The sequence below is a fragment of the Candidatus Wallbacteria bacterium genome, assembly GCA_028687545.1.
In the GTDB taxonomy this organism is placed as follows: Bacteria; Muiribacteriota; JAQTZZ01; order JAQTZZ01; family JAQTZZ01; genus JAQTZZ01.
The window spans coordinates 1-57,671 of the sequence record JAQTZZ010000020.1; the positions used below are offsets into that span (position 1 = coordinate 1).

The following is a 57,671-nucleotide window of genomic DNA, read 5'->3' on the forward strand; positions in this document are numbered from 1 at the left end:
GACATCCAGTCCTACATGTAGTATCCTTTTCATTGATGGCCTCCTGTTTGTAAGTGTTTATTACTTTACACTTATAGGGTAACCAGTCCCAGGTTTATAGGAGGTCATCCATATTTTCTTGGCGAACCCTCCAATCAAGGGGACTCTGTCCCCTTGAATCCTCTTGCGGGGCGTGCCGGGATTGTGCTTCGCTCAAAGTTCGTTCTTACCATCTGTTTGATAACGGAAATGATTACCTGACTAAGAAGGTTCCCGCGTCTTTACCCAAGGTCTGGAGCGACCCTCTCAACCTTTAGAAGTTGTTAATCTGAGCACTGACATCATTTCAGGATAAGAACCTCTAACGAAAGGACATTGCATGAGGTTCTATGCTTAGCGAAGATTTACAACTTCTTAATCCCCTGAAAGGGGACCCTGATATTATATGGGTGCAGCTAAGAGGGATTTCAAAAAACGAGCAGATACAGAAAATGAGGCTGTCTGGCTTTTGTTGCCCACTATGATTGACAGATGTTCGACAATCTCAATAAAATGTAAACATAGTGGCAGGTGCAATGTATAAAATCAAATTCATCCTTCAAATATTTCAGTTCGCTTGGATTGTATACGATATTCCAACTGACTTATGAATGTAATCATAGAGGAAAGGAAAGTAAGTGAGCGAAACATTAGCAGCAACTGAGAAAAATCGATTTTCGACCTACGGATGGATCAGCTTGATTCTGAATATTGTGCTGTTTTCTCATCTGTTGGATGTAAAACTTGCTGTTGGTAAAAATACTGATATGTATCCGGTTTTGAAAATTTACACTTTTTTATCATTAATTCCTTCTGATTTTTTTATTAAAAAGTTCTGGATGGTTTATTTACTAGCGATTCTTTTTTTCGTACTTGAATGTTTTCGAAAGTATCCAGATGTTTCAGTGCTTTTTCTAAGACTATTTGCAGGATATTTTATTTACATCAATGTATTTTTGAATTACTCTTGTTTAAATAGTTTTAATTTTGCAAGCTTAGGTGTAGAGGGAGTTGTAGACACTTATTGCTTTTTCTCAGTTATAGCAGAAGTGTTATTCAGTATTCTTTCAATCGGACTTTTCTTTGCAGTAATTTTACTTAGAAAAAAAATTAGTTTTGTCAAATCCATTTCTTTTTATGTAAACATTGCTAACATTTTTTCATTTATCTATTTCATTTATACAACGCAATTGATGGGAAACATTCTAACTCATTTCTTAGATCCATATATTCCGCGTCCGATTTTATATGAAAATCCATTGGTTTTTTTCACCGCAATTTTTACTTTTTTAGTATTTTTCTTGTGCTTACTTGTCATGGAGAGGAAAAACATTCGCGAATTTTATATTTGTATAAATGGGATCTTGTTAAATTATTTGAATCTTATATTTTATTTTTTAGCACATCCAGGGATGCTATAAAACCACTAAGGAAAACAGGCACTATATGTCTGAATTTTGCCTTAAATTGCCTCAGCCGGTGGCCGACTTGAAATACTAAAATGTGCATGACTTGAGAACTGGCCAAAATTCGCGATTTCAATTTTTAATTATCTTGATTTCCTTGAAAATTGCAAAATCGGCCCGATTATAAGTGAAAATCTTCTTGATCCCTGTTTCTATCATTGAAGCTACGATATTGGCATCGTGAATCCGTTTGCCTTTCAGATCGTACTTCTTAATCAGGTTAAGCAAAATAGCGGTAGTTTCCGGGCTTTCTCCGGCAATCTTGAAAATTTTCAGCCATTTTTCAATGTCTTCCACAGCTTCAGACGGTTTTAATGCACGCTTGAGATATCCAGTTCTTGTCATGACAACTGCATATTCCCGCAATACCTGAGTCGAAATCCACAGTTCAGCTTCTTTCATTATTCTGCTGAAGGCTGTTTTAACTTCTTCATGATTGTCCGCATCTTCGTTGGCCAGATAAACAAGAATATTGGTATCGAGAAACAGCTTATCTTTCATCTTTATAAATATGCTCTCTGCAGAGCGGCAACTTGATTTCACCACAATGGTGCTTTGGAAGGCTGCCCAATTTTATTTTTTTGGAACCATTATCTTCTTTCAAAACAATCACTTCTACTTCGCCTGGTTCAATGTCGGGTAAATAAAGCACGATTTTATTGTCAAGCCCTACCGAAGCTTTGATACGCCTTGCCTGCATGGCATCTCCAATTTATCTTAGACTATTTCGGGAAATGCACGTCTTCCTGCCAGGCTGAGCTGCTGCCGATTTCCAGGATCACGGCTTCGCTGCTGCCTTTGTTTTCGATGCTGTGAACCTGTCCGGCTGAGACAGGGACTGCGTCGAAGCGGCGGATCTCTATGCTCTCATTATCAACTGTCACCATCACCAGTCCGAAGATCAGATAATACACTTCTTCGTTTTCCTTGTGAAAATGAGCGAGGATTTTTTTACCCGGTGGAATTGTGATTTCGCGGATGCTGACTTTTTTCAGCTGGCTGTTGCTGCTGCCGATGATTTCCAGGGAAGAATGGGCTTCCTTCAGATAGATCTGAGGATAGGGTTTCTGCTGTGAGCGCGGGACTATTTCCATGGGTTGTTCCTCCTGTTTAGCCACCCTTATATTCTCAAAACATGCGGCTTTCTGTCAAATCGAAGATTCAGCGTTTTTTGCGGTAAAGCTTTTTTTTCTGCGCAGCTGGGGCCGACGGAAGATCCCTGTAGTTCAAAAAACAATCAGTCAGGCCGATGAATGCTGTGATCCAGGCATACCGGAAAAGGAACGGCAGTGCGAACAGTCTCATGTACCACGGAAGATTGAAGCGGAAAAAGAAAAAATTCGCCACTCCGAAACCCAGAAAAAAATAGGTAAACAGGAAAATCATGTTAAGGTTAAAGTAAACAGCATCGGAAAATTCGGTGTGATTGAAGAAGCGGTTGGAACCGGCCGAAAGCACCAGCAGAAAAGGAATCACCAGCCACCAGGGAGCACGCCAGAAAAAAACAGGTTCGATCAGTGGAAGCGGAGCGCCGAGCTTCATGAAAACCAGGCTGCTCGCGAAATAGTTGATGTAAATGCCTGCAAAGGATGCGAAAGTGAACAGGGTCAGGGGAAAGAGCAGGAGCTTCCTGACACATGATTTCCACCACATGATGAAAGCTTCCCGCTGAATTGGCGGGGTACGGGCCATGGTGTAATCCGCGAATTTTTGAACAAAGGCATCGCTTGATTTGGAAAAATCCGCCAGAGTATCCTCAAGACCGAGGGTTTTTTCCACCCCATAATAGAAAAAGATGTTGAAGAACATCAGGAGAAGCGTTCCGACCATGATCGTCCTGGCCGGAGAATATTTTTTATAAACTGCATAGCCTGTGACGATTGCTACGATGCCGAAAAGGGAGAAGAAAATATAAGCCTGCACAGGACCCATGAACAGGAATACGAGCAGTGTGGAGACTGCAGTCGAGATGAGCAGGTATTTAATGCCATACTGGTATCCCACCCAGGTCAGAGGAACAGGGCAGAGCAGAATGCCGAGCAGCTGGATTACAGGTACAACTGTCAGCATGTTCAGGAGAGCGGCCAGGGCGGCCATCAGGGCTGAAGTGGCGATCTTTTTCGTTTCCTTGACTTCAGACATTTTTTTTCAAGAGCAGCAGCAGGCCGATGATTATGAAAAGCAGACCGCCCAGTTTATGGATCAGAGCAGGGTTGATGTATCTTGAAAGCAGATTTCCGGCAAAAACACCGATCGCGGTTGCAAGTATCAGTGCAGCGGAACTCGCCAGAAAAACCGTCAGGGCTGAATTTCTGCTGTCAGACGCGAAACAGAATGCCGCCAGTTGCGTCTTGTCCCCGAGTTCTGCCATGAAAACGCTGCAAAACACAGCTGTGAAAAGCTTCCACATGCAAGCCGCCTAATTTTTTTTTGATTATATCAGAGGTTTCCCTGAAATGCCAAAGACTTGGGCAGCAATTATTTTTTCAGGGCTGGTTTGATGGTTGACCTTTGAGCAAAAGACAGGTAAATTGTTCCCATGGTAACCCACGACGAAAAAATTTCAGTCGAAGATAAGGAAATCGGTTTTTCAGTTGAAAACTACCAGGATAAATTCCGGTTCCACTGGATCGAGGAAGAAAAACCAAAGTTCATTGATATTACGGAACGTGAACTGGCTTCGCTGTATGAAATGCTGGTGGACGGCGAGGAAAAGCTCAAAAAACGCGTTTCGAAGAAATCCATGATGCTTTGCAAAGCCCACGGCTTCGCCAAAGGCAAGATCTGGGTCTATTACAAGGGCGATATCCAGGTGGAATGGGGTTATTTTCTTTACAAATTCACTCCTGTTGATTATTACAAACTGGTGACCCTGATCAATAAAGCCATGGAACAGCTGAAAATTGTCCAGGTCAAGGAAACCAGGAAAATGGAGGAAAAAGGCCATTACCTCCAGCTGTACTTTTATTCAGGACTGCTCAGCCTTGTGTTTACCGTGTTTTCACTTTCCGCGACAATCGTGTTCCTGCTCTTCGCCTTGGAATACGTGACTTATCCGTTCGTGCTTTTTTCCGGTTCTGCAGTTTATTTCTCCATCTTCTTCTACTTCCAGCAGCAGGCTGCCAAGAACCTCAAGGACAATATGGAAGAAGATTTCTATACCAAATTACTGCCTGTTCTCCATACTTTACCGGTCAACAGCAGAAAACTGGTGGAAATGTTCTCAGTGATGCTGATCGTCTTCACCATCATGAGCATCTATTTTGCGAAATCCATCCCCAAGATCATTCAGTTCTACACCAAGTCCACCCATTTGGGTGCATGACACAAGTGGCAGGTCACTGTTTTACTCTTTCCAGATATTTTGTGATCAGATCGTCCCGTTGAATGTCTTTTAAATAGGCTGTGATTTCTTCGTCTGAAATGGAGTGGAAGGCCTGATTCCTGCACCCTGCGCAGACCGGAATGCGATGGAATTCCCCCAGAATATGCCAGATCCGATATTGTTCAAGCAGTTCACCGGTCCAGATGGCCCAGATCCCCGAATCTTTAACGTTTCCAAGCTTTTGTCTGGCTTTGAAGTCAGTGCAGCAGGCTGACGCTTCTCCGTCATAGCGCACGCCGAAATGCTGCCACAGCCCGACGCATGGCCTGCGCACGGCTTTTTTCCCGGTAAAAATGTTCAACTGGCTCTCGACCCTGAACTCGTCGGACTGGATCGCCCGTTCAGTCTCTTCTTTCCACAGACCCAGTTCAATCAACACCGACTTATGCAGATCTTCGGCTCTTTTCTGATCCTGGTCAGTATCTACATTCATGCGGCGGAAAAAAATCGTGTCGCAATCCATGTGCAGAGTGTCATCAAAGCCGATTTTATAGGGCAGAGCGAGATTTTTCAGTACATTCTCCCAGTAATCCCTGAAAGGGACGGCTTCGTGACTGTTCTCGGGCATCACTATGAACTGGAAGATCAGGGAGGGATATTGAAGTCCTCTAAGCTTCCTGTATTGCAGAAAGAAATGGATGTTATTCATCACGCGGTTAAAGTCCCCGCCAATCCGGATCTTGCGGTATGTTTCCTCAGTCAGCGCGTCGAACGAGAGGGTGATTGGCCCGAAAATCCTTGAATCGATCATAGTCTTGAGTAATTCCTGATTCAGGCTGTTAAAATTGGTATGCAGGGAGAATACGTTGAAACCCTTGTTGCGATTGTTTCGTTCTGCTGCATATTCCACCATTTTTTTGAATTCAGGGTGCAGAGGTCCTTCCCCGTTCCAGAACGGGAGAATTGCATTGACCTTTTGAAAGCCTGTAGTCAGTTCATCCATGATTTTTTTATAAAGCGAAAAATCCATGATCCCCCGGCGATACTCCTGATCCGGGTCAGGCTTGCTCTGCGGACACATGATGCAGGAAAGTTCGCAGAAAGCAATCGTATCCAGAATCAGGAGCGGAATCTGGGAATTTCTGCCTGTAGCCTTGAAAGACATCGTCACCTTATTTGGTCAGTTCGGCCCGATAGAATGTCAGATAATCCTCATTGACCGAGCCTTCGATAGCCGGGTCAGAGATTTTAGCCTTAAAATTGATCTTGTCGCCGATGTTCAGCAACTGGATTTTGGCATTTTCGGCAGGTTTGAAATATACCCTGATGGTATATACCCTGGGTGGCTGTGCCAGATCCCTGAAATTTACCAGTACATACCAGTATTCAGATAAATCCTGTTTGCTGTTCACCACCCCCCTGAAATCAAGCAGAGAGTCACCCGCTTTGTCTTTGAGGGTCTTCGCATTGGCGGCATCAGTATTCAGCAACTTGACTGCCAGGTCGATTCCGGTGGGAAGTGAAGGACCGCATGCAGATAGAAGAGCTGAAAAAACCAAAAGCAGAATTGCCTTTTTCATGAAACCTCCTTTTCCGAATTCTATTCAAGTCATTTTAACTCAATTCAGAGACTCAGCCAAATGTTATAGGCATTCTGCCAGAAAATGGAGAGCAGGTAATCTGAAACCAGGATAGTCATAATGGCCAGTACTACGGCTTTAGTGGTTTCATGCCCTACACCCAGCGCTCCACCTTCTACTTTCAGGCCTCTCCATCCGCTGTAGGCGGCGATGATGAAGCCGAAGAAAACGGCTTTAAAAAGGCCGGACAGAAAATCATTGGTCAAGAGATGCTGGAGGATGGAATCATAAAAAGTTCTGAAGGAAATGTGGAGCTGATAAACTGCCACCAGCAATCCTCCGAGGAATCCGACCAGGTCAGTGAAAATGGTTAAAAGCGGCAGGACAATGGTTAGTGCCACGAGTCTTGGCAGCAGCAGATAAAAATATGGATCGATGCCAAGCGCTTCCAGCGCATCCAGCTGCTCGGAAATTTTCATGCTTCCGATTTCCGCTGTAATTGACGATCCGACACGACCGCTCACCACAATCGCAGCCAGCACCGGCGAAAGTTCCCGCGCCAGCGCTACAGCTACTACACCGCCGATATAGTTGGATGCCCCGAATTTCTGGAACTGGTATGCGATCTCAAATACAAGCACCATGCCGGTGGAAGTTCCGGTAATGATGATCAGGGGGAGCGATTGTACACCCAGACGGTAACATTCTTCGACCAGGAGGCTCAAGAAGGAAAAATGGTAGGTCTTGATCTGGCTGAAACTGGCAAGCGTCCTGGAACAGAATTGCACCAGATCGCCGGTTTCTCTTAAAAAGTCGGGAACATCAATGAACTTCATTGAAAATGAGCAGGTTCTCGAAATATCCATCCAGCACATACTCAGTGCTGATGACTTTGTTGGAACTGTTCGGGGCCGGTTCTACCGCACTGTTCTGGATTTCCCCTGTGTCCCCTTCGTCTTTCGGGACGCTCCATGAAACCACGATATCGTTGTATTTTGGGTACTGCTCGGCACTCTGCACGATTTCTTCGAAAGATCCGAAATTTTCCTTGTCGTCTGTGCTGCTGCGATAGTTTTTCCCGCCGCGTACGGCAACATTGAGGCTTCCGCTGGTGTCTTCAGGGAGTTTAAGGAAGACAGTCTTGACGAATTCATTGGCTCTGAACGGCTTGATGGTAACGTTCAGACCGATCACTTCACCGGCAATCACATTTCTGGAAGGGAATTTCACATTGGTGATCCTGGCAGTGCGTTTTTTCTTGGTAATAGAAAGCTGCCAGTCGATTTTTTGAATTTTGACAGGCTTGAATTCATTTTCAGTAAGAAGGCCTACGGTCGCCAGCAGGTCCTGGCAGAGAGTGTCGCTTAGATTATCGCTGTAATAGAGATTGCTGTATTTAAGAGCCGAGCTTCCGCCGGCTACTGAATACCCGATCGTAAAGTAGGATTCAACACTCAGGGGACCGATGTAGTTTACTGTCTCGTCAAGAGCCTGTTTGACCATGGCGTTCAGCACATCCGAGAGCAGCTGGGTATCAGAAACTATATCCACGTTGATCTGGCGGGTTAAATTCTGGTCAAGGTCTTTGACCTGGAATTTGACCGGGATGGTCCTCGGTTTTTCTCCAACCAGTCCGACTATACCCTGCTGCCTGTCCTGGCAGACCCTGCCGATCAGTTCCAGCGGGGAACCCACTTTGAATGGCATGTCGATACTGGAAAACGAATGGTAAATATAAGCATCAGAGAGGAAATAGTCGACTTCTCCCTTGTGCAGGAAAGGATGTCCGAATGCCAGGATCAGATTGCGCTGCTCGTCATAGTAGGTGAGTGTTCCGAGCGTGGTGATGTTGATGTCACCCCTGGCGATCTGTACCCCAAGAGCGGCACCCGGCACCAGCTTGGTCTTGTCCGAACTGTAAGCGGTTGCTGACGGAAAGACTGGAAAAAGTTGTCCGGCCACCTTGATCAGATTTGACCGCAAACCCTGCACCATCAGTGGAGATCCGGCGTAATAAAAATAAAGGACGCCTTCTGCTGCAGTGGCGGGGACTTGTCTGACCAGTTCGAGCTTTCCATAGGTTTTCCCCTTGATTTTAACAGGAGGCTCAAGCAGCCCGACTTCGCCGGAACTCTTCCCGTTTTCCATGTATGGTGGATAAGTCAGCTTCATCATGTCTTCGATAGGAGTCACCAGGCCTACTGTATGATCAGCCAGTGTCCAGCCGGCAGACAGTGCGCCCAGCAGCCTGTTTTTAATATAAACCGGAGCCCCGCTCATGCCGGCCGCGATGCCGCCGCTCTTGTCGATCAGCGGTCCGGAAGCCTGAATCAGAACTGATTCTCCGTTGATCACCAGGTTATCCGAAAACTTGTTGTTCTTTAGAACGCCCAGTACTTTGATCGGAAAGCTCTGAATCGCGGTGCCTTCAAACACTGTCTTTGCAATTCCCTGCATCTCAGGCAGCACTTCGCTGACAGAAATAAAATCCTGGGAATCCGCATGGAGTATGAATGGCAACACCAAAAAGATCAAAAACAGCAGTGCTTTCATGAAACCAATATTAAATCAAGCCATTTGATTTGGCAATAGAGCAATTTGAAATCATTCATCCGCAGACTTATCATGCTAAAAACATACACGGAGGAAAATCATGAAGTTCACCGTCTGCCTCTTCCTTTTAGCCATAACTTTTTCAGTTTCGGCTCTCGATACAGTCGAAAACTTTTATCTCGGACAACTGGTCTACAACCTGAAATTAAACTGCCTGGATCTGGAAAAACAGAAGGTTGAATCCCTTTTTGAGACGGAACTGCATGCTATTCCCGGCCAGGAATCAGGAATCGAGCTGACTTCACAGGACGGAAAGGTCAATTACTGCTGCAAAGTGACCGGAGGCATAGTTGTTGTTGATAATGCCAAGAAAATCCTCAAAGGATCATTCTATGTCCGTTATAAAGGAAGCGACAACTTCAGCACCCAATTTTCGCTTTTTGCCTACCGTGGCGAGACAAAAAAAATCGAACTTTATAAGACAGGGCTGAAAATCTATCAGCTGGAAATTTACACCACTTTCAACTGTTATGAATGCCCTAGCCCATGGGATTCGCGTCTTGACACAGAAAATACGGGGGAGGCAGTTCCCATCAGTCTGAAAATTTCAGAGAGTAAGAATGGAGCCATTCGGGAAATATCTCAGCAGAAAGTATTTGCGGGCGAGAGAGAGAAGGGAAATTTTCAGGTCAATGACAGTACCGGCGACCTGACTTTCGAGCTGGAAGCCAGGCGGCTGGGCGAAGCTGTGGACCTGAAACTGACGCTCTGGATGGTGAATGAGGAGAAAAAGACCAGGACCACTTTCAACGATGAGGCTCGTTTAATACTTCTGCCTGACGAACCAAGAAAAACTGCGTTCGGCGTTGGAAAAGGCATCACCCTGGAGCTTGAAATCTCCATGATCAAGGAAGCCTTCTTCAGCGGGACAGCGGGAGAAAAATTCAAGAACATTTCAGCCAAAGATGCCGCGGATATGATCACAGCCAACAAAGACAAGCCTGAGTTCGTGATCCTGGATGTGAGGACAGGCAAGGAATTTTCAGACGGACATCTGGAAAAAGCTGTAAATCTGGATTATTACGCAGCCGATTTTTCCGAGAGGCTTGCCACTCTGGACCATGCCAGGACATACCTTGTCTACTGTAAAAAAGGAGCCCGCAGCGGGGAAGCTGCCAGGATCATGCAGGGACTTGGATTTAAAAACGTGATCAACATCACAGACGGCTACACGGGATGGGTAGACAATAAACTTCAGACAGTAAAATAGCCGGAAGTTTTATCTTTCCTCTATGATCGCGATTCCCGGAGACTTGAGTGTGATTTTATCGCCTCGCAGTGTGCTGTTAAACAGAGTATCCACTTTTTTCCCAGCCGGACAGACCAGTACCTGGGTTTTTCCACCCGGAAAATTGGCGAAGACCGTGATTTCTTTTTTTCCGGAACGCAGTCTGTAAGAGAGAAATGCATCATCCCTGTCCGTGGATAAGAGTTCCCAGTCAGCTGAACCGAAGATTTTTTCCCGGGTGGAAATGAGCTGCTGCACGAACTCAAGCTTCTGATTCGACATTCTGTCCCAGCAGTCGGTCAGAAAATCATGGTTAAAATAAGCTATTTTGCGGCCTGCCTTATCCATTTTCTCCAGAAACTCCTCCTGCATTTCCTTGGAAAATCCCAGTCCGAAGTTGAGTGGAAGATCATTTTCCAGCAGAGTATCTGCAGTCAGGCCGAAGGCGGAATTGGGGATAAAGGCTGATTGGGTGATCTGGAATTTCGCCAGCTCAGATCCTCTGGAGAATAAAGGGGGAGAGTCACCGATTACAGGCATGGCGAGGATGGAGGTTTTAAATTCTGCTGTTTCGTTGAGAAAATATTCCATGTTTTCCGCGGTTTCATTTACCACTGAAAAAAGATTACCTGAATAAAATCCGAAATTGTGACGGACTGAAAGTTCGTCACCGTCTTTGTTGTTCAAATTTTCCATGATCAGGACAAAATCTTCTGGAACTGCTTTTGTGATCAGCTCGATCAGTTCACCAGGAAGGGCGTGGAACATGTCTCCACGCACTCCGTCCAGTTGAAATTTGTCAGCATAATAACCGCAGACTCCCGCGATTTTCTGCCAGAGGTCGCGCATCGGGATGCTCCCTTTGAAATTGGATGCCTTCAATACAGGCTGAATGAAGAAAGGAGCACTTTTTTCCAGGAAGTTTCTCCCCAGCACTTCGTAAAAATCCGGATCATAGTCCTGGTAAAGCCTCAATGGCGTGACGTCCAGCCAGGGGGGCTGGGAATCATTTGCACAATCGGAAGTGCAGGGAGGAGTGATCAGGTGAAATTCGCGTTCCAGTTCATCCAGAAAATCGTGATTTTTAAGATTATGCTTTTTGAAATTCTCCCAGCGTTCCGGGTAAAGATGTTTTGGAGAATGCGAAAACAAATGTGCAATTTCAGTGACAGGCAGGTTTTCAACCATCATTTTCCCATATTCCCGTGTCAGTGTGGCTAAAGGTGGAATTCCGTCGATCTCGGTTTGCAGGAGTTCGATCAGCCTGTCGCAGTGCTCAGGCTTCACCCAGTAAAACCAGTCCGGATCCTCCAGAATCCAGAATGAGTCCCTGGCGGCAGTTCTTGGCACCATATCCAGAAAAACCTGGATGCCCAGCCTGTGACTCGCTTCCACAAAAGCTGCAAACAGGTTGTCTGTGGAAAAATCAGAGAGTTCGTTCATCAGGGGGTCAATGGTGTAGTAATCTTTTACCGAATAGGGTGAACCGCGGTCTCCCTTTTTGAATTTTTCACTGCGCAGAAAATGCGGCAGCAGCATGATGGAATTGAATCCGCAGGAGGAGAAAAGCGGGAGAATGGAAATCGTACGCAGAAGAGTTCCTGGAATTTCATCATAGGAAGTGAAATGCTGGAGAAAAAGCTGGATCAGTTTTAATTCCGTGTTTTTATAATGGGGCCGCTTCAGGTCTTTTTTCAGGATGGATTCGATCTGTCTGGTGTAATGTTCAATGGCAGGAGAGTTGTCTGAAATCCCGGACAGGGTTCTCCAGAATCCAGGAATTCTCTGATTGAATTTTTTTCCGTTCAAATGTTTCAGAAGTTCAGTTAACATCAGACCTCCTTAGTCCCACTCCGTCCTAAAGGACTGCGGGGATAATGTGCTGTAACAAAATCTTCGCTGCGCTCAGATTGTGTAACAGCACCTAATGCCAGAAGTGCCGCTGGCCTGTGAATACCATGATCAGGCCGAGGGCATTGGCTTTTTCCACTACTTCGTTGTCGTTTACTGATCCACCGGGTTGGATCACGGCCCTGATTCCGGATTTGGCAGCCAGTTCCAGGCAGTCCGGGAACGGGAAGAAGGCGTCTGATGCGAGATAGGCACCCTTCGCTTTTTCCGCAGCCTTGCTGAGAGCAAGCTGTACAGCATCCACTCTGGAAACCTGCCCCATTCCCGCTCCGCGAAGAATATGCTCCTTTGTAATGGAAATTGCATTGGACTTGAGATGCTTGACAATGCGCTGGGCGAAAATCAGCTCTTCCAGATCCACACCCGCTGGTTTCATCTCAGTGACAAATTCGAATTCGCTGCTGAACTCCTCGTTTTCATCCTGGACCAGGAATCCGCCATTTACACTTTTGATTTCCGGTATCCCATGTGGTATCAGATGCGGATCGAAACACAGGAGGCGCAGATTTTTTTTGCTTTTAAGGATTTCCAGAGCATCTTTGGAAAAGCCAGGAGCCAGAATTATTTCAAGGAACAGTTTTTTCATTTCAGAAGCAGTCTCTTTAGCGATTTCCCGGTTTGAAACCACGATTCCGCCAAATGCGGAAACAGGATCTCCTGAAAGCGCGCCGCGGTAAGAGGCCACCGGATCGTCGGCCAGCGCCAGACCGCAGGGATTGTTGTGTTTCAAGATCGCAGTGAAACAGCGTTGATCGTTGCAGAATGTTTTATAAAGCCTCACGCAGGCGTCCAGGTCCAGAATGTTGTTGTAAGACAGTTCTTTACCCTGAAGCTTTTCGAAGGTTGGAATTCCCCCCGAGGTTTTATACAGTGCCGCTCCCTGATGAGGATTTTCGCCGTAACGCAGGGTCTGCACCAGTTTCCCGCAAAGTGCAAAGCAGGAAGGAAACCTGTCGCTCGAGAAATGTCCTGCAATCATACCATCGTAAGCAGAAGTGAGGCTGAAGGTTTCCGCCATCATCTTCTTTCGGAAATCCTCACCTGGTTCACCACCGTGCGCGTCCAGCTCCTTAATCAGTTCTTCGTAAAATTGCGGAGACGGAACAGGCAGGACAAAATGGTAATTCTTGGCTGCTGCACGCAGCATGGCGGGGCCGCCGATATCTATGTATTCGATCAGTTCTTTGTCGTTCAGGCCTTTATTTTTATATTCCCAGAATGGATAGAGATTCACAATCACCATCTCGATCGGAGTGATACCCTGGTCTTTGATTTCAGACAATGCTTCTGGAGTGCGGGGAGCCAGGATGCCGCCGTGAATATTAGGGTGCAGCGTTTTCACCCGCCCGTTAAGAATTTCCGGATAGCCGGTGACGGTTTCGACTTTCCTGACTTTGTATTTCATTTTCTTGATGTAATCTGCGGTTCCTGAACTGGAAATGAATTCATAACCATGGTGACTCAGAGATTTCAGAAGTGGCTCCAGGCCGTCTTTATTCCAGACAGAGATCAGGACCCAACGTTCTTTTTTCAAGAAGTCCTCCCTGGAATTATACTGACAACCCTGCCCCTGATTTTAACCCGTTTTTCAGCCAGCAGGGAAAGAGCCTCGGGAAAGAGCTTGTGTTCCTCGGCTAAAATACGCTCAGACAGGGACTCCTGGGTATCACCCTCCAGAACCGGTACTGCTTTCTGCAGAATGATTGGACCTGAATCGACCCCGGAATTAACAAAATGGACTGTGCAGCCGGAAATTTTGACGCCGTATTCCAGAGCCTGACGCTGCGCAAGGAGACCGGGGAATGATGGCAGCAGCGACGGATGTATGTTCACGATTTTATCGGGGAAAGCCGACAGCAGTGTTTTTCCCGCTATGCGCATGAATCCGGCCAGAATCACTAATTCAACCTGAAATTCCCGCAGCTTTTCAACAACTGCGGCTTCAAATCCGGCGCGCTTTTGAAATCTGCCGGGATCGATGAAAATTGAAGAAATACCGTGTTCTCTTGCAATTACCAGGGCATTAGCGTCGCATTTATCCGAGATTAAAACTTTGACCTTACATTTCAGGCTGCCTTCGTCAATCTGATCCAGGATCGAGAGAAAATTGCTGCCCCGGCCGGATGCCAGCACTCCGAGACTCAACATATTGTGACCCCGCCGCCGCTTACGATTTCACCGATTTTGAGGGAATCAGGAATCAGCTTACGGATGTTTTTCTCGATTTTTTTATCGCAGATCAGCATGAAGCCGATTCCCATATTGAAGGTCCTGTACATATCCCGCTCAGAAATATCTCCCTTTTTCTGGATCAGGCTGATCACTTCTGGAATCGGCTGGCATTTCCTGATCAGGACGCCCAGCTTTCCGGGAATTACTCTGGGGATATTTTCATAAAATCCACCGCCAGTGATATGAACCATGGCTTTGATCGGGAGGCCGGCTTTGCGGATTTTTTTGACTTCCGGTACATAGATCCTGGTGGGTTTCAGCAAAGCTTCGCCCAGAGTGACTGCTCCTATTTTCTGATCCAGTCTAAGCTTTTTTTTTGTTAGCACCTGGCGTACGAGTGAAAAACCGTTGGAGTGGAATCCTGTTGATGGAATCCCGATCACAATATCGTTCTGCCTGACTTTAGAGTGGTTTAGAATTTCAGATTTATCACCAATGCCGATGGCGCAGCCGGCCAGATCGTATTCATCGTCAGGATAGAATCCGGGCATTTCCGCGGTTTCTCCGCCGATCAGCACTGCGTCCGACTGCAGGCAGCCTTCTACTATGCCGGTCAACACCTGGCTGAAGTTTTTTTCGTTCAGTTTTCCACAGCCGTAATAATCTAGAAAAATATGCGGCAGGATCCCGCTGGTGAGCACGTCATTCACGTTCATGGCCACGCAGTCGATCCCGATCGTATCGTGTTTTTTCATGGCAAAAGCCAGTTTGAGCTTGGTGCCAACCCCGTCGATTCCGGCTGACACGACCTTTTTTGTGCCCGGTACGCGGTATAATCCGGAGAAGCCGCCGATCCCGCTGATCACATTCCGATTCATGGTTTTCTTGACCAGATTCATGATCCCGTCAATGGCCCGGTCAGCCTTGTCAATATCCACACCGCTGTCTTTGTAGTTGACCATCACTTCTCCCTCCGGCATCAAAACGGGCGCGGCAATGCGGCGCCCCTGCACCTAAAATTTACCCAGAGTAGAGGATAAAAGCAAGCCGGTATTCAAACCATTTTGTAAAGGAATCAGACTGGCGATGACCGCCGGATCAGACCGCGAATTATTGGATGATACCGTTCAAGCTGCAAAAACCGGATTTCTGCCTGGCTCAATCATGAATACAATCCGTTTGGCGATTGCTCTGCGGCTGAGGTTTTCCCGGGCCTGATCTATTTCCTGAAAAAAAAGATCGTCTCTCAGATAGCCTATTTCCTGCAGGTAGCGGTGCAATAATGTAATCGCCTGGGGCCATTGATGGTCTCCCGGGTCTTCAGCTTTCCGTTTCAGAAAGGTCTTGAAGAAAAGTTCCAGATCATCGCTGTTCACTGAATTCAGGGAGGCTTTTCGATATTTGTAGATGAATTCCAGATAGATCTGCACAGTATCGTTCGGCAGACGTGAGTCAAGCGGGGTAAATTTTTTTGATAGCCAGCTTCTGAAATCGTGATTCAGATGTTTAATCAGTATTTCCAGATGTGAGAGCAACCGATTCCCGGATTTTCCGCAGCTGAGGTCCAGTTTTTTCAGGCTCCTGCAGAGCCTGCCGGATTGTGAAAGGGATTTATTCACAATCCCGCTCAACCAGGAGTCCAGAGCAAAATCCTGCAGATCCAGCAAGGTCTCCAGGCAAACAGATTTTTTGGTTCTGAATTCAAGGTCAAGCATGATACCCCCCCAGATTGTTTTGAGTTCTAACAATTTCCATGATTAGATTTTACTGTGGAAAGTCGAGAAAATGAGCAAAATAGGAGTAAAAAGATTGTTACAGAATCAAAATGGGTTTTTAGAGATTTCCCAGGCGTTTCCGCGCCACATCCGCCTGCAGTGATTGCGGAGCCAGGATGATGACCTTATTGTAATAGATTACTGATTTGTCAGATTGCCCCTTGTTGTAATAAAGGTTGCCAAGTGCGAGCAGGGCGTTCAGATTATCGGGTTCGAGTTTCAAAGCATAGCGGTATTCATAGATGGATTTTTCATCCATTTCGATCTTCTGATATATGGCAGCAAGGTTGAAGTGGACTTTGGCGAAATTAGGATCTGTTTCGATAGTCTTGAGGTATTCTTCGATGGATTTGGTGTACATCTTCCTCAATAAATAGACATTGCCCAGATCGAAATGCTCTTTGCCTGGAGCAGTGAGATCCGATTCCGAGACTGCAGCTGCTTCGGATGTGCCGGCTTTGGCGTTTTCCGCGTCTTTGTAAACATAGTTGGAATGATTGTAGCGGGCGATTACCTCGTCCATCGTGGTTTTAGAGGCTTCCGGCTTCTGTTCGATAGTCTCATCCCTCATTTCTTTCTTGATTTCGTTAAGCTCCGAGCCGATCAGCTGTTCGGATCTTTCAGCATGCTTTTTCCTGCGGGGATGGTCAAAGGCGACTGTAGCTCCGAACAGGTTGGAACTGCCAAGGTCTGAATCGGTCCAGGTGTAATCGAATTTCCAGTTTTCATGAGTCAGGCCGAAACCGAGTGAGACATTGCCACCTTCGCCGTAACCCAATTCATATCCTCCACGCAGAGCCAGAAAATTATTCATTTTGTATTCCCCGCCGAACCTGGCAACGCTGTCCCGGTCGGCAGTGAACTCGCCGTCCAGCTCGGCTCTAAACTTTTCCTGCGGAGAATGATAAAGGAATCCGCTTCTGACCGTAGTCGGGATGTATTCCTCTTTACCTGTTGTCCAGGTGAAGCTGGTTGGCCACCAGTCCGCGATCGTCAGGCCGAAATCGATGTAACGATTGCCTTTGTAAAGCAAGCCTGTATCGCATTCCAGGCCTCTGGCAGTAACTGTATTCTTCTGCGCTAGATACTTGAAGTTGGTACCCACGCAGAAGTGATCGTTGGCAGTGTAGCCATAGCTGAGGACAAAATCGTGCTGGTCGTCCTTGACAGTGCCGGCCAGGTTTGGATTTGTCCCGAGCACAGTAATATCGTCGACAGTCTGATTGAAATATGAAAGCCCGAGTGTGCCATGCTTCTGAAAAGGATATAGATAAACCAGGTAATCATTGGTATATGCATTCCCCATTTTCTGAGAATGACAGCTGGAGAGGTCCATTTCCCTGGACAGGGCGATGCCTGCAGGATTCCAGTACACGCAGAGCGGATCGTCTGAGATTGCCGTGACCGCATTGCCAAGCGATTGAGCCCTGACTCCCTGGGGAGTTTTGACAAAGTATTCGGCGTTACTCTCTCTGGCGACCGCGGCGAGAGTCAAGCTAAACAAAATGGATATAACTAGCAGTTTCTGCATTTTTTCCTCAATCGGCCACCAGAAATTTTCCCTTGTATTCGTCGTGCTTGCCACTGTCCGTGCTGGCGCTGATCGTGTAGAAATAGATGCCGTTCGCAATCCGGTCATTGAAACGGTTGACGCCGTCCCAGACTGTAGTACATTCAACCCCAACCTTATCGGCATTATCGATCTTTTTCATCAGTCTGCCATTCATGCTGTAGATTTTGATGATCACTGAAGTGATGCTGTCTGCAGGGTCAAAATTCAGTTTATAGGAGAAGGCGATGCTTGTGCCCTGGCGGTATGGTTTGACTGCGGAGAGTTTCAACCCCTGACCTGGCTGTCCGGCTTCAGGCGACACTGTGGTGAAGCGGCACACATAAGCGACAGACATGTTGCCCTGGGTGTCTGTGATCGCTGATGTGAGTTCGAAGCGATAGGTTGTGCCATACTTTAGGGTAGTCTGCGGATAGAAACTGATTTTTTTCTTGTCCGTGCTGAGTGAAACAGCGCCATTTACCTGTACGCTGGAAGTGTCTTCGAAAAGTTTTACCGTGTTGGCGGTGACTGTTGCCACATCCAGTTCCCTGGTGTATGTTGCCGAGGGGATCACAGCCGGGGCGATTCCAGTTTCACCATTCAATGGGTTGATCACTGCTGTCGGGGTATTCACTGATGCGCCGCCGGCCGGAAGATGGATGTAATAAAGGTTGGAGCTTTCCTGCCAGACGATGTAGACACCGGTTCCGGCAAAGCTTGGATATGTCCCGGCTTCTGTCGGATATGGTGCCGCCACTGCGACCGGATGAGTGGCATTTTCGGAATTCTGGGTCAGCCTGATCTGTGAGGACCAGCCGACATTATCCTTTTTCATATAGTAGATTTCATAATTACCGTTTCTGTCATCCTGCCACACAAGATGGAAATTTCCATCCTTGTCGGAGATGATCGAAGAAGCGGTGGAATTGGCGGTATTTTTCACGAGTTCCTGCTTCTGGCCGGCAACTCCGGTGAGAGAATAACTCCTGGTGAAAAGATCGGTACCGTTCAAGCCAAAGTATTTGTAATCGTCCCAGACAATCTGCAGGGAACTGCTGGAAGCCGCCAGCGACGGAAATTGAGAGACAGCCGAGTCGTCGGTGCTGATCATGGTTTCGATCAGGACGCTGCCGCCGATTGAACTGTAATAAATCTCATTCTGCCCGCTGCGGTTGTCGGTCCAGGCGACATGAAAACAGCTCAGGTTTGAAGAGAGGTCTGCTGTGATCGCCGGTGCAGTGGAAGGGGAACCGTTCACCTGTGACAGTCTGATTTTGTTCGGCAGGGGGTTTGGTACTGTTACATCCTCCAGGTGATTGAATTGATTGTAATAGATTTCCGGTATGCCGCCGTTCCTCGAATCTTCCCAGACTACGCAGACATTATTGGCCACGTTTTTCCGGAAAACAGCGATTCCAGGATTCTGGGAGGTGACTTCATCGGTATTCGATACTATCACCGGTGCAGTCCAGGAAGAACCAATGCCAGATTTTCTGCTGTAATATATTTCATAAACATTACCCGGTTTTTCCTGCCAGATGGCATGTGCTTCATTTTGATAGACGGCAATCCTGGGTTTGGCGGCTGAATGGCTGTCATCGATGGAGATCGGCACAGGCGTAGACCAGGTGCGGCCTTCATTGGTGCTTTCGGTAAAAAAGATTTCCTGGGCTGAAGTGCCTTTGCTGCTTTCAAACACCAGCTCAATCGTGCCGTCCTGGGTCAGTGCTAGATCAGGATTCTTCGGCGCATATCCGGTTGGAAGAACGCTCGAAGCTGATGGATCAGCAGCCAGGCAAAGACCGCAGGCTGCAATCAGGATCAGTAGAATTAGTTGTGTTTTCATCTCTTTTTTTTTACCTGAATTTATGATTGATATCGGATAAAGCCGGTGTGGACTTAATTTTCAGGGACCGGATTACCAATTATGAATGCAGTTTTCATTCTGTTATACTGATTCCGGCTGTGCTAACCGGGGAGGTAGCGGTGCCCTGTAACTTGCAACCCGCTATAGCAAGGGTGAAGCCTGTTTGAGGCTCGCATTGTTTGGTGCTGCCTCTGGAAAGTGGCGTTGAAGGCCAGGTCTTGCGCAGCGGAGCCTTGTGAACCCCGTCAGGTCCGGAAGGAAGCAGCGGTAAACAAGTCACTCCGGGTGCCGCAGGGTTGCCTGGCTGGAGCTGGCTGCCAGGGTTACGACCGGATGGTCCTGTCGAGGGCAGGTGCACGGCCTAATTTTTTTTCTGGGGGGCAAATGAAAATTCTGATCTGCGATCCGATTGCCAAGGAAGCTGTGGAAAAGATGAAACAGAGCGGTTTCGAAGTCTCAGACAAGGGTGGAATCACTCCAGACGAATTACTCAAGATCATTTCTGACTATGAAATAATGATTGTCCGCTCAGCCACAAAAGTCACTAAGGATGTGATCAATGCCGGCAAGAAGCTCAAAGTGATCTTCAGGGGCGGTGTGGGCACAGATAATATAGACAAGGAAGCAGCGAAGGCGAACAAGATTGAAGTGCTCAATACCCCGGGCGCCAGCTCGATTTCTGTCGCTGAACTCGCCATCGGCTACATGTTCGCGATGGCCAGGGAAATCCCCCAGGCCACAGCTTTGATGAAGCAGAGCAAATGGGAAAAGAAAGCCTTCAAAGGCTATGAGCTTTATCAGAAAACCCTGGGACTTCTGGGGATCGGCCGCATAGGGTCTGAAGTGGCTAAACGCGCCGCAGCCCTTGGCATGAAAGTACTGGCTTATGATCCATTTGTTAAAAAGACGGATCTGCCGAATACCAAACTTGTCAGCTGGGAAGAGCTTCTGAAAAATTCAGACTATATCTCCCTGCATCTTCCTTTGACCAATGAGACAAAGTATTTCCTGAACAAAGACAAATTCGCGATGATGAAGAAGGGCGTCCGGATCATCCAGTGCGCCCGCGGCGGGATCATCAATGAAAACGATCTTTATGAGGCAATCAAAGCCGGACAGGTCGCAGGCGCGGCAATAGATGTTTACGAGAAAGAGCCGCCCGAGAACTGGAAGCTGTTTGAGCTTCCTCAGGTGATCGGAACTCCGCATCTTGGCGCCACGACTGTGGAAGGCCAGTTCCGCGTGGGCATGGAAATGGCTGAAGTGCTGGCCGGGAAATTCGGCAAAGAATGTGGCTGCAGCTGCGGCTGTAAATAACAAAAAAAACGATTAAGTATGATAAAAAGGGCGTGACTACGCCCTTTTTATTTTAATCAGCAGTTCATTCAGCGGGCCTTCGCCTTTTCCGTGAAGGACAGTTACTTTCACTAGTAACTTGCCGGTTTTAACCAGGTTTGCTTTCCCGTGCTTCACAGACACTGATTTGACTGCCAGATTTCTGAACACAAGCTCGAATCCGGTTTCAGTGGGTGCAAAAAGTTCTAATTTCAGCGTACCCTTCTTTTCGGAGGAATGCAGGATTTCGGCTGTGGAATAGACAAGTTCGCCGCTTTTCCCGACCAGCTGATTGAGAGGCAGGATAACTCCGCTTCTCATGTTCAGGGACAGATCAAAACTGATTTTCTCCGCTCCGATATCGATGCCGACTCTGCCACAGGCTTTGTCTTCGTGGAAGTTGCCGGCAAAAAGGAATCCGCGTCCTTCATGCTCCCGCAGCACTGTTACAAGATCCCTGGTGGAGCAGATCACTTTTTTTACTACTCCAAGGTCTTTCATCAGTTCGTCCATGATTTCCACGAAGTAATCGAATTTGTCCCAGAGATTGAATCCGAGCAGGATCAGTTTCCCTTTGCCGAATTTTCCGGATAAACCGCAGGGTTTGTTTCCGCAGCTGGCGATGGCTTTACAGGATTTAGGAATGTCTTTGAAGCAGTCCACAGGCTGATTGTCGAGATAGATTTCCCTCTTACCAAGCATCACGGTGCGCATGGAAGGTATTCTGACTGCCGACAGACCCATTTCCTTCAGAAATACCGGCGCTTTTTTTGCGTATTCGTCGCAGATCAGAAGTTCGCCTGATAGAAGCAGCCGGCCACCTCTCTTTACGAAATCCGCCAGATTCTGCTGAGCTTTTACTGACATCAGGCTGAAGGAGCAGACTGCCAGGAATTTCACATCTTCGGGAATTGGATTGTTGATGTCTGTTGCAGAATAGCTGTATCCGGCAAGGGAGAGAAGCCTGGCCAGGCCATCGTAATAATAACGGTTTCGCCGGTTGTAGAGTTCCTCGGCCAGCTCGCCTTCGAGATATTCGGTCTTCAGGTGATCCTCGTAAAACCCAAGCGTGAGATCCGTCTGCTTCCGGCAGACTGCAATCTGTTCACCGATCTGGCTGACGAGCTTTCCGAATCTCTGCATGGGTTCATAATGGCTCTTCAGAGCTCCGTGGCTGTCCACAGGCGCCTGCCATTCATGATATGGTCCGAACTGGCCCATGCCCCGCTGATTGGTTCCGCCTGCGAACATGTAGCAGTTCACAGCGTTCAGCCCGCTGATCATGGAGGTTTTGAGATTCAGCTCCACATCAGGCGGGTAAAGCCTGGGCCTGTCAGCCAGCACTCCGCTCTGCAGCTCGGCGCAGATCGCGGGCAAACCTTCTGCAGTAATTGATTTCACATGCTCAGAAGTCAGGAGTATGTCATGGAAGTTTTCGTAATCCAGCCGTCTCATCTGATAGGCTCCTCCGAAGATGACTCCTTCGGTGAGCTTACTGAAATCGCGGAAAATCGAAGTAGTGGTCGTTGAGTAAAGCCCTCTGCCGCGCACGTCGAAATCGTAAAACTGAGGTATGTTGGCGATCAGCAGGGTGCGGATGCCGCGCTTTCTGGCCATGCCTGACAGTTTTGAATAATAAGTGGCGTAATAGTGGCGGTAAAAATCCCCCCAGTCCAGCCATTTGCGGAAGCACTCACGTTTGCAGTTCTTGTCCGGCTGTTTGAGCGCTGAAATATCTTTCAAAGATATCCCGTAAGCCGAGTTGATTGCTTTCACTTTTTTATATCTCTTGAGGATGAAATCACGATACATGGCCTGGGCGTCAGGCGTGTAATCTGGCATTTTACCCACCCAGTTCACGCAGCCGATTTCATTGCAGAGCTGGAAGACGATGATGTTACCCTCAGGATGCTGAAGAGGCGTAAGCAGCGGGATCACCTGGTCATACCAGGCCTCTACCTTTTTCAGGAACACTTTGCTGTTATAAGCAGGCGCACCCTGCTGATGCGCTGCTTTACCGTCTGAACTGCGGTTGAAAGCGCCTGGATAGTTTTCCAGCAGCCAGGAAGGAAGGCCTTCATTGATCATCTCGCCGTTGCTGACAGGCCCGATGCGGGCGATGAAATACATTCCATTTTCCTGCACCAGTTTAATAAAGCGCATCACGTCCAGATTCTTCCAGGTGCGGCCGTTGAAATCGAATTTGCCTTCCTCAGGCTCATGCAGCATCCAGGGGATATAGGAAGCGACGGCGTTCAGGCCGGCAGCTTTGGCTTTTTTCAGTCTGTCGTTCCATTGATCCGGCGGAATCCGGAAATAATGGATTTCGCCGGAATAGATGAAGAAAGGCTTGCCATTGATCGTAAAGTGTCCGCCATTTGGTTTCATGCTACCTCCATAATTTATTGATTAAATGGCTGATAAAAGCGACTATCGGCCGGAGGCCCGTCTTGAACTCTTTATTCATGAATAAGTCCAACTATCTATTTTATTTCTTTTCGTGAACCTTAATTTTAGGTTCTTTTGCCTTCTTTTCTCTCTTGACCTCAACCAGATACTTTTTATTCCTGAAAAGCCTCTCCACTGTGAATCCCTTCCAGCCCTTTGGCAGGCAGGGTTTTGCCACTAGTTTGTCGTTTTCCACTCTCACGCCAAGAAGGTACTCCACTATGGCACGGTAAAGCCAGGCGGCTGAGCCTGAATACCAGGTCCAGGCGCCTTTGCCTTCTTCCAGCGATTCCGGGCCTTCGATATTGCCTGGCGTGACATACGGTTCGCCTTTGTAGCGGTCTGCATCGGCATTTGATAGCAGAGTCGGGCAGAGGCGGCGGAAGGTTTCAAAAACCATTTCAGTGTTTCCAGCTTTAGCCTGGGCGATCATAGTCCAGATCGCGGCATGGGTGTAGACCCCGCCGTTTTCGCGTACTCCAGGTGCATACCGCGAGAGATAGCCGATGTTTTTGTCAGGAACATCAAAAGCCGGGGTAAATAGCAGCACGCCATAGTCTTTATACAGATGTTTTTTCACCTGCGAAAGAAGATTTCTGGCTTCTTCGCCTTTGACCAGGCCAGTGATCACCGCCCAAGACTGGGGATTGACAAAGATCTTACCTTTTTTGGAAGTCAGGGTTCCAAGGACTTTGCCGTGATCGTCTGTGGCCCGGTCAAACCATTTGCCGTTAAAGGCGTGTTTCTTGACCGCTTTTCCAAGTGCGACAGAGGCGTTTCTGTATTTTGTAGCGGATTTCTTGTCTCCAAGCTTATCGAGCAGGGCAGCCAGGCGCTCCAGGATGCCGAACAGGAAAATCGACAGCCAGATCGACTCGCCTTTCCAGTTGTTGCCCACTCCATTCAGCCCGTCGTTCCAGTCGCCTTCCCCGATCAGGGAAAGGCCGCGGCGGCTCATACGCGAAAGCGCCATGTCGACTGATTTGCGGCAATGCTCCAGAATCGTCCCTTTGCCTTTATCAAGGTATGGGACTGTATTTTTTAAAATGCCGTTATCAGCTGTTTCATCCAGATATTCGAGCGTGACATAGGTCAGCCAGAGCAGATTGTCGGAAACGTCATTGATCCGGCCTTCACCTGAGACAGGGTGCCACCAGTGCTGGACAATGCCGTCGCTTCTCTGGTGCGAGGCATGATCGAGAATCTGCTTTTTTGTCCGTTCCGGATCGAGTGACAGGAACAATTGACTGTCCTGAAGCTGGTCGCGGAAGCCATAGGCTCCACCGCACTGGTAGTATGCGCTGCGACCCAGCACGCGGCAGGAGAAAGCCTGATATTTCAGCCAGTAATTGACCAGTACGTCCAGGGCCGGTTCAGGAGTTTTCACGAGCAACTTTTCGCAGAATTCCAGCCAAAAAGCTTTGCTTTCGCTGAAGAGTTTATCTGCATTTGAAAGTGCCTTGGAATATCTGGCAAGTGTTTTTCCGGTCTGGCCAAGCGCTTCTGCGCCAAGGCAGAAATCGACACGGATTTCCTTGCCCTTGGGAAGAGAGATTTCATACTGCATGGCTGCGCATTGCTCAAAGCCTGTGCCGCTGACGCCTGACAGGTGTTTTTTCGTGAAAGCTGCGGCATTGTTGACGGTATTGTACTGGCCGAGAAAGTGCTCCCTGGAACACTCAAAGGAAGCCGGTTTCAGGTTAGCCATGAAGAACATTTCATAGGGCCATTCCTTGTTCCAGCCCGGGTCTTTGAGCAATGGTGCAGTCCAGAGTCGTTTCCCAAAAACCAGCGCATTGTATTTCTTGTCAAAATGGGACTGGATGAAAGTCTTGTGAAATTCCCTGTGCCAGTCCGGGAAAGTGTCCAGAACCGGGTAAAACAAAGGATAAACGGATAGTTTTCTGGGCTTGTCTGAAACATTTTTAAGTTTAAGTGTCCAGATCTCGCATTGATGCTTCTGCGGCACAAACACGCGCAGATTGCTTCTGATCCCGTTGAACTCAGTGGTGATTTCAGTATAGCCAAGGCCATGGCGGCATTCATAAAAATCGAAGTCTGTCTGCAGAGGCATAGGAGTGACGGACCAGTATTTTCCGCTCTGATCGTCCCGCAGGAACAGGTATTTGCCGTGATTGTCTGAAATCAGGTCCTGGTCCCAGCGCGTGATGCGGTTATACATGGCGTGCTCCAGCCAGGAATAGCCGCTGCCTGTCTGGGAAAAGGTCAAACCCCATTTTCCGTTGGAAATCACGTTGATCCACGGTTTCGGGGTTTTCCAGTCAGTGATCAGATAGGTTTTGCCGTCATCCTCGAAATGGCCATACTTGCCCTTCAGAAGTTTCATGATAGTCCCCTCTCTAATGTTGGCTGAATGAAGCCTGAAAATTAGTTGTTCAGTCCGTTTATCATTTCTTCTATTGTTTCAGAAAGAGAATCCACTTTGTTTTTCACTATCCAGAAGACCTGGTCAGCATCAACGTCAAAGTAATGATGAGCAATGATGTCTCTCATTCCTTTCACTCCTGACCAGTCGATATTCGGGTATTTCGGAAGCAGGGTGGAATCAGTGATTTTGTCGATGTTTTTCACGCCTTCACCGACGGCGATTAAAAGCATGCAGATGCTGTCAAGTTTTTCAGCTCCGGCTGGTGTGGAAGTAAAGTCTTCTGCTTTAGTGATCGAAATGGCGCGTTTGCTAATCTTGTCCAGGGCATCACTGATCTGTTTCAGGATTGTCAGGACCAGATCTCTGTCATACATAAAGGCACTCTCTGCCGATTCTTTCTTTCAGAAACTGATTCATGTTTTCCCGGTAACGGATCAGATCCACACGGCGGTTAGTCCTGTTTTCAAGATCTTCCTTGATGTGGACAAGGGCGAATGCATCGGGTGATTCAGTTTTGACGCAGATGTCAAGATCACTGTCTTCTCCAGCTTCTTCACGGGCGAAAGAACCGAAAACACCGATTGACAGTATCCCGTACTTTTTGCCAAATTTATTTTTGAATTCCCTCAGGATCTCCAGTATCGCTTCTCTGCCCATTGCACCCCCGGCAACACTGCATCGACATTCAGTTTCTACAATATATTTTATCACAGGATTGGGTAAAGTGCAGTTGCTTTGATACACATACAGGCCAAGGGAGGATTTTCGACCCTCCCTTGGCGATCCCTCCCAGCATGGGGACTCCGTCCCCCTGCACCCCCTTGCGGGGTGGGCCGGGATGGTGCTACTATCAAAGTTCGTTCTTACCATCTGTTTGAGAACAGAATTGATTATCTGACTAAAAGGTTCCAGCGTCTTTACCCAGGGTCTGGAGCTACCCTCTCAACCCCTAACATTGGTTGGAGCAGCTAAGGAGGATTGAATCGGAATTAATTAATACTCACCAGGTCTTTTGCATCTGACATTGTTTTTCGAAGCTAAAGGCAGGATACGGCGCTTGTCCGCATATTTAGCGGATGACCATGGTAAAGATATCGCGGCAGGTGAGAAGCAGATGTAAACATCGGCCTGAAATGATGATCCGGGATCACGGGAAACTATCAGATTGACAAAATCATACCTGCCGTCCAATTCGCCTGGAACAGCTCCCGCAACAGGCGGTTGCACAGTCAACAATCCGATGTCGTCACCGTTTGCAGGGTTACCCTGGCTGTCTATGCCGGTTGCTGCAGAATCTTTACTTAAAGCGTGAAATTTCACCATCGGGATACTATTGTTATCGATATGTCCACTAAATTCAAAGTCGTTTGAGCTGGCCGCAGTAGGAGTCGCCGGTTTTTTACTGAAATAGATGGTGATAACATCGCCAGTGTCGATCAGTTTGTTTCCATTGGCATCAACAGTGAGCGCGAAATCCAAGATTGCAAGCGGCGGAAGAAAGGAAACCGTTGTATTGTCTTGATTGGCCTGGCTTGAATAATCATTCAAGTCAATTTTACCATCCGGTCCGGCCGAGAGAATGACGCCGTCAGAAGGGATGATTGTATAGTCATTGCCCCATTTATCTTTCTGCAATTCTGGTAGATACTTAGGAACAAGGTTCTCCAGATTTTCGCAGGATCTGCCTTCGCTTTGATGATATCTAATCAATGAGTCACGAATATGGTTCATTGATTGAATACTTGCGCTGTTTTTTTCATTATTCAAGTTTACCAATGTGCCAATTAATACAATCAGAAAAACGTAAAGTAAAACAAGAAAAAAAGGAACAAACAGTAAGTATTCTTTAGGGAATTTCTTCAAGAAATTTACCGGGTTAAACAAGGGTGATTACCTGACTATAATTTTCTAAAGGATAACATTAAAGGGACATTATTCGAAGAAGATCATTTAAATTTTGTGCACCCATTTTCTTATCTTGTCAGACGCACAAGCATATGGCGGGGTTGAGAGGGTTGAACCAAACCTTGGGTAAAGACGCACAACCTTGTTTTGTTGCGAAGATCATTTCTGTTATCAAACAAATGGCAATGGCGTTCTTTGACAGAGGCTGAATCCTTCAACTCCCCGCAAGGGGGTTCTGGGGGACAGAGTCCCCCGGATTGGAGGGATTGTCAAGGGGGGATGACGTCCCCCCTTGACTGATTGTTGTATGCCTTCCAACGGGGACAAGCCGTAATTTGGGTAAAGATAAGGGTCCCCTTCGGGGATTAAGAAGCTGTAAATCTTCACTGCGTTCAGATTAACAGCTTCTAAAGAACAACATGTCCCCGATCTATGCGAGTGGACCCCCGGATGCTGCTCAGCCTTTAACGGCTCCTGCGGCGATGCCCTTGATGTAGTGCTTCTGTGCCATCAGGAAGACTGCGATTACAGGGAGGATTACCACGACCGAGCCGGCCATCAGCAGGCCCCATTCGGTGTTATACTGTCCGTTGAGATTGGCAAGAGCCACTGGAAGCGTGTATTTTCCTTCGTCCAGCATCACGATCAGGGGCCAGAGGAATTCATTCCAGGAGCCCAGGAAGCTGAAGATCAGGATCGTGGCCAGCACAGGCCTGCAGAGCGGCAGCATGATTTTCCAGTAAATCCCGTATTCGCTGCACCCGTCGATGCGGGCCGCTTCCAGGAGCGATTCAGGGATTTCGGACATGAACTGGCGCAGCATGAAGATGGAGAATACGCTGGCGCTGCCTGGTATGATCAGGCCGAGATAGGAATTGAGCAGACCCATGTATTTCAAAATGATGAAAACAGGCATCATAGTCACCTGGCCAGGCACCATCATGGTGATCAGAAGCAATGTGAAAAGCCGTTCCCTGCCGCGGAAATACATCTTGGCAAAGGCAAAGGCAGCCATGGAGTTGATCAGAAGCGACATTATGGTCAGTCCCAGGGCTACAGTCAGGCTGTTGAGAAACTGCCTGGTGAAAGCCATGGCTCCAAACAGCTGCCTGTAATGCTCGAGCGTGGGGTGTTTGGGGATCAGGGATGGAATTTTAGAAAAGATTTCCGAGGTTTCCTTGAAAGAGGTAGAGACCATGAAGATCAGCGGCAGCAGCGTGGCTGTCACGCAGACCAGGATCAGGATATGCAGGGCGATCGTTTCAAAGACTTTTTTCAAATCACACCTACCAGTCGTTTTTCTTGGAGAACTTGAACTGCAGCACAGTGAAGGCGCAGATCAGGGCGCAGAGCACATAGGCGACAGATGATGCATAGCCGAGATTGTAGAACTTGAATCCGTGATTGTACATGTATAAAACCACGGACATGGTGCTGTTGAGCGGACCGCCTTCTGTCATCACATAGGGTTCAGTGAAAAACTGCAGGTATCCGATGGTGGTCATCACCAGCACGAAAACCATGGTGCGCGAAAGCATGGGCAGAGTGATCCTGAAAAACTGCTGCAGGCGGCTCGCTCCGTCGATATCTGCAGCTTCGTATATTTCAGTGGGGATCGACTGAAGGGCTGCGATAAAAATGATCATGTTGTAGCCGAAACCCTTCCAGACCGACATCATGATCAGAGAAAACAGCGCCAGAGCCGGTCCGGAAAGCCAGTGGAAAGGACCGAAACCCAGCAATCCGCAGAACCAGTTGAAGATTCCGTATTCCTCGTTGTACAGCCAGCGCCAGACTACTGCGACTGCCACCATGGTGGTGATCACCGGCAGGAAAAGAGAGGTGCGGAAAAAAGGCTTCAGCCTGACTACACCCTGATTGATGGCAACAGCCATGATCAGAGCTGTGATAATGTTTAGCGGCACTCCGGTTACAGCAAAAAGCAAAGTGTTTCTGAGCGAGATCCAGAAAACAGGGTCACTGAACAGGGCAATGTAATTTTGGAGCCCTATGAAAACCACCCGGCCAGGATTGTTAACCGCCGAAACGTTCCAGTTGGTCAGGCTCATGATGAATGAAGCAGCGAGCGGGATGAAGAGAAATATTGTCAGGATCGCGATCGCAGGAAAGAGGAAGATCCAGGCCTGTTTTGATCCTGGAGTCTCACCGAGCCTGGGTTTGAGGTAGAAAAAGGCTGAACCGAAGAGCAGGGCGGACAGGATGGAAACTAGGAAAGTCTTGAATCCAGTGGATTGTTCTGCAGGCCTGTCTGAGAGCATCTTATTTACTGACACACTTGCATCGTGCAAAGCTTCCCCTGCGCTCTGTTTGTCGTAAATGACTTTTTCCATGGTCTGGGAAATCAGGGAGGCGATCCTCTCCCATTCAGGAATGGCAGGCGGGGATTTGGTGCAGTTGAGCTGTTCCCTGAATGCCTGCAGGAGTCCGTTGCTCTTGATGTTCTGGTCTTCCCAGGCCGGGATTGAGGCAGGCAGATTGCGGGAGACTGCATACCATTTTGCCTGAACTTCAGGCCTGCTTAGAAAATCGATGAATTTCCAGGCATCAGCCTTGTGCTTCGAATCCTTGAAGATCACCAGATTACAGCCGCCGATAAAGGAAGTGTGGTCTTTTTTAACAGGCATGGGGGCGGTTTTCCAGAGTCCGTCGATCCCCGGCTTGTTTCTGGAAATTTCGGAAACCATCCAGGGGCCTGAGATGAACATCGGGTAATAACAGGATTCGAAGGCGTTAAAAAGGTCCATGTCCTTGGCTGATTCCCTCGGAGTGGCACCTTTTTCGAAAAAAGACTTGTAAAAGGAAAGGGCTTCTATGGCTTCAGGGCCGTCCAGCCTGCAGATTGTGTCGCCTGTTTCCATGATGCTGCCACCGTTCTGCCAGAGGAACAATAGATACGGCTGCCAGTCATTGATGGGAAGTGAGATCGCGTATCCGGGAAGGTTGTTTTGTTTTTTATAGGACAAGATCGCGTCAGTGGCCTGTGACAGTTCATCCCAGGTTTTTGGAAAATTCGAAATCCCGGCCTTCTGGAAAAGATCCTCACGATAGAAATAGACGCGGGTGTCAACTGTCCAGGGGACTCCATACACTCCGTCAGTCCTGCGGCAGCTCTCCAGGGAACCAGGAAAGAAGTTTTCTAAAACCGTGGTTTTAGACGCTTTCAGATAATCATCCAGCCGCTCCAGGGCATTCATGGAATTGAGTTCGGACATCCAGGTGGTGCCCATCTGGCAGACATCAGGAGGAATGCCGCCCACTACGGAGGTGACGATTTTCTCATGCGCTCCTGTCCAGGGAATGGACTGGGTCTTGACCCTGATGTCCGGGTACTCTTTTTCAAAATCTGCAGTCATCGCGGAAATCAGTTTTCCTTCTGCGCCCATCGCCCAGACCGTGATTTCACCGGCAGAGCAGAGACCCGCCCAAAGCAGGCAGAATAAGATTGTCAGCAGGTTTTTCATTTTATGGCTTCTGTCTGGAAATTAATTCTTCCCAGCAATGTGCAGGGCCTGGGGAAAAACCAGTTCATTTTTCCTTCCGAATTTTTATCCAGGTTGTGGAATCCGATGGTCAGAGCGATTCCGTTTTCCTGCATCTGCGTTTCAGTTCTGGGAATCGCGAGGATTGCCTCATACCCGTCAGCAGATTTCCGGTATGCTTTGGTGATATTAAGCTGTACCTGATGAAAAAAGTCCCGCACCCTGAGATCGGTAAGGGTCTGATCCGGTGAAACAATAATCTGGAAATCTTTCGGTCCGCACCAGGTAAGGCCATTGTCCTCTGTATCCAGGAAAATTTCCAGGCAGTCGTCGAACTGCATTTCTTCAGTATCATGCACACTGACCAGTTCCTGATCGCGGACCCGGACCCGGATCAGAAGTTGCTTATCTGTATATGCGATCTTAGCATCGCAATAACAGTCCGGGTGTGAGAGTGAACCTGATTCCAGGTCTGCCTGAGTCAGCCTGAAATGAGCGATTCCCTGGCTGTTCCATTCAGGCGAATCAAAGTTCAGAAAATCCTGACCTCTGAAGCTGTGGGTTGTAAGTTCAGGCCTTTTTTCCCTGGAGTACACTTTGGAGTGGGTTCTGGTAAGTGACTGAGAGAGAAATCCTGACTTTCCTGGTTTGAAGCCGACTTTCTGCATCGCCTGGGTAATGTAGGCGCATTTCATGAAATCATGCCAGATCAGTCCAGTGCGGTAGTTCTCGATCATCAGGAGGATTGGTCCCTGATTGATGGCATAGGCATAATCAGCAAACCAGTTACGGTCCAGGTTGAATGAATCTGTGAAGCCGAAACGGCCCCACATCTTTTCGCTCTGGCTGGACAGGATGTTTCTGAGCACTTTGATGGATTCGGCAGGAGTAAAAACGATCGATCCGCCTGCTGCTGCAGGAGCTACGGTCCCGTCGCAGACTGCAACGCCTGGAGGAGCGCCGTAAGCTGTGTATCCGTCAGGACCGAGACAGGCGGTCAGACCCCAGCAGTTTTCGTTGAAAGTGTGAAATGTGCCTGAATTGTCGAGGCAGTATCTGCGGTTCGCCAGAGTGGCTTTTACGGAGTTAGTGAAATAATCTGCATACTTGTCATGGATGTTTTTGAAATCCACCCAGACATGGGAATACTGATGGGTGAAAAGCGGAGGGCTGGAAATCAGTTCGAATTCACCGTATTTTTCCACCAGACGGGCAAAGCCATCCCAGCATGTGGGAGGAATCGGATGTGTGGGGCTGCCGATGGCCATCAGGTACATGATCAGGGATTCGCAATACATGTTCCAGTATGAACTGATGAATCCTTTTTCCGGCCGCCAGCCCATGCAGAGGATGTTTTTACCGTTCGTCATCCACTGCCAGTCTACTCTGCGGTAGATTGAGTCTGCCAGATCCCGGATTTCTCCGCTTCCATAATACTCGGCTGCGTGCAGAGCTCCGGCGAGAAAAAGAGCGGTGTCTATGGAAGAAATTTCGCAAGTCCAGACGCGTTCTCCGCTCTTCATGTCCACGAAATGATAGAAAAAGCCATGCTCATTGCGGAAGTCTTCCCAGAAAAATCTGAGAGTGTTCAGGGTAATCCGTTCAGCTTCAGTTCTGTCGATCCAGCCACGGTCGATACCGACGATCAGGGAGCTGAGAAAGAAGCCTGTCCCTGCTACTGTAGCCGGGGAAGAATCAAAATCCGGTTTTCCGAAATTGCCAGTGCGATCCATCACCAGTCCGTTTTCCATATTTACACATTCAAGAAAATAGTTAAAGGTGCGGTGCTGGACCATGTCCAGGAAAAGATCATCATTGTCAGGTATTAATGCTGCAGACACAGAAAAAGCTCCCAGAAAAGCCGTCAGGGCAAAACATATGCGTGAAATAGACATTTAAACTCCTTTGATGAATTATAATTGAATCTTATCAAAAAACCGGAAAAATGTCAGATGGTAAAAGCCAAATCTTTCTTATTCCAGTGTTTTTTTTATCACTTCAATTTTCTCGCCTGCGAATCCTTTTTCCAGGCATTTTTTGTTTAACACGTCCAGGGCTGTTTCACCGGCCTTGTTTTTTAATGCCGGGTTGCTTCCTGCCTCTTTGAGAATCTTCAGCAGATCCAGAAAAATTTTATAGCCGGATTGATCATGTCCTCCACCGTCGTCCCGCCACATGTGAAAAAAAGCGCTGACCGCTTCATGCAGGACTGTGTTCCCCGATTTATCCAAAATGCGAGGATCTGCCCCTGCAGCCAGTAAGCTGTTTACTTTTTTCAGGCTGTAAGCTGCTGATCCTCCGCAGCGCCCGACATCATAGTGCAAAGCTGTCCTGCCCTCGCTGTCGGCTGCGTTGATAGGAATCCCGAACTTGGTGAGCATTTCTACATACTCAGGCAGGCAGTCCATTAGGAGGGTGAGATTTTTTATCTCATTCGATCTTCCGGCGACATATCGTGCAGCCTCTTTCAGGCCTGGTCCGCCTTTATCCAACAGATACTGGATGAATTCAGAATTGGCAGGCTCGTTGACAGCTCGTTCCAGCAGCCTGGTGATGTCCTTTGCCGGGTCAAAGCCTTTTTTTTCCAGCATTCTGGCCACTTCGAGACAGGGGTAGAGCTCCAGAATATTCCGCCCCTGCTTGCCCTTGATTTTCGGGTCTCCACCTTTGTCGAGAAACTCCCTGATCAGATCGAGGTAAGTTCTGTCTTGCGGATCGACCTGTCCTGATGAAACGCCGAGAGATCTCCATTCCAGCAGAACAAGCAAAGGAAGCTGCCCCTCGAAATGCTTGGAAAAACCGTCTTTTTCAGAGCTGAAATCGAACGGTGCCAGAATGTCACCGCCGTTTTCCAGGACTTTTTTAAAAGTGAGTGGATCGGTGATTACTGTGCGGTTCTTCTGCAGGGGACAGGAAATACCCTTAGCTCCTGCGGAGCGCAGCAGTTCCTGCTGCGCCGGAGACGGCTGGAACTCCAGGATGCCATGCCCGTCTTTATCGACAGCTGAAGCGTCAGCTCCTTTATCCAGCAGGAATTTTATTTCTTCAGTTCCAAGCAGGCTGTTGAAGAGGGGTGTGCGGCCCAGATCGTCTCTGGCATTGACGTCTGCCCCGGCGCTGATCAGGGCTTCGATCACTTCAAGGCGTGTCGCGCAATGCAATGGTGTTTCATTATGTTCACCCCCTCTGAGATTCGGGTCCAGACCGTGTTTCACCATCAGTCTGACGAAATCACCGCGCAGGGATCGGTGGAGCAAGGTGTAGCCGGTTTTCTCCTGTTCCACTTTTAAACTGCCTTGGACTGGTGTGCGGCAGAATGGATCAGCCCCATGATCTAATAATATGCCGGCTTTTTCCACGGAATCAGTGAAAAAAAACAGAGGAGTCAGGCCTTTCTTGTCCAGGAGGTCAGGAGACATTCCCTTATCCAGAAGTAAATTCAACACAGTGGTAGAAATGCCTGCCTCATGGATAGGATACTCTCCCCAGTCGTCCTGAAAGTCATATCTGCAACCCAGACTGATCAGCAATTCAGCTATTTCCTTTTTCTGGACATTGGTTAAAATTTCCCAGCCCCACATGCTGACCGGTGGGGCGGATTTGAACTTTGCGCCATTGCGGATCAGTACTTCGGCCACATCAACACTCTGGGTCATTGCCAGGGGACGCTGTCCGGGAAATTCGCCGTGATCAGGAGAATGACCGCAGTCAATCAGGTATTGAGCGACTTCCGGGTTTCTGACAAAGCAAAGCGGGCTTTCCACGTCCAGCCTTTTATCCCAGGTTTCCAGCTTGAGCTGCCTGGCAAGTGCAACGCTCTTGACTGCGGGTAGAATATCCGGGTGAAGCTGGAGACTGCCTTTGGCTGCCATCAGCATCAGCAGTTCCTCGTCACCTGATTCGCGCAGAAGGGCATAAAGGTTTTCGTGTTTGCTCATGGAGAAATCACTTAACGGAAATTCAGGTCTTTTCAACAGATATTTCAAAACATCAGGATTCTTTACACGTTGTCCGGAATCAAAGGCGCAATTGATGATTTCGACTGAACAGCCTGCATTGAGCAGGCATTCCAGCATCTGTATTTCACCTGATCCTGCGGCCAGATAAGCCAGTTGTGGGAGAAGCGGTTGACAGACATTCACCAGCAGAGGTGTTTTAAGCAGTTCGGCGAATTTGGTGGCATTGTTTTCCAGAAAAGCAGTTAATATTTCCTGAGTGGATCCGATCCGTTCTGCTTCACTGGTATCGGAAAGCAGGACAATTTCCCGTGAATCATTGGAAGATTGGGAACTACCACCAAAGCAGAGGCTCGACAGAAACAAAAGCAATAACAGAACGATGTTTTGGATAAGAATGCAGTCTCCTGATTTCTAAAATCAGATCAGCCGATCCTGAATCTCTCCCATTGCGGCCAGCGAAAGGTCTACAAATTCATCGAACGGCACGCCGATCTTTTCGCATTCCATGATAGTTTCGCGCGAAACATTTTTGGCAAAGGCTTTTTCTTTCATTCGCTTTTTGATCGACTTTGGCTGCACTGAAGTAATTTTTTTATCTGGATAGACCAGGGCACAGGCTACAATCAGACCGGTAATGCTCTCTGCACAGGCCAGCGCAAAATCCAGCTTTTCTTTTCTGATCATGCCTGTCATTTCATTGTGAGCTACAATCGCGTCCAGATAATTTCTGGGAAAGTCTTCCCTGCTTAATATTTCTTCAGTCAGCCTGGAATGTTTTTCCGGATTGTCCCTGGTGAGATCAAAATCCAGATCATGCAGTAACCCGATGATTTCCCAGTCAGACTCAGGTTCTCCGAATTTCGCGGCCAGCCTTTTCATGATCACTGAAGCTGCCAGGCAGTGTTTTTTAAGATTCTCGGATTTCAGGTGCTGGTTAATCAGAATTTGGGCTTGATCTTTCGTAATCATCTGAATGCCTCTTTTTTACGCTTCAGCCTGTTTTTCCTGCACGGCCAGCTTAGTCAGAGCTGGTTTCTTATAGAACGGTGTTTTCACTACTTTGGCTTCCAGTTTCTTGCCGTGGATTTCCACGAAAAGCCTGGAATCGATTTCGCCAAGCTCCGGTTTCAGATAGGCTAGTGCCAGAAATTTGTCTAGGAATGGAGCTTTGCAGCCACTGGTGACAACGCCGACTTCCTGATCTTTGTCAAAAACTTTGTATCCCTGCCTCGGTACTCCAGCAGTAAGCATTTCCAGTCCCACCAGTTTTTTACGCAGACCCTCTTCCTTTTCCTTGAGCAGGGCATTTTTTCCGTTGAAATCCGAATCCCAGTCAATGGCCCAGTTGAGCCGTGCGTTAAGAGGAGTTGTCTGATCGTCAAGTTCGTGTCCGTAAAGCACCAGCTTGTTTTCAAATCTTAAAGTGTCGCGGCTGCCCAGTCCGCATGGTTGTATTTCATACTTGGTACCGGCTTTCATCAGATTCTGCCAGATGGAGGGGGCAGCTTTAGGGGAGCAGTAGATCTCGAAGCCATCTTCTCCGGTATAGCCTGTTCTGCTCACGATGCAGTCGAATCCGCTGATTTTTGTTTCCCTGAACCAGTAAAAACTGATCGAATCAAGGTCGATCTCGGTGAGCTTGGCTACTACGAAAATCGCCTTTGGACCCTGAACAGCAATCTGGGCATAATTGTCAGAGTCATTTTTGACTGTGACTTTGAATTTTTTTGAAATGGTCTGGATATGCTTGAAATCCTTATCGATGTTTGAGGCATTTACTACGAGCAGAAATTTTTCTGAATTGAAGCGGTAAACAAGCAGATCATCAACAATTCCACCATGTTCATGGCACATGGGAGAATATAGTACCTGATTGTCGGAGATTGAGCGCACTTTATTTGTGACGAGAAAATCCACAAATTTCAAGGCATCACTGCCGGTGACAGTAATTTCGCCCATGTGCGAAACATCGAACAGGCCCACATTTTTGCGGACTGTCATGTGTTCATTAATAATACCGGAAAATTGAACCGGCATCATAAAACCCGCAAATTCCACCATTCTCCCTTTGGCTTTCACCATTTCTTCGTAAAGTGGAGTTTTTTTCATGCTGCACCTCGATTTGATTAGAAAATATAGAATGCTTTCGGTGAATTACCGGCAGCATCACCAATCACAAGGTTGAGATTTGCCGGCAGATTGCTCTTGTTCCCGTTAAAGTAAAGATAGCCACAGCCTGGTGCATAAAGGCAGGAATCAGGTGAAATTTCGCTCTGGATTGACTGCGATGAACCATTCCTTTGAAAACTCAACCTCAGATTGTCCAGCAGATTCTGGTCGCCTATACCAAGCAGAATCAATTTCCGCTGGGGCTCATTTATAACCGATTCCTTGATGATTTTTTTACTGATCATCTGATAGTTGAAATAGGTCTCCTGATAGTATGTTATTTTTTTTCCTTGTTGTTCAGGCCAGATTACACGCTGTTCGCCATAGGCCAACAGTTTTGTTTTCTTGATCTCAGGTGTGGACGGCGAAAGAAAAGAAGTCTGGCAGACGATCTGGTTCTGGACTTTGATCACCTGGATCACACAGTTGCTGTTTAATGCAGAAGTCAGGTCCGGTATTACGAGATAGTTTTTTTCCAGATCTATACCTGCGTCGTTGAGAGCTTCGCGGACATTTCCCGCTCGTGTGAGAAGGGATAGTTTGTAATCAGGCATCATGATTGTCACAAAGCATTTTGGAGCCAGGAAATCACAGGCAATGAAGAACATGATCGTGAATGACAGAAAGACCAGAAAACTGATTAAGGGTAAACTGAGAATGTCACGGATCCGATAATTACCTGACAAAGGGATCAGCATATAATTGATGTTAAACAATCATTGCTGTTTTGGCAAGAGATTTTTAAAGTTAAGATGGGATGAATCTGGCTGGCATCGTTTAGAGCGTGGTCTAAACCAACTCTAAACGCTGGCGATAAAGCTTGATTGAAGCCAGGGCTCTCTGGCGGATAAGCTCTTTTTTCTCGCTTTTTAGCCGGACCTTGCCTTCCAATGGAGGATAAAGAGAGTAGTTGATGTTCATCGGGTTGAAAAATTTCTGTTTCAGGCTTAAATGATTGATCAGTGAACCGATCGAACTTTCCGGAGGGAAAGGGATGGACACATTTTTTTCTTTCTGGTAAAGATAGTGCGCAGCAGCAAGACCCATGGAAGCCGATTCGCAATAACCCTCTACTCCTGTGAGTTGTCCGGATAGAAAAAGGCCGGGGATGGCAATAAATTCCAGCTGATTGAGTATTTGGGGAGAATTGAAGTATGAATTGCGGTGCATTTTACCGAATCTGAGGAATTCGGCATTTTCAAGGCCCGGGATCAGCCTGAAAATTCGTTTTTGCTCAGGAATCAGTAAATTGGTTTGAAACCCTACTAAATTAAAGGCCTGGTTGGTCGAATCTTCCTTACGGAGCTGGACTATCGCTTTGACTGATTTATCGGAAGTCAGCCCCACCGGTTTGAGAGGGCCAAAGCATAGAGTTTCACGACCGCGCCCTGCAATCACTTCAACCGGCAGGCAGCCTTCAAAAAAAATGCTTTTCTCGAATTCCCGTCTGGGATAGCTTTCAGCATTGATCAGAGCCTGATAAAAGCGATCATATTCTTTGTGATTCATCGGCAGGTTGAGGTAATCTGCATCCTGCTCGTACCTTCCTGCCCAGAAGGATTTCGCGAAGTCGATGGACTCTCCTGCTACCAGTGGAGCGACAGCATCATGGAAATACAAGTTGCTGTCACCAGTGATCTGACTGATTTCTGAAAACAGAGGACCTTCGGATAGAGGGCCTGAAGCCAAGACTGCCGGTAGGGAAAATTCGGAAAGAGAATTGATTTTTTGACGGAAAACTTTAACTTGGGGCAGTTTAGAAAGGCTGTCTTCGATTTTTCCGGAAAAAGCAAGTCTGTCTACCGCAAGAGCTCCTCCGGCAGGCACACTGGTTTCAAAGGCAGTCTTGATGATCAAAGAGTTCAGGAGCTGCATTTCTTCTTTCAGGAGTCCTGGGGCTGTGGTCGGCGCGGATGAGTGCAGTGAATTGCTGCAGACAAGTTCAGCGAGACCACCTGTGCAATGGGCGGGGCTTGAGTGTTCAGGGCGCATCTCAAAGAGATTGACTTGAAACCCGAATCCGGCAAGCTGCCAGGCTGCTTCGCAACCAGCCAGTCCGCCTCCGATCACATTAATAGTCTTTAGCACAGAACTCCTGCTGAACATCAAGTTTTGTCAGGAGTTCCACAATTGAGGCAGATCCAAGTTTTATCTTTGAGCTTCATCGGCTGGTTGCAGTCAGGGCAGAGAGTAAGTTCCGGTTTCTGGAAAGAAGTGTAACTGCAGTCCGGATAACGTGAACAGCCATAGAAAAATCTTCCCTTTTTACCCCTCCGTCTCGAGAGATTGCCTGAGCAGTCCAGCACAGGGCAGGGAATGGGTGTTTTGTCCTTACGGGTATATTTACATTTAGGATAATTAGAGCAGGCTACGAAATCACCGAAACGGCCGGTTCGCTGGACAAGGTTTCCCTGGCATTCAGGGCAGGTTCCAAGAACCTCGAGAGAGTTTTCTTTGGCTGCCAGAAATTCGGTGACATCCAGCTGATCTTCTTCGGTAGAGCTGGTTGTTTTTAAAAGCCGGGCATGCTGGGGAACAGGTCTGGTGAATTTACAGAGCGGATATTTTGAACAGGCGATGAAACGTCCGTTTCTGCCATAAATGATTTCAAGAGCACCCTGGCAGGTAGGACATGGATTTGAAACTTTGAGCCTGATCTTGATTAATTTTTTCTTGGCGGTCTCAATTTCCGACAGCAGAGATTGATAAAAGCTGTCCAGCATTTTTTCTGAAGTTTCAGAGCCCAATTCAATTTTATCCAGTTTTTCTTCCATCCGGGCGGTGAATTTGATGTCAATCAATTCCTTGAAAAATTTTTTTAATACATCGTTCACTATTATCCCTAAATCAGTAGGATGGAATTTCCGCTCATTTTTATCCACATATTTTCGATCCTGGATCGTTTTGAGGATCAGGGCATAAGTGGATGGGCGTCCGACTCCTTCTTTTTCAAGGGCTTTGATCAGAGTCGCTTCAGTAAAACGAGGTGGAGGCTGGGTTTCCTTGTCTTCCCTTTCCACAGAAGAGGGAGTCAGCTTGCAGCCTGCTGTCAGGGAACCAAAGTTGTTTTTCTGTGTTTCCGAGGCTTCACTTTTGTAGACAGCACGGAATCCCAGGAAAGTCTGGCGCAGGCATTTGCTTTCCAGGCCATAAATTCCTGAAGACTGGCTCAGGCTGATCTCTTCAAATTCCCTTGGTGCCATCTGGGAAGCAGTAAATCGCTGCCAGATCATATTGTAAAGCTGCAGTTCTTCTCTGCTTAAAAATTTAGCGACAGAGTCCGGGTCACGGCTGAGATAGGTTGGCCTGATGGCTTCGTGGGCATCCTGGGTGAATTTGGAATCCTTCTTGGGACGGACATATTTACCTGCACCAAGATACTCGGAACCGAAACGAGCTTTGATATAGTCAACTGCAACCGCTTTAGCTTCTTCGGAAATTCTGACGGAATCGGTACGCATATACGTGATGAGGGCGACTGAGCCTTCTGAGCCGAAGTCAACTCCTTCATAAAGTTTCTGGGCAATGCGCATGGTCCTTTCTGCTGAAAAACCAAAACGCTGGTTCCCCTCCTGCTGCAGAGTGGAAGTAATAAAGGGATCCGGCGGATTCTCTTTCTTGCTTTTAATCTCAACACTGTCAATCGGCTGTGGTTCAGCCTTTAATTTTTCAATGATCTGACAGGCTTCAGCCGTATCGTCGATCCGGAATTTTTTTCCGTCCCGCAAGACGACTTCTGAAGTGAATGAATAATCAGCACCCTTGTATTCTGCGAAGATCTTATGAAATTTTTCCGGTATAAAACGTTCGACTTCCTGCTCCCGTTCGCAGATAAGCAGAAGTGCGACTGACTGAACCCTGCCGGCAGATGTGCCTTTGGCGACTTTGCTCCAGAGAACTGGTGAAATCATATATCCGGCCAGCCTGTCCAGCACTCTTCTCGATTTTTGGGCTTCTACTTTGGACTGGTCGATACGGCGTGGATTATCGATCGCTTTTTTAACTGCTGATTCTGTGATTTCCTGGAAAACTATTCTGCAGGAACTGTCAGGGGCGATGTTCAGAACTTGCGCCAGGTTGCTCGCAATCGCTTCCCCTTCCCGGTCAGGGTCAGGTGCCAGGAGAACTTCAGTTGCGGATTCTTTGGCTTTTTTCAAATCCTGGATTACTTTTTTCCGTCCAGGAATCACCACGTATTCCGGAATGAATCCTTTCTTAGGGTCTACACCCAAGGCATTGTCGGGTAAATTCATGATATGACCGTTGGAAGCGGCAATCAGAAAGTCGCTGCCAAGAAATTTCTGAATTGTCTTGATCTTGCCTGGAGACTCTACAATGATTAGTTTCATGCTTTTAATTCAAGTAAAGTGAGGCAGGGATGAAATCATTGTCTCTATCCCTGATTCCTGAGGTCTGTTCCAGCAGTTCTAGCACTTCGGCGCTGTCAATCTGTTCACTGCTTTCCTGGACGATTTCAAGCAGTTCTTCCATTTCAGACAGAGAGATGTAGCCGTTCACATGAAAATCGAGCAGGAGTCCCTGTGCTGCTGTCGTCAGATTTTTCAATTCCTTCGGGTGCAGCACTCTAAGGGGGTCGTTGACCTTTTTTTCTTTGAGGCGCGGTAGAAAGCTGTGACTGGAAAAGAAAAAATGCAGTGCCGCTTCAGCGGTGTTGGCGTCAAATCCTGCCTGCACCAGTTTGCTGATCACCTGCTCCTTGTTCTCCCTGGGATCGACTTCGGTCTCCGCGATGATCCTGAGAATCTGGGTGATGATTTCCAGAAGTTTTTCCATCATTTCTCCGCTTTGTAACAATTTCCAGGTACTTTCCTGATCATGCCGGAGCTCTCCAGTCTGATCAGGATGCTGGCCAGTGTCCCCTGTGAAAAACCGGATTCGCGCAACAGCCGATCAAACGGGATAGCTTTGCCGGTTTTGATTAAATTAAAAATCAAGGCCTGTTCTTCTGTCAAACCGGTGTTGGTATGTGGTAGTTTTTGAATTTCTGAGCTGTAGTCAGGCAGGACTTCATGCAATATTTCCATCTTCCAGAGGGCTTTCGCCTTGTTTTCGAAGATCATTTTCAAGCAGCCGAGCGATGACCTGTCGGTGATTCTGCCGGGTACTGCAAAGACTTCTCTATGCTGGTTGAAAGCGCAGTTCCCGGTGATCAGGCTGCCGCTTTTCTCCGCGGCTTCTACTATGACAGTCCCCAGAGAAAGTCCGCTGATCAGTCTGTTCCTGATCGGATAATTGAATCTCGTAGGACGTGAATGCGGCAGAAATTCCGACAGCAGAAGGCCGCTGCCGGTAATCTTTTCCATCAGTCGGGTGCTTACATTGGCTCCGGGATCCGCATTGATCCCGCAGGCCAGCACTCCGATGGTCGGGATTTTACACGCAAGTGCTGTTTCGTGGGCTACTGTGTCGATTCCGCGGGCCAGTCCGCTGACGATCGTGTAGCCTTTCTCGGACAGAAGGGTAGAAATGGTGCGGGCTTGTTCTCTGCCATAATCGGTACATTCTCTGGATCCCACTACAGCCATGGCAGGGAGAGGCAGGACATCCAGGTTCCCAAGCAGGAAGAGAAGATAGGGAGGATTCTGGATTTTTTTCAGAAGTTTTGGATATTCTTGAGAAAAAAAACTGATGATCCTGCAATCTGAGAAATTTTCGGCGGAAACTTCGCTGGAGAGGAATGACATCTTTTCTGGAGGGATTGTCTTCCAGATGCTGTCCTGGAAAGAAATCTCATCTGTCGCTTCTTTTAGACGGGCGTGAAAACCCTTGACTGACCGGTTCAAGCCGGCAAGATGGACAATGATTTTCCTCTGATCAGTCATTGCGGCTCATTTGAAAGACTTGTTCAGATCAAGCTGCTTCTGAATCGTTTTGAGGAAGGTGACTGCAGATTCAACCCTGGTACTTTCCAGGAATTTATTCAAAATTTCCGGTCGTTTTTTTCCTTGATCGATCAGGATTTTTTTTACCCTTTCGCGGAGCGGGTCCCTGACATCGTTCCAGCATTTGAACAAGATCGGAGCATACAGATCCGGATCTTCCTGCAGAAGGGAGATGCCTGCTTCGTTGGAGTCCTGATTCTGAGATTTGATCAGCTTCCCGATCTCATCCGGTCCGGCCAGCTTGGCAAGCGATAAGCGTGAAAATTTACGCACCCAGTCATTGCCGTCATTGCTGAGGTTTTCCAGTTTGTCTTTCAGGTCATATAAATAGAGTTGACCGACAAGATAGGCAGCCTGAAATTTTTCGGTCTGATTCCCAAGTTCCAGTTTATGGGATATGATGCGCACTGATTCCTTGCCCATCCGGCTGATCAGGGCCAGGCAATTTTTACGGATCTCAGGGTTGCCGGAAAGAGATGCTTCCATGATCTGATCGAAGAATTCCCTGGTCATTTTGCACAGGATATTAAAAGCGGATTGCTTGACGAAAGGATCCTCGTCTTTGAGCATATCAATATAGAGTGTGAAATTCTCTTTCTTGGGCTGGGAAGTTTTAATGATTGTTGCCATCAGTTTGTCGGCTGTGCTGCCCCTCAGATGTTCTGCAATCACATCGTCAGCAATTTCTGCCTTGTTGGCGATAAAGAGAGCGAAGTATTTAGTGTTCGAATCGATCGGGCTGAACAGAAGGCGCTTGGCCTCAAAGATCAGGCTGGAGTCGTTGGAGTCCAGAATTTTACGGGAAGCGATTTCCTTCAGTTTCAGGTTGCCTTTTGTGAGGCTCTGCAGATAGAGATCCTTGATTTCCTGTTCCGGTTTGTATTCCAGGACATCCAGAATGTTGCAGAGCAGATCAGGGGGAGCCTGCTTGAGCTTGGAAAGCAGAATTGTTTTGCCTGTTTCAAGGAATTTAACCAGTACCTGAGGAAGCCAGTAATTATATTCGTGATTGCCGAGTGTGATAAAATCTCCGAGTAAATCTGCGTATTTAGGACCCAGACTGATCAGGGCATCCCGCACAGCACGCGAAAGAGCGTGGTTCTTGGCGTCTAAAAACCCCACCAGGAACTGGACTGATTCCGGATCGTCCACGCTGCCTATGATCCTGGCAATCAGCGGATTCTTGATGGTAGTGATTTTATCCAGATCCGCCAAAGTCTTACCAGGAATCTGCACGATTATTTCAGCGATCAGTTCAGCGAACACATGATCCGTTTCCAGGCACTTGAACATGATCATCAGAAGTTCTTTCAGCGCTGGACTTCCGATCAATTGTAATGCCAGTACCGCTTTGAGGCGCATCAGATAATTTTCACTCCTGATCAGTTCGATCAGGCTGGAAATTATTTTCCGGTTGCCGCACCTGCCTAGTGCCACGGTCAGCAGAAGTTTTGCGTCAGGGTCTTTTTCCTTGCCGAAAACCTCCACCAGAGTATTCTGAATCGGAAGGTTACGGATTTCCATCACAATCCGCAACAGCTTCATTTTCAGATTCTTATCCGCACTCAGGGAGGCGGCAAGCAGTTTGTGGGCGTTCTCAACGGACAGGTCCGTGAGGATATCCTTCTTGATGGAATGGATTTCATCATCCTGGGCAGTGCTCAGTTCTACCAGAAGTTTATCTAGATTCATGGTTCCCCCTGTTTTGTAATTGAAATCTTTTCGGGTCTGAGCTTCAGAAGAGTGCAGTTTTTCCCTGAAAAATAATTCTGGATCAAACCCTCGGGCACTGCGTCTGCAGTTACTTCCAGTGTCACCGGATCTTGAAGATTCGATAGATCAGCGCACTCGATCTCCGCTTCCACAGTGCATTTAGGCTGGATCGTATAGCCAGGTTCTGCCACCAGCAAGACCGTGATGGTTTTACGGGTCATTTTCTGGACAATCTTGAGGGTGACCATTGCCTCCTTGGGTTGCAGTGTGATGTTCTGGTCTGGAGGAATCAGATTGGACTTGATCTTCAGACTTTGGCTGACATTGGATAAATCAATCGGTTCAGTCCGGACCTCGCTGATCTTGTCTAACAGTTCCGGGATGGCTTTGATCGCGACTGTGTCCGGTTCCAGGATGGTCTCTTTCAACAGGAAATTCTGGGCGAGCGAACCTTTGAAATCAGGGGTTACCCTGACTTTCTTCTCAGGCAGTGTTTTTACTGTGTAAACAACTTGCAGCATGGGAGGGGAGACGATCACGCCTGACTCGATTTTGTTTTTATCATTATCGAGGAGATAAACTTTCAGCGGCAGGTTGAAATTCCCCTGACTCTGGGCTTCGATGAAGATGACGGCATCGTGGATCTGCTCCAGCACGTCCTTTTTTCCTTTGATTGCAATGGTTTTGGGGTTAATTTCCATTTTCTCCAGATACAATTCCTGATTCCCAAGAGTCATGTGTGGGGTGGGAGAGAGGTTTTTGATTTCCAGTTTACCGAGCGATACCCGGACGCTGGATGGGTTGAAAGAGATGATTTCCAGTCCGGCCGGTACATTGGCGGATATTTTGAGGTCATATTCCCCTTCATTCAATCCTTTCAGATTGATCTGCGCTGTGACGTTTTTCTCGATTTCTGCCTCGAGGACTTGCCTTCTGCGTGCCTGATATCTGATCTTGATTTCAGGTAGGGGACTGTTCATGAAATAGATATTCTGATCAAAATTGGTGGCTTGAAGAGTAATTTTCACTTCACGATTGACAAGCGGGTTTTCGGTGATCACTACATAAGCCCAGAGGAAAAAAGCGATCAGGAAGGATACGATTTTAAGTCCGATGTTTTCCCGAAAAAGATTTTTCACGGCTTTTTCACCCTCTTCTGCTTCATTGATTCCTGCCACCAACTCTTGGACTGGAAGAGGCGCTTCATTAACCTGGAAATCACGTCCAGATTCACGTTTTTATAGATTTTTCCCCCCAGGCAATAGGAAATTTCTCCGGTCTCCTCTGAAACGATCAGGGAGAGCGCGTCACTGATTTCTGTAATTCCGAGCGCTGCGCGGTGCCTGGTGCCGAGATTGATGTTAAGATCCGACCTGTCGGTGAGAGGAAGATAGCAGCTGGCGGCCCTTACAGTGCCCTGCGATATGATCACCGCACCGTCATGCAGCAGAGAGGGCGGTGTAAAAATCGTAAGAAGCAGTTCCTTGGAAATCTTAGCATCCAGTATCAACCCCGTTTCAATTATGTCCTGAAGGCCTGTGGTGCGCTCAATCAGGATGATGGCTCCGATCTGGCGTTTGCTTAAAATGTTAAGGGTGGTCACCAGTTCATCCACGAGCTTGGAAAATTCCGGGTAGATACCTAAGAATTTCTGGCCAACTATTGGCGTGCGGCCAAGTTTTTCCAGTGTCTTACGAATTTCAGGTTGAAAGATGATGATCAGGGAAACAATTCCGATCGGGAAGATGTTTTTTAAAAGCCAGGCGATAGTGTGCAGGGGGAACCAGGGTGAAATGGCGAGTGGGGTCAGCAGGATGAAAATTCCAGCCAGAATCTGGAAGGCCCGGGTGTTCGTGATCAGGATAAAAAAATTATACAAAACCAGCGACACGATACAGATGTCGATGATGTCATTTATTTTTATATCTTTGACCAGCTCAAACATGTCTGTATTTTATACGATTGAGGGTTTATTTGAAAGTGAGAAGGAATTATCTGAAAGAACGAGATCAGAAAACTCTTTTTGGGTACCCCCTTTTTCGACCTGGAATTCATGGATGAAACCCGGGGGGATTTCGGAGAAGTATTTCTTTTTTGAAGATTCCACAATTTTTTTTCTGACCACGATCACCAGGGTTTTATCCTGTGTCAGGGCAGCAGTGATTTCTTCTGCCAGCCCCATGCCCTGCAGTTCCAGCAGCCCCAGTTCGTCTATCAACAGCGTGTCGTATTTTCGAAGGTCCTCTCTGATCCTCCGGTTCATCCTTTCGAATGCAGCATCCAGCAGATAATGGCAGTCGAGAATTGTTCCAGGCTGAGATCTGTCGTCAGACATCAGCGGGTATGTATCCCTTGTCGAAAGTTCGTGGACTTGATAAATTTTGTTTCCTGAATCGAAAAGGGGAAGACAGACGAATCCACCGATTCTTTCTTGTTGAGCCTGTGTCAATCCATTGAACCAGTTCCAGAGGAATGTGCTTTTGCCGGAATTGACTGAGCCGGTTACAAGAATGATCTTCAACAGTATACCTATTTAATGTAAAGGGGTTTATAGGTTTATAAGTTTTTAAGTTTATAAGATTTGGAGCTTTCTTCCTAACTTACCAACTTATAAACTTACCCTCTTACAAACTTACAAACCCCTTTTGAATTGTTATTCACTGGCGAAGCCATTATTGCAATACTGCCAATTTAGCGCTCGCCTGAAGGCGCTGTTCACCAGAAACAGCTTCAAGCTTGATCAGATAAGTGCCGTTGGACACTTTTCTTCCACTGCTGTTTCGCAGATCCCAGGTCATGAAGTTTGAACCTGCGGTGATGTCTCCGCTGAAGGTCTTTACTCTTTTGCCTGAAGCATCGTATATTTTGATGGTTACAGAATCAGCAGCTGCGCCGAGTGTGTAGTGAATCATCGTGACGTCACCCGCGGGATTGGGTACCATGTAAACTTTGCTCAGGGTGAATCCTGCGGCGACCCGCAGTGGAGCTTTGACAACGCTCTCGTTCCCGAACAGGTCTCTGACTTTCAGTGACAGGCTGTAATCTCCGCTCTTCAATGTCATGCCTTCCGAGTCGAGAGTCAGGATGCCTGTTTCAGAGTTGTAGGAAGGCTTCAGCGGCAGGTTGTCCGCCGTCAGGCTGATGGAACCCGGGTCGATGCCGACACCGTTGTCAGAGATCTTGAATTTCAACACTGAAAGTCCGGTGACGAACTCCTTTAATTCACCATCCTGCGACAGTGACGGAGGAGTATTGTCCTGGAAATATCCGATAGACGACAGATATCCGACTTCAGCGGTGATTGTGCTGCCGGAAACTTTTTCATGCAGCCATTTCCATTTTCCATTGAGATCCAGGTAGAACAGTCCAGCTTTCTCAACAGGCTGCTGGTTAAGCGAAAAGATGAGCGGCAGTTCCGGTTTCAGTCCGTTGCCGATCAGGTAGGTTGGACTGACTGATACCAGTTCGCCGTCTGTGCTGGAAGGAGCGGAAAGTTTGGCGGGATCAGAGGAGACTCCCCCCTGAGGAAGCAGGAACAGGAGCGTCTGATCCTTGAAAGCCCTTGCCGGATAGGTCAGGCCTGCCAGGCGGTCAGGGGAGCTCAGGCTTCCGCCGGTCGCTCTGGTCTTGACGACAGTGAACGAAACCTCAGTACTGCCTGCGAGATCATCGTGGTCAATGCCTGAAGCTGCAATCACGCCGTCTCCAAGGTAATAATCCTCGGTGCTGACTTTCAGCGTTCCTTTGTAATAAGATCCTGTCAACTGGGAAAGAGTGACCTTGACCGATTCTTTGTTGTTCTGGGTGACCCAGATTTCCGGAATTGAAGCGGATTTAAGGGTTTCTGAAGGCTGGCAGACCAGCATCAGCTGGTCGTTGACCAGAGGGGCGAAGAAGTAACCTATGGCAAAGCCTGGGTGCAGGTTGGAGGTGAATTGCAGATTATTGAGATTGCCATACACATCCTTGCAATTGCTGCCATAGATTTCTATGCTGCCGCCGAATGTGGTGTCGCTGTAATTGATTGTGCCTTCGCCCACATAGAGATTTCCGTTGTAGCTGATCTGAGTCAGCGGGTATCTGGTACCGGAATGGGCCGATGAAGCGAACAGGATCGAAGGTGTTTGAGAAGTGTCCATGTCTGAACTGAAGCGCACTTTTAACTGGACCTTCCATTTCTTGCTATAGGTGGCCTGCACGATCGAATCTACGGAAATGATCTGAGTTACATTGGCTACGATTCTCAGGCTGTTGGAGGAGATGTAATTGACCACATCGCCAGAGGCTGCACTGATAGACGCCGGATAGTTTTTATTATCCAGCAGGACTCCCAGTGCGGTACCTGAGGGAGCGTCGATTGCGGAAGGCGTGCTCATGGCGAAGATAATTCTGACAACTGAGGCTGATGTGCTCTCAAGGGTATCGCCCAGCAGGATTTCGAAGCTGCCCCGGCCGCTCTGGTAGTTGACCACGTATGTGTGCCCGGTAAGAGCCGCTTCACTGGTGACATAGGTGTACTGGGTCGAGCCTACGCTCAGATAGGAGATCACTTCCGATGAGGAAGCGGCTTTGAAATGATAAGTACTGGCAGGAGTGACGATTATCTTGTTGAGTCCGTTGTCATTGCTCTGAACCGTGGGTAGAATTGCCAGATTGAAGGTGATATCCGCAGAAAGCGGGACAGTGTTTGGTGTCACCTCTGCCATTACGCTTGTCGCATTGGCCGAAACCTTGACAGTCCGGTCTGTTGTTCCGTCACCGTTATAATCCTTGGCTTGCGGGGCGATCACTGAAATCGTGTCTCCTGAGTTCCTGATCTGGGATGGGAAGTCGAGACTTGCATACTTCTGAGAAGGAGCGACCAGGGTGATGGTTGTTTGAACTTCGAAAGTAGCGCCGGTCATGAAATCACCTGTTTTGAAGCTCAGGGTATGGCTGGAAGAGTTATAAACCGGGGGTGAGACCGGGTCATAGTAATTGTCATGCAGGGAGTTTCTATAGACCGCGACAGTCGGTGCCGGACTGCTCTGATAAGTGAACTGAGACGGGATAGTGATTTCCACGGAATCGATGCCTGCAAAGGATGAGCCGGGATTTGCGTCGAAACTGATATAGTAGGTATAGGTCTTCGTTTGAGTAGTCAGGGCATAACCCGGCGTGATCCAGGCATAGGCAGTGTTGGGCTTAATGATTGATTTCACGCCTTTCAGGCTGTTGCTGTTGTTGGAATAATTCGGGTCTACGTCGCCTGGCACGCTGATTGTGACTGGCAGAGATCCGGTGATCCCGCTGTTGTAAACATCAGCTGCGAAATTGAACTGGCCCTGTGCCAGTGCAGTAATCGGGAACCAGACCTGGAAAAGGCGGTCGCTGTAAGTTGAGCCGTAAACAGAGCCCAGTGTAATTTCCAGCGTGTTTCCGCTTGCGGATGCCAGAGCTTCACCGGCTGCAGGTGTACCGGAATAGATTGTGTTGAGGTTGACTCCATTGATTGCTATAGTAATCTCGGTAGTTCCCATGGTTGCATTGGAAGTATAGATTTTGAAGCTCTTGATGCCGGCATGGGTGACAGGGATGGAGGGCTTGAAAGTCAGGGTCACTATTTCCCTGCTGTTGACCGTGATGTTTGCAGGGGCGGCTGTGTTATATGGATTGTTGATTTCCAGGGTTCCGCCTGCGATTACTCCCGCTACAGCGATGTTGCTGCTGCCTCCTGAACGGATGTTTGTGACGAGTTTAGGAGAGATGATGGAAGGATTATCGACCCAGAGAGAGAGAGTCTGGCCCGTCGGGTAGTCGAGCACAGAAATTCCTCCGGTTCTGGGAGGCTGAGCCTTGAAATTGATGGTGACGATACGGCTGTCCGTGATAGGTGTAGTGAGGGTGACTTCCTTGCTGTTGATGATTGCCACAGAGTCTGTCCCGATTCCGCTTACCGCTATGGCCTCAACCGTAAGATTCAGATGATTGGGCAGAGACAGCTTGAACTTCTGAATACCTGCATCGCTGCCTCCGGTAAGGGTGGCGTCGACCTGCACCTGATAGTGATGATAGGAAATGGCGTCCAGCGGAGCTACCAGATTTGGTGTGACTGAATAAGCCAGGTTGGTTACCAGGCGTTTTGTGTTCAACTGCTGCTGGACAAAGAGTCCGTTATAAACGCAGGGGACAGGGCTGGAAGCCTGGACATTGTCTACATACAGGTTGAAAGGCAGGACATCGTTGGCTGTGGATGTGGTATGGCCGCTGAAATAGATTTCCACTGTGGCTTTCCTGAGTGTGCTGGTGGTGATGGCATTCTTAAGCCTGATTTCCATTGTGGAACCGCTGACTGAAGCGCTCAGCACTTCTACAGTGGACGAATCAACGATCAGCTGATTCAGGACCGGAGAACTCAGTTTATTATTGGAAGGGAGGATCATGAGTAATCTGTCGACTCCTGTATTGAGAGCATCGACTTCCAGAGTCGTGGTATACCTGAGAGTTACGTCGCTGTCGGTGGATACATTGAATTTTCCGGTCGGGACTCCGTCCATCAGCACTTCCAGTGTCGTCATGGCAGTGGAATTGGCCGGATAGCCGGACTTGATCTCAACTGTGCCTGCAGGGACGAATTCCATATTCTGGGAATTGGCGATGCCGCAGACCAGCTCGCCTGTGACCTCACCTCTGGTGGCGAGCATTTTAAAGGCGATTTCAACCGGCATCTGGCTGACTGAGACTGCGTTGTCCAGCGTGATTTCTATGGTATGTGCACCCGGGAACTGAGCGCTGTTGTAACTGAATCCAACAGTCTGGCTGGCGACCTTGACGCTGGTCAGGGAGAATGCTTCGAATGAGTCCGGGTCCTGCGGGGAAACGAAGTAGAGGCGGAAGAAGTTGATACCCGGGCTGCCTGCAGGGATCAGCGGGCTTACAGTAGCCGTGAGATCGATTTTATTGACTCTGTAGGGATCAGGAGTCATCACTGTTGGAGTGAGTGCGAGTGAGCCTCCGCCTGCAGACTGCATGATATAGAGAGTCTGCGTGTTGGCATTATTCGGATTGGAGTCAGCGTTGCCGACCGCAGTCTGCATGTTGATCTGAGGATAATTCATGCCTGGATAGCAGAAGTCGATCCAGGATTTCTGAGCCTTGCCAGTCAGGTTTTCAGGGCCGCTGTCCACATAGAAAGTGGCCTCAATGGTCTGCGAGAGCTTGAGAGGTTCCGAATCCGAGAAAATCAATTCCGCAGTGGAATTATAGGCGCTGGTTTCCCAGGTGCAGCTCAGGCCGCTCCAGCTGCTTCCTCCAACCAGTGTTCCTCCGATTCTGATTTCCTTAGTGCCCTTGATTTTAAGCCCGTCCAGCAGGATTACAGCCCTGTTGACCCAGGCATTGTTGGTGATGCTGATGGTCGGATAGATGTAATAAGTGACTTCTGCAGAAGTCCGGTTGGGCCAGACGAGATAGGGGTTGATTTCAGCCACTGCCGAGTCTGCCGGTTTCCTGGTCTGAATGTTCAGCCTGCTGAAAATATAGATAGGGGTGTTACCGTCATTGTCTACGCCGTCGATTTCACCTGCGACTGCCTTTACTTCACAGCTGGGATTAGTATAACCTCCAGAATAGGATGAAGTAGTGACATTGTCGGCCTTTACTTCCACAGTAACTCCTGCAGGCGCGTCTACAGCGCTCTTCGCAGTGACTGTGAAGAATACTTCCAGAGTCTTGACCAGGTCTGCTGCATCCAGGTTGTTTCCGCCATACAGCGACAAGGTTGCTGATGTGGGAGTAGTCAGGTCCACTGAAATTGTGAGCGGATGTGTAACGCTTGCCTGGTCTATGTAATCCATGCTGAAATTGCTGGGGGTGGACGGCAGGTTATTGATGATCAGTTTTTCAATGCCTGAGTCGTAAAAGTTGAATTTCGGTGCTAAGGACACTTTCATCTGGAAATCGCGTCCAGGGTAAACGATACGCGGGTTGACTTCAGCTTCCAGGGTAGTGACAGGCTGGAGCCAGCGCACCTCAGCCGTGGCTGCAGGGCTGGTTTCACTGTTGCCGAATGAGAAGGGATTTCCAATGGTGTCGCTGCCTGTGACCCAGAACTTTACTATCCCGGATCTGCCGATATTACCGCAACCCGCAGCCAGATTCACGGCTTTGACAGTCACTGAAATCGTCCCCTGATTGCCTGAAAATGACATCAGGGACGCGGAAAGTGAATTGGACTCTCCGAACGCATCTTTCCAGTAAAGTCTGGTCGAAGTGGTGTCAAACTGATCAGGTTCATAGATCACAAAGTCCGCTTCCACACTGTCTGCATTGCTGTGCACAAGGTCGTTGGTATGGTATTTTAAAAACCAGTTTACAGAATCTATGTTGTGGCACAAGCTCGGATTAGCAGGATCATAGTAATCCTTGATCACGAAGCTGCTGAGCACAGGAGCCTTGAAGTCGATTTCCTTCTTGTAAAGGGAAACGTCTGAAGTGTCCAGTGTGTTCCAGGCCATGTCTGTAACAGATACTGATGTGGTGTCTCCCACCACGATTTCATAAGTGGCGTCTGCAAGAGCCTGTTTCAAGGTAACAGTCATGGTCCGGTTGCTGATGGTATAACCCTGGAATTTTGTGGAAGTACCTGCAAAGATGTCCACATTCTTTGTGTCATAGAAAAGATGCAGGTTGGGATTGACGGACGCCGGTGTGGCTGAGCTGCGTATATTTTCGCTGAAAGTGAGGTAAATCAGCCTGTTGTTCTTGTCATAGACAACTGTCTCCAGGGTGGGACGGATGTTGTCGAAGATGAAACCTTTGTAGTCTGTAGTCACCATTTTGTTCAAGGCTTTGTCATACGCATTGGCGACCTCGACTGTCACGGCGCCTGCTGCAAGCGTGTAGACCGGAGCAGTTGTTTCAACGGTTCCGGAGCGGTAAGTGTCGTTCAAGCGGGCGGTAGTGACAAATGTTCCTTCGGATGTTGAGAACCGGACCACGCTGAGGCCGTCGTCAATGGAAATTTCAGGGGTAAAACTCGTTTCCATGGTATCAGAAAAGATTATTTCTGCAGTCAGTTTCCCGATTCCGATGTAATCCAGCGAGTTATTGAGCAGACGGCCGTTGTGGTACATCTTGAAGGTAGAGACTGTCGGAGCACCAATGTTCACTTCATAAGTGTAACCTGAGGTGACTGCAGTCATCACATTGCCTGCCACGTCATAGGCTCTGGAGATCTGCAACGCCAGGTTGCCCTGCATTGAAGGCACTATGCTCAGCTCACCCGTATATTTTTCATAGACATGGCCATTGATGACTTCAGCAGTATAGCCTTTGTTGGTAAGCGTATAACTTCCAAGCATCACAGTCGGCACTCTTGTGTAATCCATTCCATATTCGACTGTATCTGCTGCTTCTGAAGAGTCATAGAAATAGATGGTGAAGACTGCAGTCTCCTGGGTCAGAATGTTGCCGGAAATGGAAGGTGTGACTGACACAGCCCAGGTGTCGGGAGCTACTATGGGAGCAATATTGTCCAGATAGACTTCCAGAGTTTTCATTGTCAGGTTTTCAGCTGTATCAAAACCATAGAACTGCACTTCGTGCGAGCCTGTGGTCGCTGTATTGGTCGAATGGATCGTCAATGTGCCCTTGTAAATCCCAAGCGGGCTCTCGGCCAGCTCAATCGTGTCTGTCTGCTTGCTGTCCGGCCCATTGGAATTGACAGTGAAGTTGGCGACTTCCACTGATCTCAGGTGCGCTTCGCTGCTGGCCCAGAAATGCATGGTGTCCGTATTTTTGTAAATAAGATCCTCGCCTGTCATAGCGATTTCCAGGGTTGGAGATTTGAAATCTGTGTAAAAGAGTTTGGACAGATTGATTTCCATGGTATTGCCTGCAGCGTCGTGACCGAGCATCACTTCCAGGGAAAGCGTGGCTTCGGAAGTAAAGATGGTACCGTCGATCGTAACGCTTCCTGTCCAGGTTTTGCAGTCGTCGCTCCAGATGATGTTGTCTTTCACTTCCAGGGTCGCCTTGGGATTGATTTGAAGCAGAAATACTTCAGGCGTCAAAGGAAGCGGTGGCGTCAGTGTACTTTCTGTAGTCATAGCTTCTGTGAAAGTGATACCGAAAGTCACTATTTCACCGGAACGGAACCAGTCCGGAGAAGTCGGTTTGATGCTGGAGATTATTGGTTTTGTAACATCCACTGGATACTTATGTGATGTGTCCGGATCAGTTTCCAACGGGTTCCCGTTTTTGTCGTGAGCTCCTGAGATCGACAGCTCTTTGGTGCCGTCGCCGAGCGAGCTTTCGATCGTATAGACTCCGATCCAGGAAGTCTCGGAAGTGGTCCAGCCTTTGTTTGCACCGACAGCAACTACGGTTTTACCGCCGAATTTCACAGTCAGGGTTTCGCTGGTTTTCATGATTTCAGTGAAAACTATTTCAAAGGTGACTTTCTGGTTGAGAATGAAAGGCCCGTCAGCAGGCAGATCTACTCCAAGAGAATGATATGGCTGTGAGGGAGTTGTAACAACTTCTAATGTAGGAGGGGTAGCGTCAATGGAATATTGGAAAGTCGCAGGATCAGGGGTCTGCAGATTGCCTGCTGTGTCCTTAGCGCCGGAAACCGAGAGTTCCTTGGTGCCATTGAAACTTTCGTCAATCGTGATCTGACCGTTCCATTTCTTTTTATCTCCAGACCAGCCCGGATTGGCGGTCAGGGCTTGCCCGTTCAGTGTAATTGTAGGCACAATCGCTATATCCATGGTATCGCTGAACCGGACTTCAAAAGTCGTCAGCCCGAAATGCAGCGGACCTGGAGGAGTCGGCGAGACTTCCACTGTAGGCTGACTGGTATCGACTGCGAAAGTGGTTTCATATGTGTCTGTGGAAAGAGTTTTTCCTTCCAGCCAGTGCCAGACCTGGTCGCGTGCGCCGATGATCAGCAGTTTGCAGTCTCCGTTCCAGCCTGCAGGTATGGCTGATGCGGCTGTCCCTTTCCAGGTAAGACTGTCAGCCTGCCAGCCTCCGCTGGACGGATTTACTAAAATCTCAGGGCTGCTGCTGAATACGAGCGATACTTTCATTTCAGCAGTTGTACTCATTTTTGTCCCATTGGGATCGCTGAAAACTATGGTGAAAGATTCCGATGCTCCCCCGATGAAAGGTGCTGCCGGAAGAGGTGTGACGCTTGCCACTGTAGGATTAGAGGTGTCGAGCACATGCGTAGTGGTATCATTTGGCCTGGCATTTCCTGCTATATCTTTGACTCCTCCTACGGTTAACGTGGAAGTTCCGTTAAATGCGTCATGCGGGACTGTGATTTCTCCTGACCAGATATTGTAAGTATAGTTATTGATCCCGTCATTGTATGTTCCTGTTCCGAAGTAGGTAACAGTGATCGCGCCTACACCTGAAAGATTCGCTACTACCACTGAAGAAGTGTCGATCCCGGTGTTGTACGGGCTTGCACTGTAAGTAGATCCGCCGATATTGTCGTCTTTGTAATAGATTTTCAGGCAGAGCACTTCATCGCTGAATGGCGAATTGTGATTTGTGTCTTTTGCTCTGAGGAGGAAGGCTGAGCAATAAGGGACAGTGGCGTCAAGAGTGATGTCGATAGTGGTGTTCTTACCGTTTCCATAGTAAAAGTAAACTCTGTAAGTTCCGCTTTCCCTGCCTGTAGTGTTCCAGGTGGTAGTATAGCCGTATTCGCTGGAGCCGTATGGTCCGCTTGCAACCATGGCTGTTTGAACCATTGCCGATCCTGCCGATGGGGCTATTTCTCTTACCTCTGCTGTCGCCTTTCCGCCAGTGGTATCGTTTTTAGTATGCAGATAAAGCACAATCTGCTGGCCTGCATGGTATTTTTCGTCGCAGTCAGAAGGGGTAGCAGAATCATAGGTTTCCACGCTGTCCAGATCAGCATCTCCGATACTGGCGTCCACCCAGTATGAATGAGCCGTATCTGTATCCATTGTGTTGCCGACAGTGTCTTTGGCGGTTGAAATTGAGAGCGTACGCGCAGACAGTCCGCCCCAGACGGCAAAGGTTGTGACAGTGACATTGCCGCTCCAATGTGTGGTATCCGAATAGCTTCCGCTCACTGAATGTCCGTCCAGTGTGACGGTCGGAGCGACACTGCCATTCATATCTTTTGAAAAAGTCAGTGCCAGTGTGATTGTGCATTGGGTAAAAGGATGAGAGGCATCAGCTCCTCCAGGAGGATTCGGGGTTGCAACAACACCGGTTACTGTTGGCTTGACAGAATCCACGTTGAAAGTGTGGGTGGCATCAGATGCCATCACATTGCCCATCGTATCCTGGGCATTGGTGATAGTGAGAGCCTGGGAACCACTTTTTCCAGAGGGAATAGTCACACTTCCGCTCCAGTGCGTGGCGTCCTGCCAGGATCCGGCCAATGCAACTCCGCAGAAAGAAGCGCTACAGGCTACACTCTGATTCATGTCTTCGCTGAAGGTGATATTGAAAGTCACGCTCTGTCCGTTGTAAAAAGTGGTGGGCTGGGCCGGGACAGTAGCCACGCCGCTTACAGTTGGAAGATCGGTATTTACAGAATATGACGACCCATTGTATGTATCCATCACATTGCCTGCTCTATCAGTCACGCCGGTGGCTACTATCTGGCAGGAACCATTCAAGCCGGCTGTGCTGCAGCTGCCTGTCCAGGATGTGCCAGACCAGCCAGTGGTGGCTGTAAGTACTGTGCCACTTACTCCACCTAATTTAACAGTCGGTGCAATGGTTGTATCAAGGCCTGAGCCGCCTGTGTCGCTGAAATTGAGCGTGAAGGTGACTGTTTCATTGCCCCAGGGAGCATTTGCATGCACGCTTCCT

41 protein-coding genes and 1 other RNA gene (1 of these 42 running past the window's edge) are annotated in these 57,671 nt (G+C 48.1%); 5 read left to right on the plus strand and 37 right to left on the minus strand.

Annotated features, from left to right (window positions below; translation table 11 throughout):
- Positions 1-656: 656 nt before the first annotated feature.
- On the plus strand, positions 657-1,439 hold the full coding sequence (locus tag PHW04_09850) for a hypothetical protein (GenBank protein ID MDD2716187.1): 783 nt from the start codon (positions 657-659) through the stop codon (positions 1,437-1,439).
- A 117-nt stretch (positions 1,440-1,556) separates the two neighbouring features.
- On the opposite strand, the gene PHW04_09855 is transcribed toward PHW04_09850, so the two are convergent.
- The 5 genes from PHW04_09855 to PHW04_09875 all read right to left on the minus strand — a co-directional run bounded on the left by PHW04_09855 (position 1,557) and on the right by PHW04_09875 (position 3,894).
- Entirely contained in the window at positions 1,557-1,985 is a 429-nt protein-coding gene (locus PHW04_09855) for a PIN domain-containing protein (protein MDD2716188.1), read from the minus strand.
- Positions 1,975-2,184, minus strand: coding sequence for a hypothetical protein (locus PHW04_09860; GenBank protein MDD2716189.1), 210 nt, complete (start codon positions 2,182-2,184; stop codon positions 1,975-1,977). Before PHW04_09860 ends, PHW04_09855 begins: the two co-directional genes overlap by 11 nt.
- A gap of 22 nt (positions 2,185-2,206) precedes the next feature.
- On the minus strand, positions 2,207-2,578 hold the full coding sequence (locus PHW04_09865; protein ID MDD2716190.1) for a cupin domain-containing protein: 372 nt from the start codon (positions 2,576-2,578) through the stop codon (positions 2,207-2,209).
- A 67-nt stretch (positions 2,579-2,645) separates the two neighbouring features.
- Complete coding sequence (locus PHW04_09870; GenBank protein ID MDD2716191.1) at positions 2,646-3,626, minus strand: DUF2232 domain-containing protein; 981 nt, start codon at positions 3,624-3,626, stop codon at positions 2,646-2,648.
- The gene (locus PHW04_09875; protein MDD2716192.1) at positions 3,619-3,894 is read right to left on the minus strand and encodes a TMEM165/GDT1 family protein; all 276 of its coding nucleotides are present in this window, start codon (positions 3,892-3,894) and stop codon (positions 3,619-3,621) included. The genes PHW04_09870 and PHW04_09875 overlap by 8 nt, the downstream gene beginning before the upstream one ends.
- Before the next feature lie 129 nt (positions 3,895-4,023).
- Here PHW04_09875 and PHW04_09880 point away from each other — a divergent pair, with 129 nt between their 5' ends.
- On the plus strand, positions 4,024-4,809 hold the full coding sequence (locus PHW04_09880; GenBank protein ID MDD2716193.1) for a hypothetical protein: 786 nt from the start codon (positions 4,024-4,026) through the stop codon (positions 4,807-4,809).
- Between the two features lie 13 nt (positions 4,810-4,822).
- Here PHW04_09880 and PHW04_09885 read toward each other — a convergent pair whose 3' ends face one another.
- From PHW04_09885 to PHW04_09900, 4 genes are read right to left on the minus strand one after another with little or no spacing between them, the layout of a single operon-like run.
- A complete protein-coding gene (locus PHW04_09885; GenBank protein MDD2716194.1) occupies positions 4,823-5,974 on the minus strand; it encodes an SPASM domain-containing protein in 1,152 nt (383 codons plus the stop codon).
- A gap of 7 nt (positions 5,975-5,981) precedes the next feature.
- A complete protein-coding gene (locus PHW04_09890) occupies positions 5,982-6,389 on the minus strand; it encodes a hypothetical protein (protein ID MDD2716195.1) in 408 nt (135 codons plus the stop codon).
- A 44-nt stretch (positions 6,390-6,433) separates the two neighbouring features.
- The gene (locus PHW04_09895; protein ID MDD2716196.1) at positions 6,434-7,225 is read right to left on the minus strand and encodes an ABC transporter permease; all 792 of its coding nucleotides are present in this window, start codon (positions 7,223-7,225) and stop codon (positions 6,434-6,436) included.
- The gene (locus PHW04_09900) at positions 7,212-8,942 is read right to left on the minus strand and encodes a SpoIVB peptidase S55 domain-containing protein (protein MDD2716197.1); all 1,731 of its coding nucleotides are present in this window, start codon (positions 8,940-8,942) and stop codon (positions 7,212-7,214) included. Before PHW04_09900 ends, PHW04_09895 begins: the two co-directional genes overlap by 14 nt.
- Before the next feature lie 100 nt (positions 8,943-9,042).
- Here PHW04_09900 and PHW04_09905 point away from each other — a divergent pair, with 100 nt between their 5' ends.
- Entirely contained in the window at positions 9,043-10,212 is a 1,170-nt protein-coding gene (locus tag PHW04_09905; GenBank protein MDD2716198.1) for a rhodanese-like domain-containing protein, read from the plus strand.
- Between the two features lie 9 nt (positions 10,213-10,221).
- On the opposite strand, the gene PHW04_09910 is transcribed toward PHW04_09905, so the two are convergent.
- The 7 genes from PHW04_09910 to PHW04_09940 all read right to left on the minus strand — a co-directional run bounded on the left by PHW04_09910 (position 10,222) and on the right by PHW04_09940 (position 19,486).
- On the minus strand, positions 10,222-12,063 hold the full coding sequence (locus PHW04_09910; GenBank protein MDD2716199.1) for a hypothetical protein: 1,842 nt from the start codon (positions 12,061-12,063) through the stop codon (positions 10,222-10,224).
- Between the two features lie 91 nt (positions 12,064-12,154).
- Positions 12,155-13,675 (minus strand): bifunctional phosphoribosylaminoimidazolecarboxamide formyltransferase/IMP cyclohydrolase, encoded by a 1,521-nt coding sequence (gene purH / locus PHW04_09915; protein MDD2716200.1) that lies wholly within the window; start codon positions 13,673-13,675, stop codon positions 12,155-12,157.
- Entirely contained in the window at positions 13,672-14,289 is a 618-nt protein-coding gene (gene purN / locus PHW04_09920; GenBank protein MDD2716201.1) for a phosphoribosylglycinamide formyltransferase, read from the minus strand. Before purN ends, purH begins: the two co-directional genes overlap by 4 nt.
- On the minus strand, positions 14,283-15,275 hold the full coding sequence (gene purM, locus PHW04_09925; protein ID MDD2716202.1) for a phosphoribosylformylglycinamidine cyclo-ligase: 993 nt from the start codon (positions 15,273-15,275) through the stop codon (positions 14,283-14,285). Before purM ends, purN begins: the two co-directional genes overlap by 7 nt.
- 165 nt (positions 15,276-15,440) lie before the next feature.
- Positions 15,441-16,028: a hypothetical protein gene (locus tag PHW04_09930; protein MDD2716203.1), complete on the minus strand. Its 588-nt coding sequence runs from the start codon at positions 16,026-16,028 to the stop codon at positions 15,441-15,443.
- 118 nt (positions 16,029-16,146) lie between these two features.
- Entirely contained in the window at positions 16,147-17,619 is a 1,473-nt protein-coding gene (locus tag PHW04_09935; protein ID MDD2716204.1) for a PorV/PorQ family protein, read from the minus strand.
- A 7-nt stretch (positions 17,620-17,626) separates the two neighbouring features.
- Positions 17,627-19,486, minus strand: a complete 1,860-nt coding sequence (locus PHW04_09940; protein MDD2716205.1) for an Ig-like domain-containing protein — start codon at positions 19,484-19,486, stop codon at positions 17,627-17,629.
- A 117-nt stretch (positions 19,487-19,603) separates the two neighbouring features.
- On the opposite strand from PHW04_09940, the gene ffs reads away from it, so the two are divergent.
- Positions 19,604-19,867: signal recognition particle sRNA large type (gene ffs / locus PHW04_09945), an RNA gene on the plus strand.
- 24 nt (positions 19,868-19,891) lie between these two features.
- On the plus strand, positions 19,892-20,824 hold the full coding sequence (locus tag PHW04_09950; GenBank protein MDD2716206.1) for a hydroxyacid dehydrogenase: 933 nt from the start codon (positions 19,892-19,894) through the stop codon (positions 20,822-20,824).
- A gap of 36 nt (positions 20,825-20,860) precedes the next feature.
- On the opposite strand, the gene PHW04_09955 is transcribed toward PHW04_09950, so the two are convergent.
- From PHW04_09955 to PHW04_10055, 21 genes are all read right to left on the minus strand, one after another.
- Positions 20,861-23,230, minus strand: coding sequence for a beta-galactosidase (locus tag PHW04_09955; protein MDD2716207.1), 2,370 nt, complete (start codon positions 23,228-23,230; stop codon positions 20,861-20,863).
- 100 nt (positions 23,231-23,330) lie between these two features.
- Complete coding sequence (locus PHW04_09960) at positions 23,331-25,637, minus strand: glycosyl transferase family 36 (GenBank protein MDD2716208.1); 2,307 nt, start codon at positions 25,635-25,637, stop codon at positions 23,331-23,333.
- A gap of 41 nt (positions 25,638-25,678) precedes the next feature.
- Positions 25,679-26,053: a DUF86 domain-containing protein gene (locus PHW04_09965; protein MDD2716209.1), complete on the minus strand. Its 375-nt coding sequence runs from the start codon at positions 26,051-26,053 to the stop codon at positions 25,679-25,681.
- Positions 26,046-26,336: a nucleotidyltransferase domain-containing protein gene (locus PHW04_09970; protein MDD2716210.1), complete on the minus strand. Its 291-nt coding sequence runs from the start codon at positions 26,334-26,336 to the stop codon at positions 26,046-26,048. Before PHW04_09970 ends, PHW04_09965 begins: the two co-directional genes overlap by 8 nt.
- A 336-nt stretch (positions 26,337-26,672) precedes the next feature.
- The gene (locus PHW04_09975) at positions 26,673-27,542 is read right to left on the minus strand and encodes a hypothetical protein (GenBank protein ID MDD2716211.1); all 870 of its coding nucleotides are present in this window, start codon (positions 27,540-27,542) and stop codon (positions 26,673-26,675) included.
- A 499-nt stretch (positions 27,543-28,041) separates the two neighbouring features.
- Complete coding sequence (locus tag PHW04_09980; GenBank protein ID MDD2716212.1) at positions 28,042-28,863, minus strand: carbohydrate ABC transporter permease; 822 nt, start codon at positions 28,861-28,863, stop codon at positions 28,042-28,044.
- Positions 28,864-28,870: 7 nt separating this feature from the next.
- Complete coding sequence (locus PHW04_09985; GenBank protein MDD2716213.1) at positions 28,871-31,066, minus strand: extracellular solute-binding protein; 2,196 nt, start codon at positions 31,064-31,066, stop codon at positions 28,871-28,873.
- Entirely contained in the window at positions 31,063-32,979 is a 1,917-nt protein-coding gene (locus PHW04_09990) for a glucoamylase family protein (GenBank protein MDD2716214.1), read from the minus strand. The genes PHW04_09985 and PHW04_09990 overlap by 4 nt, the downstream gene beginning before the upstream one ends.
- Positions 32,980-33,057: 78 nt before the next feature.
- On the minus strand, positions 33,058-35,412 hold the full coding sequence (locus PHW04_09995; protein ID MDD2716215.1) for an ankyrin repeat domain-containing protein: 2,355 nt from the start codon (positions 35,410-35,412) through the stop codon (positions 33,058-33,060).
- Positions 35,413-35,460: 48 nt separating this feature from the next.
- Positions 35,461-36,012 carry an HD domain-containing protein gene (locus tag PHW04_10000; protein ID MDD2716216.1) on the minus strand — a complete coding sequence of 184 codons (552 nt, stop codon included), beginning with the start codon at positions 36,010-36,012 and terminating at the stop codon, positions 35,461-35,463.
- A gap of 15 nt (positions 36,013-36,027) precedes the next feature.
- Complete coding sequence (gene gcvT, locus PHW04_10005) at positions 36,028-37,152, minus strand: glycine cleavage system aminomethyltransferase GcvT (GenBank protein MDD2716217.1); 1,125 nt, start codon at positions 37,150-37,152, stop codon at positions 36,028-36,030.
- A 17-nt stretch (positions 37,153-37,169) separates the two neighbouring features.
- A complete protein-coding gene (locus tag PHW04_10010) occupies positions 37,170-37,910 on the minus strand; it encodes a G5 domain-containing protein (protein MDD2716218.1) in 741 nt (246 codons plus the stop codon).
- Between the two features lie 91 nt (positions 37,911-38,001).
- Positions 38,002-39,300 (minus strand): methylenetetrahydrofolate--tRNA-(uracil(54)-C(5))-methyltransferase (FADH(2)-oxidizing) TrmFO, encoded by a 1,299-nt coding sequence (gene trmFO, locus PHW04_10015; GenBank protein MDD2716219.1) that lies wholly within the window; start codon positions 39,298-39,300, stop codon positions 38,002-38,004.
- Positions 39,301-39,317: 17 nt separating this feature from the next.
- A complete protein-coding gene (topA, locus tag PHW04_10020) occupies positions 39,318-41,561 on the minus strand; it encodes a type I DNA topoisomerase (protein ID MDD2716220.1) in 2,244 nt (747 codons plus the stop codon).
- Between the two features lie 4 nt (positions 41,562-41,565).
- A complete protein-coding gene (locus tag PHW04_10025) occupies positions 41,566-42,006 on the minus strand; it encodes a DUF494 family protein (GenBank protein MDD2716221.1) in 441 nt (146 codons plus the stop codon).
- Positions 42,006-43,055, minus strand: a complete 1,050-nt coding sequence (gene dprA, locus PHW04_10030) for a DNA-processing protein DprA (protein MDD2716222.1) — start codon at positions 43,053-43,055, stop codon at positions 42,006-42,008. The genes PHW04_10025 and dprA overlap by 1 nt, the downstream gene beginning before the upstream one ends.
- 6 nt (positions 43,056-43,061) lie before the next feature.
- Entirely contained in the window at positions 43,062-44,807 is a 1,746-nt protein-coding gene (locus PHW04_10035) for a HEAT repeat domain-containing protein (GenBank protein MDD2716223.1), read from the minus strand.
- A complete protein-coding gene (locus tag PHW04_10040) occupies positions 44,804-45,967 on the minus strand; it encodes a CdaR family protein (protein ID MDD2716224.1) in 1,164 nt (387 codons plus the stop codon). Before PHW04_10040 ends, PHW04_10035 begins: the two co-directional genes overlap by 4 nt.
- Entirely contained in the window at positions 45,964-46,773 is an 810-nt protein-coding gene (gene cdaA, locus PHW04_10045; protein ID MDD2716225.1) for a diadenylate cyclase CdaA, read from the minus strand. Before cdaA ends, PHW04_10040 begins: the two co-directional genes overlap by 4 nt.
- Before the next feature lie 9 nt (positions 46,774-46,782).
- Complete coding sequence (locus PHW04_10050) at positions 46,783-47,349, minus strand: nucleoside-triphosphatase (protein MDD2716226.1); 567 nt, start codon at positions 47,347-47,349, stop codon at positions 46,783-46,785.
- 151 nt (positions 47,350-47,500) lie between these two features.
- Positions 47,501-57,671, minus strand: the 3' portion of a protein-coding gene (locus PHW04_10055) for a FlgD immunoglobulin-like domain containing protein (protein MDD2716227.1). It continues 425 nt past the right edge of the window; only the last 10,171 of its 10,596 coding nucleotides appear in the window; its start codon lies off the right edge, out of view — the gene reads right to left on this strand; the stop codon is at positions 47,501-47,503.

Excerpts from the sequence above, each read along its gene's own strand:
- PHW04_09900 (MDD2716197.1), bottom strand. The coding sequence starts at position 8,942 with ATGAAAGCACTGCTGTTTTTGATCTTTTTGGTGTTGCCATTCATACTC.
- PHW04_09970 (MDD2716210.1), bottom strand. The coding sequence starts at position 26,336 with ATGGGCAGAGAAGCGATACTGGAGATCCTGAGGGAATTCAAAAATAAA.
- PHW04_10025 (MDD2716221.1), bottom strand. The coding sequence starts at position 42,006 with ATGGAAAAACTTCTGGAAATCATCACCCAGATTCTCAGGATCATCGCG.
- PHW04_09880 (MDD2716193.1), top strand. The coding sequence starts at position 4,024 with ATGGTAACCCACGACGAAAAAATTTCAGTCGAAGATAAGGAAATCGGT.
- PHW04_09865 (MDD2716190.1), bottom strand. The coding sequence starts at position 2,578 with ATGGAAATAGTCCCGCGCTCACAGCAGAAACCCTATCCTCAGATCTAT.
- PHW04_09950 (MDD2716206.1), top strand. The coding sequence starts at position 19,892 with ATGAAAATTCTGATCTGCGATCCGATTGCCAAGGAAGCTGTGGAAAAG.
- PHW04_10010 (MDD2716218.1), bottom strand. The coding sequence starts at position 37,910 with ATGCTGATCCCTTTGTCAGGTAATTATCGGATCCGTGACATTCTCAGT.
- PHW04_09940 (MDD2716205.1), bottom strand. The coding sequence starts at position 19,486 with ATGAAAACACAACTAATTCTACTGATCCTGATTGCAGCCTGCGGTCTT.
- PHW04_09885 (MDD2716194.1), bottom strand. The coding sequence starts at position 5,974 with ATGTCTTTCAAGGCTACAGGCAGAAATTCCCAGATTCCGCTCCTGATT.
- PHW04_09905 (MDD2716198.1), top strand. The coding sequence starts at position 9,043 with ATGAAGTTCACCGTCTGCCTCTTCCTTTTAGCCATAACTTTTTCAGTT.
- PHW04_09860 (MDD2716189.1), bottom strand. The coding sequence starts at position 2,184 with ATGCAGGCAAGGCGTATCAAAGCTTCGGTAGGGCTTGACAATAAAATC.
- PHW04_09910 (MDD2716199.1), bottom strand. The coding sequence starts at position 12,063 with ATGTTAACTGAACTTCTGAAACATTTGAACGGAAAAAAATTCAATCAG.
- PHW04_09985 (MDD2716213.1), bottom strand. The coding sequence starts at position 31,066 with ATGAAAAACCTGCTGACAATCTTATTCTGCCTGCTTTGGGCGGGTCTC.
- dprA (MDD2716222.1), bottom strand. The coding sequence starts at position 43,055 with ATGACTGATCAGAGGAAAATCATTGTCCATCTTGCCGGCTTGAACCGG.
- PHW04_09890 (MDD2716195.1), bottom strand. The coding sequence starts at position 6,389 with ATGAAAAAGGCAATTCTGCTTTTGGTTTTTTCAGCTCTTCTATCTGCA.
- cdaA (MDD2716225.1), bottom strand. The coding sequence starts at position 46,773 with ATGTTTGAGCTGGTCAAAGATATAAAAATAAATGACATCATCGACATC.
- PHW04_10035 (MDD2716223.1), bottom strand. The coding sequence starts at position 44,807 with ATGAATCTAGATAAACTTCTGGTAGAACTGAGCACTGCCCAGGATGAT.
- PHW04_09960 (MDD2716208.1), bottom strand. The coding sequence starts at position 25,637 with ATGAAACTTCTGAAGGGCAAGTATGGCCATTTCGAGGATGACGGCAAA.
- topA (MDD2716220.1), bottom strand. The coding sequence starts at position 41,561 with ATGAAACTAATCATTGTAGAGTCTCCAGGCAAGATCAAGACAATTCAG.
- PHW04_09870 (MDD2716191.1), bottom strand. The coding sequence starts at position 3,626 with ATGTCTGAAGTCAAGGAAACGAAAAAGATCGCCACTTCAGCCCTGATG.
- gcvT (MDD2716217.1), bottom strand. The coding sequence starts at position 37,152 with ATGAAAAAAACTCCACTTTACGAAGAAATGGTGAAAGCCAAAGGGAGA.
- PHW04_09930 (MDD2716203.1), bottom strand. The coding sequence starts at position 16,028 with ATGCTTGACCTTGAATTCAGAACCAAAAAATCTGTTTGCCTGGAGACC.
- PHW04_09965 (MDD2716209.1), bottom strand. The coding sequence starts at position 26,053 with ATGTATGACAGAGATCTGGTCCTGACAATCCTGAAACAGATCAGTGAT.
- PHW04_09935 (MDD2716204.1), bottom strand. The coding sequence starts at position 17,619 with ATGCAGAAACTGCTAGTTATATCCATTTTGTTTAGCTTGACTCTCGCC.
- PHW04_10000 (MDD2716216.1), bottom strand. The coding sequence starts at position 36,012 with ATGATTACGAAAGATCAAGCCCAAATTCTGATTAACCAGCACCTGAAA.
- purM (MDD2716202.1), bottom strand. The coding sequence starts at position 15,275 with ATGGTCAACTACAAAGACAGCGGTGTGGATATTGACAAGGCTGACCGG.
- PHW04_09875 (MDD2716192.1), bottom strand. The coding sequence starts at position 3,894 with ATGTGGAAGCTTTTCACAGCTGTGTTTTGCAGCGTTTTCATGGCAGAA.
- PHW04_09855 (MDD2716188.1), bottom strand. The coding sequence starts at position 1,985 with ATGAAAGATAAGCTGTTTCTCGATACCAATATTCTTGTTTATCTGGCC.
- PHW04_09955 (MDD2716207.1), bottom strand. The coding sequence starts at position 23,230 with ATGAAACCAAATGGCGGACACTTTACGATCAATGGCAAGCCTTTCTTC.
- PHW04_09895 (MDD2716196.1), bottom strand. The coding sequence starts at position 7,225 with ATGAAGTTCATTGATGTTCCCGACTTTTTAAGAGAAACCGGCGATCTG.
- purN (MDD2716201.1), bottom strand. The coding sequence starts at position 14,289 with ATGTTGAGTCTCGGAGTGCTGGCATCCGGCCGGGGCAGCAATTTTCTC.
- PHW04_09990 (MDD2716214.1), bottom strand. The coding sequence starts at position 32,979 with ATGTCTATTTCACGCATATGTTTTGCCCTGACGGCTTTTCTGGGAGCT.